Source organism: Candidatus Nitrosocosmicus sp. FF01 (genome assembly GCF_047711275.1).
GTDB lineage: Archaea > Thermoproteota > Nitrososphaeria > Nitrososphaerales > Nitrososphaeraceae > Nitrosocosmicus.
The window spans coordinates 230,686-288,356 of the sequence record NZ_JBLNIG010000004.1; the positions used below are offsets into that span (position 1 = coordinate 230,686).

At 33.2% G+C, this 57,671-nt stretch carries 64 protein-coding genes and 1 pseudogene (2 of these 65 only partly in view); 35 read left to right on the top strand and 30 right to left on the bottom strand.

Annotated features, from left to right (window positions below; translation table 11 throughout):
• Positions 1–442 carry the 5' portion of a Chromate resistance protein ChrB gene (locus tag ACMT7R_RS13275; RefSeq protein WP_415312430.1) on the bottom strand. Its footprint begins 101 nt before the window's first position, so 442 of the gene's 543 nt are visible here — the first part of the coding sequence; its start codon is at positions 440–442; the stop codon falls past the left edge of the window.
• A gap of 194 nt (positions 443–636) precedes the next feature.
• On the opposite strand from ACMT7R_RS13275, the gene ACMT7R_RS13280 reads away from it, so the two are divergent.
• The 3 genes from ACMT7R_RS13280 to ACMT7R_RS13290 are packed head-to-tail and all read left to right on the top strand — an operon-like array spanning position 637 to position 2,338.
• Positions 637–1,614 carry a hypothetical protein gene (locus tag ACMT7R_RS13280; RefSeq protein WP_415312431.1) on the top strand — a complete coding sequence of 326 codons (978 nt, stop codon included), beginning with the start codon at positions 637–639 and terminating at the stop codon, positions 1,612–1,614.
• A gap of 19 nt (positions 1,615–1,633) precedes the next feature.
• On the top strand, positions 1,634–2,017 hold the full coding sequence (locus tag ACMT7R_RS13285; RefSeq protein ID WP_415312432.1) for a fluoride efflux transporter FluC: 384 nt from the start codon (positions 1,634–1,636) through the stop codon (positions 2,015–2,017).
• 42 nt (positions 2,018–2,059) lie between these two features.
• The gene (locus tag ACMT7R_RS13290) at positions 2,060–2,338 is read left to right on the top strand and encodes a DUF190 domain-containing protein (protein ID WP_415312433.1); all 279 of its coding nucleotides are present in this window, start codon (positions 2,060–2,062) and stop codon (positions 2,336–2,338) included.
• A 124-nt stretch (positions 2,339–2,462) separates the two neighbouring features.
• Here ACMT7R_RS13290 and ACMT7R_RS13295 read toward each other — a convergent pair whose 3' ends face one another.
• On the bottom strand, positions 2,463–2,888 hold the full coding sequence (locus tag ACMT7R_RS13295; protein WP_415312434.1) for a winged helix-turn-helix transcriptional regulator: 426 nt from the start codon (positions 2,886–2,888) through the stop codon (positions 2,463–2,465).
• Between the two features lie 231 nt (positions 2,889–3,119).
• On the opposite strand from ACMT7R_RS13295, the gene ACMT7R_RS13300 reads away from it, so the two are divergent.
• The 3 genes from ACMT7R_RS13300 to ACMT7R_RS13310 all read left to right on the top strand — a co-directional run bounded on the left by ACMT7R_RS13300 (position 3,120) and on the right by ACMT7R_RS13310 (position 4,585).
• Positions 3,120–3,749: a methyltransferase domain-containing protein gene (locus ACMT7R_RS13300; RefSeq protein WP_415312435.1), complete on the top strand. Its 630-nt coding sequence runs from the start codon at positions 3,120–3,122 to the stop codon at positions 3,747–3,749.
• A 25-nt stretch (positions 3,750–3,774) separates the two neighbouring features.
• Positions 3,775–4,164 (top strand): arsenate reductase ArsC, encoded by a 390-nt coding sequence (locus ACMT7R_RS13305; protein ID WP_415312436.1) that lies wholly within the window; start codon positions 3,775–3,777, stop codon positions 4,162–4,164.
• A 118-nt stretch (positions 4,165–4,282) separates the two neighbouring features.
• The gene (locus ACMT7R_RS13310; RefSeq protein WP_415312437.1) at positions 4,283–4,585 is read left to right on the top strand and encodes an aquaporin; all 303 of its coding nucleotides are present in this window, start codon (positions 4,283–4,285) and stop codon (positions 4,583–4,585) included.
• Between the two features lie 72 nt (positions 4,586–4,657).
• Here ACMT7R_RS13310 and ACMT7R_RS13315 read toward each other — a convergent pair whose 3' ends face one another.
• The gene (locus ACMT7R_RS13315; protein ID WP_415312438.1) at positions 4,658–4,870 is read right to left on the bottom strand and encodes a hypothetical protein; all 213 of its coding nucleotides are present in this window, start codon (positions 4,868–4,870) and stop codon (positions 4,658–4,660) included.
• A 121-nt stretch (positions 4,871–4,991) separates the two neighbouring features.
• On the opposite strand from ACMT7R_RS13315, the gene ACMT7R_RS13320 reads away from it, so the two are divergent.
• Positions 4,992–5,315 carry a hypothetical protein gene (locus ACMT7R_RS13320; RefSeq protein ID WP_415312439.1) on the top strand — a complete coding sequence of 108 codons (324 nt, stop codon included), beginning with the start codon at positions 4,992–4,994 and terminating at the stop codon, positions 5,313–5,315.
• A gap of 415 nt (positions 5,316–5,730) precedes the next feature.
• On the opposite strand, the gene ACMT7R_RS13325 is transcribed toward ACMT7R_RS13320, so the two are convergent.
• Positions 5,731–6,078: a response regulator gene (locus ACMT7R_RS13325; protein ID WP_415312440.1), complete on the bottom strand. Its 348-nt coding sequence runs from the start codon at positions 6,076–6,078 to the stop codon at positions 5,731–5,733.
• Between the two features lie 562 nt (positions 6,079–6,640).
• On the opposite strand from ACMT7R_RS13325, the gene ACMT7R_RS13330 reads away from it, so the two are divergent.
• Complete coding sequence (locus ACMT7R_RS13330; protein ID WP_415312518.1) at positions 6,641–7,690, top strand: zinc-binding dehydrogenase; 1,050 nt, start codon at positions 6,641–6,643, stop codon at positions 7,688–7,690.
• A 259-nt stretch (positions 7,691–7,949) separates the two neighbouring features.
• On the opposite strand, the pseudogene ACMT7R_RS13335 reads toward ACMT7R_RS13330, so the two are convergent.
• Positions 7,950–8,841, bottom strand: a pseudogene (locus ACMT7R_RS13335) (phosphomethylpyrimidine synthase ThiC); the annotation flags it as partial.
• Between the two features lie 77 nt (positions 8,842–8,918).
• Here ACMT7R_RS13335 and ACMT7R_RS13340 point away from each other — a divergent pair.
• Both ACMT7R_RS13340 and ACMT7R_RS13345 read left to right on the top strand, forming a co-directional pair.
• On the top strand, positions 8,919–10,082 hold the full coding sequence (locus ACMT7R_RS13340) for a TerC/Alx family metal homeostasis membrane protein (protein WP_415312441.1): 1,164 nt from the start codon (positions 8,919–8,921) through the stop codon (positions 10,080–10,082).
• A 740-nt stretch (positions 10,083–10,822) separates the two neighbouring features.
• Entirely contained in the window at positions 10,823–11,329 is a 507-nt protein-coding gene (locus ACMT7R_RS13345; RefSeq protein WP_415312442.1) for a hypothetical protein, read from the top strand.
• A gap of 36 nt (positions 11,330–11,365) precedes the next feature.
• Here the strand turns inward: ACMT7R_RS13345 and ACMT7R_RS13350 are convergent, their stop codons facing one another.
• Complete coding sequence (locus tag ACMT7R_RS13350) at positions 11,366–11,626, bottom strand: zf-TFIIB domain-containing protein (protein ID WP_415312443.1); 261 nt, start codon at positions 11,624–11,626, stop codon at positions 11,366–11,368.
• A gap of 495 nt (positions 11,627–12,121) precedes the next feature.
• Between ACMT7R_RS13350 and ACMT7R_RS13355 the strand changes: the two genes are divergently transcribed.
• Positions 12,122–12,547: a hypothetical protein gene (locus tag ACMT7R_RS13355; RefSeq protein ID WP_415312444.1), complete on the top strand. Its 426-nt coding sequence runs from the start codon at positions 12,122–12,124 to the stop codon at positions 12,545–12,547.
• Positions 12,548–13,289: 742 nt separating this feature from the next.
• Positions 13,290–13,433 carry a hypothetical protein gene (locus ACMT7R_RS13360; protein WP_415312445.1) on the top strand — a complete coding sequence of 48 codons (144 nt, stop codon included), beginning with the start codon at positions 13,290–13,292 and terminating at the stop codon, positions 13,431–13,433.
• Positions 13,434–14,023: 590 nt separating this feature from the next.
• On the opposite strand, the gene ACMT7R_RS13365 is transcribed toward ACMT7R_RS13360, so the two are convergent.
• Positions 14,024–14,482: a hypothetical protein gene (locus ACMT7R_RS13365; protein ID WP_415312446.1), complete on the bottom strand. Its 459-nt coding sequence runs from the start codon at positions 14,480–14,482 to the stop codon at positions 14,024–14,026.
• Between the two features lie 33 nt (positions 14,483–14,515).
• Positions 14,516–15,124, bottom strand: coding sequence for a DDE-type integrase/transposase/recombinase (locus tag ACMT7R_RS13370; RefSeq protein ID WP_415312447.1), 609 nt, complete (start codon positions 15,122–15,124; stop codon positions 14,516–14,518).
• 101 nt (positions 15,125–15,225) lie between these two features.
• Here ACMT7R_RS13370 and ACMT7R_RS13375 point away from each other — a divergent pair, with 101 nt between their 5' ends.
• Both ACMT7R_RS13375 and ACMT7R_RS13380 read left to right on the top strand, forming a co-directional pair.
• Positions 15,226–15,717 carry a hypothetical protein gene (locus tag ACMT7R_RS13375; RefSeq protein WP_415312448.1) on the top strand — a complete coding sequence of 164 codons (492 nt, stop codon included), beginning with the start codon at positions 15,226–15,228 and terminating at the stop codon, positions 15,715–15,717.
• Positions 15,718–16,328: 611 nt separating this feature from the next.
• Positions 16,329–16,511, top strand: a complete 183-nt coding sequence (locus ACMT7R_RS13380; protein WP_415312449.1) for a hypothetical protein — start codon at positions 16,329–16,331, stop codon at positions 16,509–16,511.
• A gap of 569 nt (positions 16,512–17,080) precedes the next feature.
• Here ACMT7R_RS13380 and ACMT7R_RS13385 read toward each other — a convergent pair.
• Complete coding sequence (locus ACMT7R_RS13385; RefSeq protein ID WP_415312450.1) at positions 17,081–18,250, bottom strand: glycosyltransferase; 1,170 nt, start codon at positions 18,248–18,250, stop codon at positions 17,081–17,083.
• 443 nt (positions 18,251–18,693) lie between these two features.
• Between ACMT7R_RS13385 and ACMT7R_RS13390 the strand changes: the two genes are divergently transcribed.
• Positions 18,694–19,134, top strand: coding sequence for a hypothetical protein (locus ACMT7R_RS13390; protein WP_415312451.1), 441 nt, complete (start codon positions 18,694–18,696; stop codon positions 19,132–19,134).
• A 358-nt stretch (positions 19,135–19,492) separates the two neighbouring features.
• On the opposite strand, the gene ACMT7R_RS13395 is transcribed toward ACMT7R_RS13390, so the two are convergent.
• Complete coding sequence (locus ACMT7R_RS13395) at positions 19,493–19,705, bottom strand: DUF2382 domain-containing protein (protein ID WP_415312452.1); 213 nt, start codon at positions 19,703–19,705, stop codon at positions 19,493–19,495.
• A 22-nt stretch (positions 19,706–19,727) separates the two neighbouring features.
• The gene (locus ACMT7R_RS13400) at positions 19,728–19,958 is read right to left on the bottom strand and encodes a hypothetical protein (protein ID WP_415312453.1); all 231 of its coding nucleotides are present in this window, start codon (positions 19,956–19,958) and stop codon (positions 19,728–19,730) included.
• Between the two features lie 375 nt (positions 19,959–20,333).
• Here ACMT7R_RS13400 and ACMT7R_RS13405 point away from each other — a divergent pair, with 375 nt between their 5' ends.
• The 3 genes from ACMT7R_RS13405 (at position 20,334) to ACMT7R_RS13415 (ending at position 22,316) form a co-directional block, all read left to right on the top strand.
• Positions 20,334–20,627: a hypothetical protein gene (locus ACMT7R_RS13405; protein ID WP_415312454.1), complete on the top strand. Its 294-nt coding sequence runs from the start codon at positions 20,334–20,336 to the stop codon at positions 20,625–20,627.
• 628 nt (positions 20,628–21,255) lie between these two features.
• A complete protein-coding gene (locus tag ACMT7R_RS13410) occupies positions 21,256–21,417 on the top strand; it encodes a DUF2283 domain-containing protein (RefSeq protein WP_415312455.1) in 162 nt (53 codons plus the stop codon).
• A gap of 713 nt (positions 21,418–22,130) precedes the next feature.
• Positions 22,131–22,316, top strand: coding sequence for a hypothetical protein (locus ACMT7R_RS13415; protein WP_415312456.1), 186 nt, complete (start codon positions 22,131–22,133; stop codon positions 22,314–22,316).
• A 733-nt stretch (positions 22,317–23,049) separates the two neighbouring features.
• Here the strand turns inward: ACMT7R_RS13415 and ACMT7R_RS13420 are convergent.
• Entirely contained in the window at positions 23,050–23,706 is a 657-nt protein-coding gene (locus ACMT7R_RS13420; RefSeq protein WP_415312457.1) for a nitroreductase family protein, read from the bottom strand.
• A gap of 944 nt (positions 23,707–24,650) precedes the next feature.
• A complete protein-coding gene (locus ACMT7R_RS13425) occupies positions 24,651–25,223 on the bottom strand; it encodes a DUF488 family protein (protein ID WP_415312458.1) in 573 nt (190 codons plus the stop codon).
• Positions 25,224–25,707: 484 nt separating this feature from the next.
• On the opposite strand from ACMT7R_RS13425, the gene ACMT7R_RS13430 reads away from it, so the two are divergent.
• Positions 25,708–27,012, top strand: coding sequence for a patatin-like phospholipase family protein (locus ACMT7R_RS13430; protein ID WP_415312459.1), 1,305 nt, complete (start codon positions 25,708–25,710; stop codon positions 27,010–27,012).
• 184 nt (positions 27,013–27,196) lie between these two features.
• Complete coding sequence (locus ACMT7R_RS13435) at positions 27,197–27,679, top strand: hypothetical protein (protein ID WP_415312460.1); 483 nt, start codon at positions 27,197–27,199, stop codon at positions 27,677–27,679.
• A 110-nt stretch (positions 27,680–27,789) separates the two neighbouring features.
• Here the strand turns inward: ACMT7R_RS13435 and ACMT7R_RS13440 are convergent, their stop codons facing one another.
• The gene (locus ACMT7R_RS13440; RefSeq protein ID WP_415312461.1) at positions 27,790–28,158 is read right to left on the bottom strand and encodes a putative quinol monooxygenase; all 369 of its coding nucleotides are present in this window, start codon (positions 28,156–28,158) and stop codon (positions 27,790–27,792) included.
• Between the two features lie 255 nt (positions 28,159–28,413).
• Between ACMT7R_RS13440 and ACMT7R_RS13445 the strand changes: the two genes are divergently transcribed.
• From ACMT7R_RS13445 to ACMT7R_RS13455, 3 genes are all read left to right on the top strand, one after another.
• Positions 28,414–29,097, top strand: coding sequence for an adenylate/guanylate cyclase domain-containing protein (locus tag ACMT7R_RS13445; protein WP_415312462.1), 684 nt, complete (start codon positions 28,414–28,416; stop codon positions 29,095–29,097).
• A gap of 215 nt (positions 29,098–29,312) precedes the next feature.
• Positions 29,313–29,507 (top strand): hypothetical protein, encoded by a 195-nt coding sequence (locus tag ACMT7R_RS13450; RefSeq protein ID WP_415312463.1) that lies wholly within the window; start codon positions 29,313–29,315, stop codon positions 29,505–29,507.
• 909 nt (positions 29,508–30,416) lie between these two features.
• Positions 30,417–31,274, top strand: a complete 858-nt coding sequence (locus tag ACMT7R_RS13455) for a peptidoglycan-binding domain-containing protein (protein WP_415312519.1) — start codon at positions 30,417–30,419, stop codon at positions 31,272–31,274.
• 976 nt (positions 31,275–32,250) lie between these two features.
• Here the strand turns inward: ACMT7R_RS13455 and ACMT7R_RS13460 are convergent.
• From ACMT7R_RS13460 to ACMT7R_RS13470, 3 genes are all read right to left on the bottom strand, one after another.
• Complete coding sequence (locus ACMT7R_RS13460; protein WP_415312464.1) at positions 32,251–32,964, bottom strand: sensor histidine kinase; 714 nt, start codon at positions 32,962–32,964, stop codon at positions 32,251–32,253.
• Complete coding sequence (locus tag ACMT7R_RS13465; RefSeq protein ID WP_415312465.1) at positions 32,948–33,376, bottom strand: hypothetical protein; 429 nt, start codon at positions 33,374–33,376, stop codon at positions 32,948–32,950. Before ACMT7R_RS13465 ends, ACMT7R_RS13460 begins: the two co-directional genes overlap by 17 nt.
• 881 nt (positions 33,377–34,257) lie before the next feature.
• Positions 34,258–34,461, bottom strand: a complete 204-nt coding sequence (locus ACMT7R_RS13470) for a hypothetical protein (protein WP_415312466.1) — start codon at positions 34,459–34,461, stop codon at positions 34,258–34,260.
• A gap of 457 nt (positions 34,462–34,918) precedes the next feature.
• Here ACMT7R_RS13470 and ACMT7R_RS13475 point away from each other — a divergent pair, with 457 nt between their 5' ends.
• Positions 34,919–35,086 (top strand): hypothetical protein, encoded by a 168-nt coding sequence (locus ACMT7R_RS13475; RefSeq protein WP_415312467.1) that lies wholly within the window; start codon positions 34,919–34,921, stop codon positions 35,084–35,086.
• Between the two features lies 1 nt (position 35,087).
• Here the strand turns inward: ACMT7R_RS13475 and ACMT7R_RS13480 are convergent, their stop codons facing one another.
• The gene (locus tag ACMT7R_RS13480) at positions 35,088–35,495 is read right to left on the bottom strand and encodes a response regulator (protein WP_415312468.1); all 408 of its coding nucleotides are present in this window, start codon (positions 35,493–35,495) and stop codon (positions 35,088–35,090) included.
• A gap of 522 nt (positions 35,496–36,017) precedes the next feature.
• On the opposite strand from ACMT7R_RS13480, the gene ACMT7R_RS13485 reads away from it, so the two are divergent.
• Both ACMT7R_RS13485 and ACMT7R_RS13490 read left to right on the top strand, forming a co-directional pair.
• A complete protein-coding gene (locus tag ACMT7R_RS13485) occupies positions 36,018–36,533 on the top strand; it encodes a hypothetical protein (protein WP_415312469.1) in 516 nt (171 codons plus the stop codon).
• A 229-nt stretch (positions 36,534–36,762) separates the two neighbouring features.
• On the top strand, positions 36,763–36,930 hold the full coding sequence (locus ACMT7R_RS13490) for a hypothetical protein (RefSeq protein ID WP_415312470.1): 168 nt from the start codon (positions 36,763–36,765) through the stop codon (positions 36,928–36,930).
• Between the two features lie 55 nt (positions 36,931–36,985).
• On the opposite strand, the gene ACMT7R_RS13495 is transcribed toward ACMT7R_RS13490, so the two are convergent.
• Positions 36,986–37,315, bottom strand: coding sequence for a hypothetical protein (locus tag ACMT7R_RS13495; RefSeq protein ID WP_415312471.1), 330 nt, complete (start codon positions 37,313–37,315; stop codon positions 36,986–36,988).
• Between the two features lie 110 nt (positions 37,316–37,425).
• Here ACMT7R_RS13495 and ACMT7R_RS13500 point away from each other — a divergent pair, with 110 nt between their 5' ends.
• Positions 37,426–37,665 (top strand): hypothetical protein, encoded by a 240-nt coding sequence (locus tag ACMT7R_RS13500; protein ID WP_415312472.1) that lies wholly within the window; start codon positions 37,426–37,428, stop codon positions 37,663–37,665.
• A 427-nt stretch (positions 37,666–38,092) separates the two neighbouring features.
• Positions 38,093–39,157 carry an NAD(P)-dependent alcohol dehydrogenase gene (locus ACMT7R_RS13505; protein ID WP_415312520.1) on the top strand — a complete coding sequence of 355 codons (1,065 nt, stop codon included), beginning with the start codon at positions 38,093–38,095 and terminating at the stop codon, positions 39,155–39,157.
• Positions 39,158–39,519: 362 nt separating this feature from the next.
• On the opposite strand, the gene ACMT7R_RS13510 is transcribed toward ACMT7R_RS13505, so the two are convergent.
• A complete protein-coding gene (locus ACMT7R_RS13510; protein WP_415312473.1) occupies positions 39,520–39,939 on the bottom strand; it encodes a YybH family protein in 420 nt (139 codons plus the stop codon).
• A gap of 294 nt (positions 39,940–40,233) precedes the next feature.
• On the opposite strand from ACMT7R_RS13510, the gene ACMT7R_RS13515 reads away from it, so the two are divergent.
• From ACMT7R_RS13515 to ACMT7R_RS13535, 5 genes are all read left to right on the top strand, one after another.
• Positions 40,234–41,067, top strand: coding sequence for a DUF72 domain-containing protein (locus ACMT7R_RS13515; protein ID WP_415312474.1), 834 nt, complete (start codon positions 40,234–40,236; stop codon positions 41,065–41,067).
• A gap of 970 nt (positions 41,068–42,037) precedes the next feature.
• Positions 42,038–42,379 (top strand): hypothetical protein, encoded by a 342-nt coding sequence (locus ACMT7R_RS13520; RefSeq protein WP_415312475.1) that lies wholly within the window; start codon positions 42,038–42,040, stop codon positions 42,377–42,379.
• Positions 42,340–42,672: a hypothetical protein gene (locus ACMT7R_RS13525; protein ID WP_415312476.1), complete on the top strand. Its 333-nt coding sequence runs from the start codon at positions 42,340–42,342 to the stop codon at positions 42,670–42,672. Before ACMT7R_RS13520 ends, ACMT7R_RS13525 begins: the two co-directional genes overlap by 40 nt.
• Positions 42,673–43,042: 370 nt before the next feature.
• Positions 43,043–44,002: a plastocyanin/azurin family copper-binding protein gene (locus ACMT7R_RS13530; protein ID WP_415312477.1), complete on the top strand. Its 960-nt coding sequence runs from the start codon at positions 43,043–43,045 to the stop codon at positions 44,000–44,002.
• A gap of 102 nt (positions 44,003–44,104) precedes the next feature.
• Entirely contained in the window at positions 44,105–44,686 is a 582-nt protein-coding gene (locus ACMT7R_RS13535; protein WP_415312478.1) for a hypothetical protein, read from the top strand.
• A 1,396-nt stretch (positions 44,687–46,082) separates the two neighbouring features.
• Here ACMT7R_RS13535 and ACMT7R_RS13540 read toward each other — a convergent pair.
• From ACMT7R_RS13540 to ACMT7R_RS13560, 5 genes are all read right to left on the bottom strand, one after another.
• Positions 46,083–46,457 (bottom strand): hypothetical protein, encoded by a 375-nt coding sequence (locus tag ACMT7R_RS13540; protein ID WP_415312479.1) that lies wholly within the window; start codon positions 46,455–46,457, stop codon positions 46,083–46,085.
• Positions 46,426–46,722, bottom strand: a complete 297-nt coding sequence (locus ACMT7R_RS13545) for a hypothetical protein (protein ID WP_415312480.1) — start codon at positions 46,720–46,722, stop codon at positions 46,426–46,428. The genes ACMT7R_RS13540 and ACMT7R_RS13545 overlap by 32 nt, the downstream gene beginning before the upstream one ends.
• A gap of 554 nt (positions 46,723–47,276) precedes the next feature.
• Positions 47,277–47,495: a hypothetical protein gene (locus ACMT7R_RS13550; protein ID WP_415312481.1), complete on the bottom strand. Its 219-nt coding sequence runs from the start codon at positions 47,493–47,495 to the stop codon at positions 47,277–47,279.
• A gap of 78 nt (positions 47,496–47,573) precedes the next feature.
• Positions 47,574–48,632: an EamA family transporter gene (locus ACMT7R_RS13555; RefSeq protein ID WP_415312482.1), complete on the bottom strand. Its 1,059-nt coding sequence runs from the start codon at positions 48,630–48,632 to the stop codon at positions 47,574–47,576.
• A gap of 162 nt (positions 48,633–48,794) precedes the next feature.
• Entirely contained in the window at positions 48,795–49,301 is a 507-nt protein-coding gene (locus ACMT7R_RS13560) for a PsbP-related protein (protein WP_415312483.1), read from the bottom strand.
• Between the two features lie 951 nt (positions 49,302–50,252).
• Here ACMT7R_RS13560 and ACMT7R_RS13565 point away from each other — a divergent pair.
• The gene (locus ACMT7R_RS13565) at positions 50,253–50,630 is read left to right on the top strand and encodes an aminoacyl-tRNA hydrolase (protein ID WP_415312484.1); all 378 of its coding nucleotides are present in this window, start codon (positions 50,253–50,255) and stop codon (positions 50,628–50,630) included.
• A 377-nt stretch (positions 50,631–51,007) separates the two neighbouring features.
• The gene (locus tag ACMT7R_RS13570) at positions 51,008–51,409 is read left to right on the top strand and encodes an MscL family protein (RefSeq protein ID WP_415312485.1); all 402 of its coding nucleotides are present in this window, start codon (positions 51,008–51,010) and stop codon (positions 51,407–51,409) included.
• A 335-nt stretch (positions 51,410–51,744) separates the two neighbouring features.
• Here ACMT7R_RS13570 and ACMT7R_RS13575 read toward each other — a convergent pair whose 3' ends face one another.
• The 5 genes from ACMT7R_RS13575 to ACMT7R_RS13595 all read right to left on the bottom strand — a co-directional run.
• Entirely contained in the window at positions 51,745–52,773 is a 1,029-nt protein-coding gene (locus tag ACMT7R_RS13575; protein WP_415312486.1) for a magnesium transporter CorA family protein, read from the bottom strand.
• Between the two features lie 668 nt (positions 52,774–53,441).
• The gene (locus ACMT7R_RS13580) at positions 53,442–54,620 is read right to left on the bottom strand and encodes an alpha/beta hydrolase family protein (protein ID WP_415312487.1); all 1,179 of its coding nucleotides are present in this window, start codon (positions 54,618–54,620) and stop codon (positions 53,442–53,444) included.
• 565 nt (positions 54,621–55,185) lie between these two features.
• Positions 55,186–55,761 (bottom strand): sensor histidine kinase, encoded by a 576-nt coding sequence (locus tag ACMT7R_RS13585; RefSeq protein ID WP_415312488.1) that lies wholly within the window; start codon positions 55,759–55,761, stop codon positions 55,186–55,188.
• A 30-nt stretch (positions 55,762–55,791) separates the two neighbouring features.
• On the bottom strand, positions 55,792–56,202 hold the full coding sequence (locus ACMT7R_RS13590) for a histidine kinase dimerization/phospho-acceptor domain-containing protein (protein WP_415312489.1): 411 nt from the start codon (positions 56,200–56,202) through the stop codon (positions 55,792–55,794).
• A 409-nt stretch (positions 56,203–56,611) separates the two neighbouring features.
• A protein-coding gene (locus ACMT7R_RS13595) for a sensor histidine kinase (RefSeq protein WP_415312490.1) crosses the window boundary here: on the bottom strand, positions 56,612–57,671 show its 3' portion. It continues 941 nt past the right edge of the window; the window shows 1,060 of its 2,001 coding nt (coding positions 942–2,001); its start codon lies off the right edge, out of view; its stop codon occupies positions 56,612–56,614.

Genomic DNA, 57,671 nt, shown 5'->3' on the forward strand with positions numbered 1-57,671 from the left:
TTATCCAGTCTTTTGACATGACTTTTTCTACCCAGCGGTTTAATCCATCTAGCACCTCTTCCATTTCTTCTACTTCTTCCTGCGTAAATTTTTTGTTCTTAATGTTCAAGTTGGTCTCTTCAATGAATTCTTCACATTCTTCATAGATCTCGTCATACTGTTTGTCTCTTTCTTCTCTAAACAGTTCTAGCATCTTCTCATGTTCTTTCTCATCATCTTCTTTAGTGGAAATCTTGATTAGTTTGCCGTTGTCCTCTATGAATTTGGAAATTTCTTCTATTTTTTCCTTATTTTCCTTATTGTTTGGAAGCACACAAAATGACATTTGAGGGTAAAGCGCTCCTATTTTTTTAAACTCTCTCCATATCCTTACCCTTTGTTTTGTAGGTTCGGTAGGAACGTCATAAAAAACCATTAGCCATGACGTGGGTTTTTCAATCATTTAATCGGTATAAGAAGAAAGTACTTTTTAAGTAATAAAATTATTCTCTTGAACGTAATTACGATTTGTCCTCGTATTTTTCAAATAGATACTCATTTGTTAATAACAGAAAAGATAGATAAATACGAATAAGGCTTTATCACAAATGTAACTGCAGTTACATTTATTAAATCTTCAACTTGCTCTACCTTTGTTTGGATAATAATTGTAAGATTATTGCAATCTTGTCCGACTATGATGGCACTCTATGTCCAACATCTCATGTCGATTTACAAGACGAAAATTCAGGATTGGTTCCAGCAGAATTGGAAAATATTTTGGTTGATATTTCATCTACCATTCCAATTTGCATAATATCTAGTAAGGATTTCTATTTTTTGTTTAACAGGGTAAGAAAATTTTCTAAAATAATATCATGCATGTTAGGAATAGAAACATTGTTTTTGAAAAATGTAAGTGAGGTAAAAGATAAAGATCTGGTAGTTACGGGTATAGACAGTATAAATCCTCATACAAATTCCATTATAGATATAGAAACTGACAAATTTAGCATTTTAAGACACTTGTTGGTTGATTATGATACCTTAATGGAAAACTCTTCCACATTAAAGGAGATATCGAGCATCCTAGAAGTTCGTTACCCCTTCATAAACGTAGAAAAGAAATTTTCAACTGTATCCAAAGATGTGATAGGTGGAATAACGATTGATTGGAGAAATGATAAAAGTAAGAATTGGGTCTCTAATTCCTTAAACTATAAAAAAATTGTTAAAGAGAGTATATACAAAGCATTCAAAAAAGCCGACCTAATAAAAAAGATGTCTAATAGAAATTTGAATTATTATCTTAAGAAATTCTTTATACAAGAATATGCAACTCACCCGTTTGTCGATATTTATGGTACAAAAACCAATAAAGGGGATGCCTATGATTGTGTGGTTTCAGAGATATTTAATCTAAATAATGGCATTGGAAAAGTAATGTATCTTGGAGATTCAGAAAATGATAATCCTGCTTTTAGAAAGGCTGATATCTCAATAGGTATAAATTCTGATGACAGACTTAAACCACACCTATCATGTAAATATAACTTAAGCTATCAACAACTTCCTAACTTTTTAAGTAAACTATCTCAAAATAATTTTGAATTTAAAGAATCAATATTTTGTTAAACAAAATCAGGTTTTTAAATTGTTCAAAGAATTAATTGATATCCTATTTCTATGTATAGGAGCATTTGGAGGAGCCTTTATCAGATACAAAATCACTGCCTACCCTGAAATATATGGTATCATGGGATCAAATGTTATAATTGTTAACATAATTGGAAGTTTTATCTTGGGTGTTTTTTCAATCATCTCTGCATATTATAACTTGGATACAAAATATTCACTACTTATTGCAATTGGATTCTGTGGTTCGTTAACTACTATGTCATCCTTGGCATTGGAAAGCACTATTATGTTCGAGAATCGAGAAATCTTGAATGTATTCATAAATATATTGGCAAATGTATCATTTTCTATTTTGGCATTGGTTGGTGGCAGAATCTTATTTAGCCTGCTTTTGTTATGATGATTTATGACCTTAAAGAAAATGGTCTGCTTAACCATTCGAATGAAAAAAAATGACCTTGTTGACGGTAAAAGGATGGAAAAAAAGATCATTGATTTGTTGAGCGAATCCAAAATTCTTGGTGCGATCGTTTGGCTTGGAGTGGATGGATTTGGAAGAAGAGGTAAATCAAGTGTTCATCTAGAAGGATTGATGATAAATCAACCTATGATGATAGAGTCAGTTGATGAGAGAGAAAAAATTGAACCGCTGTTAATACCATTAAGAAGACTAGTGGGAGATAATGGCTTTATTACAATACATGAAGTTGATGTAGTCTAATCCAGTTATATAATCTAACACCTATTTCAATAGATTATCAGTAAAGAAGAAGAATAATGAACATAGGATAATTTTTAATTCTAATTCTCAATAATCTCAGATATTCATCAAATTAAAAAAATAATTATTTGTTTGACCATTTTCTCATCCATTGTAGCAAATTAATAATGGATCCAACAAGTTCTTGTCCCTTTGGAGTAAGTCTATATTCTACCCGAGGTGGAATTTCATTAAAGGATTGCCTATTTAGAATACCACTCTTTTCCAATTCCTTTAAACGTATTGTAAGGGTTTTACTGCTGAAACCTTTCATTGACTTTCTAAATGTAACATATCTAACAGGATCAGTAGAACAGCAAAGCGGGATTAATATTTCTAGAGTTCCTCTTTTAGTAATTATATTTCTTAATCGAGAAGTTTCTTTCATCAAGCTATCAATATCATAACCATAGAAGCTGCAAGGGTTATTATCATCTTCAAGTATTGGTAGCCTTGATGATTTTGATACTGTTTTACTATTTCCATTTTCTTTTGATTTCTGTGATTTCACTTACTTTATTCTTTTACTCTTACCAATTTATATAGTTTACTTGGTAAACTAAAGGTTATGAGTAAACAATCAAATATAAAAAGCAAGATACAAGAATAGTATGGAAAAATCGCATTTGCAGATGGTTCCTTGTCATGTTGCTCTTCATCTGGAGGATGTCGCAGTACTTCTGAGGAAGCAGTAGTATCACCAATAGAATCAACTAAAACGGTTTGATACGATCAAGACAATTTGAAATCGATTCCACAGTCATCTATCCTTGGTTTAGGTTGTGATAATCCATCCACCTTTGCTCATATCAAAGAAGGTGATATAGTAGTTGATTTAGGTTCAGGTGCAGGTATCGATGTCTTTATAGCCGCAAACATCGTCAAAGAGAAGGGAAAGGTCATCGGCGTTGATATAACCGATGCTATGTTAGACAAGGTAAGAAAGAACCCTGAGATTCATGGGTACCACAATGTAGAATTTAGAAAAGGTGATATCGAAGAAAAAATTCCAGTTGATGATAATTCAGTTGATATAGTTATTAGCAATTGCGTTATCAACTTGACCGAGGATAAGGTCAACACATTCAAAGAAATTCACAGAATATTAAAGCCAAATGGGGAAGGAAGATTGATAATCTCGGATGTAGTGACATCCAAAGATGTAGAAAAGTTGTCAATCAATGAGGCTAATTGGTGTGGCTGCATTGACGGAGCTTTAACAAAAGATAACTATTTGGACAGTATTAGAAAAGCAGGTTTTACCAACATCGAGATACTTGACGAAAAATTATACATGGAACTAGAAGAGGATGAAGAGGGTCAAGAAAAAAGACAAATTAGCAGTATTTCGATAAGGGCTGTTAAAGAGTAGTAGATTATAGAAAGGAGTGATACAGATGAAACTTTCATTTGGTAAACTAGAGCATGGAAGATCAAAAAAAACTGTCCTCTTTGTGTGTGTTCAAAATGCTGGGAGGAGTCAGATGGCTGAGGGTTTATTCAGAAAGTATGCTCCAAAAGACTACGACACTATTAGTGCTGGTACGGTTCCTACTTCTCAAATTAATCCAGTTGCAGTAGAAGTTATGAAGGAGGTTGGAATAGATATCAGCAAGCAAAAACCCAAAGAGTTGACAGAAGACATGATACGAAATGCAACAGCCATCGTCAATATGGGCTGTATGAATGACAAGTTCTGTCCTGCTTTATTTGTCCCAAAAGTCATAGAATGGGATATTGGACCCAAAAGACAAGCCTATAGAGAAAGTGAGAGAAATAAGAGATGAAATTGAAAAAAGAGTGTTAGAAATAATTGGTTCTACTCAAGACAGTAAAATTCCAATTTAGGACGATAGGTCTTCATTTAATCCATCGAAAATGATTTCAGTTAAATAGCAAATGATCATGTCAAAGGAATCTGCTTCTGAATCTGTAGTTGACAAACTGACTGTAGATCAAAAACGATTTCTCGCAGAACTCATAGGAACATTAGTTGTTGTAGTTTTAGCAACAGGTTCAGTAGTTGCTGATGCAAAATTAAATGGTATTTTGGGCTTACCCTTTATTGCATTTGCTCCGTTTGTTGGCGTCGCAATAGGTGTATATCTATTTGGTAAAATTTCTATGGCTCATTTCAATCCTGCTGATTCAGTTGGATTCTTAATAACTAAACACATCACGAAAAAACTATTATCTTTATATCTATAATTTTATTTATCATGGATATATACTTCAAATTCAGAACATCTTCTATTACTAAATGATACCGTTATTCATCTTCTAATACCTTACCTTTTGATCATCTTTTAATCTAGCAATACCGGATCTGTTTGCTCTTGTGCTTCGTTTTCGAAGTCTATTCCCACAGCAATAGCATCTATATTTGTCTGTGTTGAGTGCTATCTCGCAGGATGTGCATTTGGAATTTAATTCCAAGATAAAAGCAGCATTAATGTTTTTTTCTCCATAGCATAACCCCTTACAATGAACCAAACAGGCTGTCTACCTTTTGAGTATTTTATTTGCGAATATATAAAATTTAGTTCGCTTGATTGTGATTTTGGTTGATTGATTGTGATTTAAATTTATATATTGAATAATCTTGAAAAAGACGATGAGTTCCTCATACAAACTATTTGGAATATTTGCAATTCATAGTCCAGAATCATGCCCTCTGAATAATGACAAAAGCAAAGAGATCTTTAAAAAGATATACAACAAACTACAATCAAATCCTTCCAAGTATGGAGTCCAAGAAATTAACGGATTTTACATGTCTGTATTAGAACATGAGTGGATTATATTGGTGAAGGCAAACAGTGCTCACGATATAGAACAACTTTGTATAGAATCTGGAATATCTTCGTATAACACTGTGAAGATTGTTCCTCTTACTGACTATCAAGATGTCTTAAACAGGATCAACAATCAGAACTAACAATAAGACCATTACTAATACCTTCGCTTTTTTTCTTATTACTTGCTATTATCTTGACAAAATAATCAAAAACTACAAGAGTCTGGCTATTGGACTAGGATTTGTTTATTACCTACTCAAGAAGAATAAATTATCTGAAAGTGTATTAAGCAAATTGTAATTCCTTACAGTTTGTATTCTTCTTTACTATTTATATCCAGATGAACGCAAGAAATATAAAAGATGATTATGCCCGTTCCTCCTCTTTCATATAAATCATTCTTGCAATCACCTTTTGCTTGATGAATTAATTCGAAACTTCGTCTGAATATCTATCTTTGAATCCAAGCAGCAAACTACAATATATTGCAGTGGAAAAGTAGTTTGCAACATTTTTTATATGCTATATTATTTAATGTAAAGTGTTTTTGTTAGCCTACACAAAGTCAATGTTTTTTCTATTCATTGTGTTAATCCAAACCGTCAACAGCTTTTTAATATCCTCTTTAGGTGCAGATAATCTTACTGGCTTTTGCAGTATTTGATCCAGTCTTACAGATTCGTATTCTGGGAGAATTTTAATACACGAAATGTCGTACGCTGTAATCATTATGATTTTGACAATTTTGTTAATCTGTCGAATATTGGTGACCAAGATCAGACCATTCATTAAAGGCATTTTCCAATCTAAAATTATCAAGGAAAATCTATCTCCTCCATTTAATCGAAAATACTCTAGAGCTGATATCGGATCCGTAAAGTCTATTATTCTAAGACATACCATATAAAGTAAGATTTTATGATGTTGACAAAGTCTATATCCTCATTAACCAAAATTATTTTATTTTCATTCAATGATTAAAAATGATTATTCATATTCAGATTTACCTTAACTCTAACAAAATTATTCACTAATCTCAAATTTAAGAGTAAATAAGACTTTCGTTTATTACTTGAGTAATAAATTTATCACACTATTGTTATCTTTGTGGATCTCACGTAGGAGTTCTTACCTTATAATATTCACTATCATCACCGTAAAAACATATACAATTCCAACTAAACTGTAGACATATGCATAAAGCGTTTAATTATTTTCATTCGTTACCAATTCTTTTATTCTTGAATCTAACCTATACTCCCTGTCTGAATTCAATCTATTTTATTATTATTTATCACTCAGAATAAATCACAAGTCTTTGATTATGGTTTAACTGTTAGAGCTGTTTGTAGATACGGTTAAATAGTAATTTAGAATATAAATTTAATCCATTTATTTTTTAATATAATTGTGAAGATCAATTCATATTTATCCAATGTCACTTTAAATGAAAGGAGATAAAACTTTGAAGGCCGCTGTATTTAGAGAACATAATAAAGATCCCGAAAAAGTTGTCAAAATTGAAGACATAGACGTTCCAAAAATAAAGCCAAATGAGGTATTGATTAAGGTCGAAGCTACATCCTATAATTACAATGATTTGTGGGCTATTTGGGGCAGTCCAATCAAGGTTCCTATGCCACATATCTCCGGAACCGATATTTCAGGTACAGTTGAGGAAGTCGGTGAAGAGGTTACATCCGTTAGAAAAGGCGACCGAGTGGTATCTCATGGAAATTTAAGTTGCAGAATTTGTAACCTCTGTACGTCTGGCAGAGAATACGACTGTGAAAGGAGACAGGTTTGGGGATTTCAAACTGGCCCACTGTGGGGAGGGTACTGCCAATATGCCCATCTACCAGAAGTAAATATTGTAAAGATTAGCGATAACATATCATTTGAAGATGCAGCAGCTATCTCAATGGTTGGGATGACTTCTTGGCATATGCTTGTTGACAGAGCCAGAATTAAACCTGGTCAGAATATTTTGATAATGGGAGGAACAAGCGGAGTTGGTATGGTGGGAATTCAAATCGCAAAATTGTACCATTGCAGTGTCATAGCTACAGCAGGCAATAAGCAAAAAATGGATAAATGTTTAGAAATAGGAGCAGACCATGTCGTAAATCATAGGGAAGCAGACTGGTATAAAAAAGTAAGAGACATAACTAACAAAAAAGGTGTTGATATAGTATTTGAACACATAGGTAAGACTGTGTTTCCACAAGCGGTAGCATTATTAAGAATGGGTGGCACTTTAGTTTCAACGGGTGCAACTACCGGATATGATTCTGCAATAGATTTGCGTTATCTTTTTTTTAGAGGAATAAATATAGTTGGAGCGACTCAAGGAACAAGAGCGGAACTAGAAAATGTCCTATTTTGGACAGCAAATAAGAAAATCAAACCAATTATAAATGCAGTACTACCATTCCAAAATATGGTAAAAGGGCATGTAATGATGATGAATGGAGATCAAATAGGTAAAACTATTACTACGCCACAAAAACTATGAGATTCAAATTTAAACTGACCTAAAAAAACCCCGTTAAGATATATTTAGTTACAGCTTTTGATGTTTCAGGTGTAAAAAGCAGACAAGACTATGAAGAAGCTAAAGTTGATAACAAACTTCAAAAACCATTAGAACTATTTACGTTTCAAAGGTTAATCGAACAAGATTTATCTCGGTACTAAACAGTAGTTTTATATTTTAAAATATCAATTAGTGACTAAAAGATAATAACATAAAACTTTAACATATTTAATTTTTGTCACCAGCCCCTCTTATTTTCTATGTCATACTTCCTTTGTGAGGTAACATTTAGTATACACATACTCCATCGCACATTGTGCAAGGAACATTGTTACCAGTATGTTGACCAGTATTTCGATAATGAATAAATTTTGCATTTTCAGGGTCAATAGATAAGGACAGTTGTTTTTCCCAGTTTAATGTTCTCATTGTTTTAGTCATTTCTATTTTTCACTTTGTTGCCTTTTCTCTATTTTTTACTAAATCCTCTGCTGAGCAGCCATTTTATATGCAATTAACCCTTCTTTTACTTCGTTTTCATTTGGAAGTCTCAAGTGCTCTGCAGGTGTAGGATAACATAGTAAATCAACTCCCTCAGAAGCGGATATGGCAGCTCCAATTGCACTAGCAATATGATCGTATCCTGATGCTATATCAGTAACAAGAGGTCCTAAGACGTAGTATGGAATGTTACCAATTAATGACTTGGCTAAACGGATATTTACATCGACCTCGGCTAAAGGAACATGACCAAGACCTTCAACCATAAATTGCACGTCATTTTCATATGGAATCTTGGCCAACCTTGAGACATCAATCATTTCTGAAACCTGAAGTTCACCATGGGAATCTGGAATCGAACCAAGTCTTAACTCCTCACCCAGACTAAAAGTAACATCATACTTTTTTGCTAATTCACAAAGATAATCAAAGTGTTTGTAATAGGGATTCTCTTTATTGTACTTTAACATCCATGCAGCAGTAATTGTACCATCCTTTGAAACTATTCCTGCATGTCTTTTGAAATTCATTATCCTTTTTACTATTTCTAGTGTTATTTCTGAGTGGATTGTTGTGCAATCTACACCATCTTTTGCATATTTTTCAAAGGTGTTTAAGAAATCATCTTCTTACTTCTTCCAATATATAGTTTAATCCGATAAACATAGCTTGATTTATACGTCCTACAAATTATCATTATCTACATATGGTACTTCCAATCCCTTTGTTTGATTATACATTATGGATTCTTTTCAGTCTTTTTGTAGGAATCGCTTTGGCATTGGACTTGGGTCTTTTAACTAAAATTACGTCGATGATTAGATTTAGAACTAAACAATCAGAAATTATGCATAAAGAAAATAAAGAAGAACAGAAAAAAGTAAACGAGTATAAAGACGTTGATTCAAACCTCACAAATTTAGAAGCACGTGTGTCTGATCAGGTATCCCAAGATATTACCACAAAAGATATCCCTAAGACGAAAGATGATTATCAAGATGAGTCCCATAAATCAAACACCTTTAAACATGCATTACACTGGACAATTGTATGGATTTCACTTGCGATAGTTTTTGCAGGAATAATTTACTTTATGCAAGGCTATGAAAACGCTCTATTGTTTCTTACTGGTTATGCAATTGAAAAATCTCTTAGTATGGATAACATGTTTGTATTTCTGATTGTATTTTCTTCTCTAGGAATTCCCTATGCCTATCAACACAGAGTATTGATGGTTGGCATCATAAGTGCTATCGGAATGCGCATTGTTTTAATTTTAGCCGGTATATCCTTACTCGAAACATTTCATTGGATGGTATATGTGTTTGGGGGTCTGCTACTTTTTACAGCCATTAGAATGCTTGTTGAAAAGAAGGAGAAAAAAATAGAAATAGAAAAGAATATTGCAGTACGAATTCTAAAGAAATTCTTACCTATTACAACAGACCTACATGAAAATAAATTTCTAATAAAAAAAACTAAACTTGACAAGATTACTACTTTTGCTACTCCAATGCTAGTAGCTTTGATAATAATTGAAGCAACTGATTTAGTATTTGCATTAGATTCCATCCCAGCTATATTAGCAATTACCACAGATACCTTTATTGTAATAACTTCTAATCTATTTGCAATACTTGGTTTGAGAAGTTTATATTTTCTATTGGCTGGAATGATGGACAAATTCTATTATCTTAAACCAGGCTTGGCAGCAATATTGGCGTTTGTAGGCATAAAAATAATTATTTCAGACTACTTCAAAATCCCATTGCCTGTCTCAATTTCTATCATTTTTGGAATTCTTGCAGTGGTAGTAATTCTTTCTATGCTACGAAGTAAGAATATTAAAAAGGAACAGAGTATTGGGTGATGGTTATAGGGCACAAGTGATTCATTTATCTAAGAAATCTTCTATCACGAAGAATTTAATTTGGCCCATTCTTATCTATTACCAATTCTGTCCAAATACTTGTTTCATCGTAACTACTTCAATCCATTTCATTTAGCTATCGCATTTCAGACCTAAACAAATCGACAGTTGTATCCTACAACTATATTTCACCCTTAATGTTATGGTGTGTTATTATTGTCTGCTTCCGACTCTTGGACTTGCAATAACAATAGTTTGTTTAGAAACAGTTAATGGGTGCACGAACAATTTTCATAATATTGGACTGCAGGAGTAATTATGTAATGATCGGAGCTGCTGGAAGTTATATTATACAAGCCAATCAATCGTCTTTTACAACCTATTCTGATTTAACTTAGCAGGTATAGTGAAAGCTAACAAAATGAGATCGAATTTGCTGACTAATAACATTGACAACTGTGATAATAGCTAATTCATTTGGCTTTATCTTTAATTATTATTAGAATTCCAGTAAAAAGATTCTATATGAAAAACAATTATCCGTTACCCAATCTATCCTCTTTATCAAACCCTTCTGTTATATTTGCGTTATATTCTATATTGTGAGATTAAGTCATCAGACACGACGAAGTCTATTCTATAAAGTTAAAACTAAGAGATGTGGTATAGGTAATCGTAAATCGACCAATATCCATTAATTAGTATTTTATTATGGAAAAAGTACATTACTAGTAATCAAGATGTCAATAAAAAAAGAAATAAAGAATAGTCACGAACTTTTACAGCAAAAATATCCGGTTATTGCTTTATCTATGGTTTTACTACAATTTGCTTTTATTTCGAATGGAGCGTTCAATGTGTTTGCTCAACAACAACAACCACCAAATGCGGGTTCCTTGGTCAATTCAATATGCCAACTGGTTCAGGATAATGGTTTAATATCTGGACTAGTGGGACTAAATGAGGCGCTATTTATATGTAATAATTTAGATACAATTGGTTCAAATCAAGCATTAAATCAATTATGCTCTACCATTAGTGGATTAAATATTATTAATATTGATACGTTCTGTAATCAACAGCCGCAACAAACAGCCAATCAAACTCAACTTCCAAACGAAAATAGTCAAACTTCAAATAGCCAGAATGTTGCTACCGAAAACGGTCCAAGTAATATGGAAAGTCCACCTTCAGGCTCTATTATTGATAGAATATTAGGGCTATTATTTGGATTTCTTAATTTTTGATTGGCAATAAAAATTTGAATGATTTTTTATTGACAATCAGCCAAAGTCAAATAAATCGCCTAAAAAGCCTCCTTTTTTGTGTTTTCTCTTACGGTAGTAATCATCATCATCATAATCTCGACCGGAATGGTATTTTTGATAGTGATCATCATCATATCTATTTTGCATACTTGTAATTTTTTCCAGTTCACCCCTATCAAGCCAAACTCCGCGACATTTAGGACAATGATCTATTTCGACACCGTTTTTATTACTTAACATCATCTCATTCGTACAATTTGGACATCTTAAGCTCATTGTTGATAAATGTGCTTTAACCTTTATAACTTAGCTGTAGATTCTTAATCCATTACTTAAGAAAAATTCCTAGATAATTACATTAAAAATTACCAACTAAATTCTACGCAATCCATATTTATCACGATTGGTGGTTTGTATTCCGTCACCAACAAATGTATATTGTGTAATAGCTTTTCAGACAAGTTGTTACGATAGTCTTGATTAATTCAAATTTAGATAATGATTAAAAGTATAGATAGGATAATTATGCATTTCACAATTTTTGCGTCCTATAATCTTTATAATTAGTCAATCCACACTTTAAATAACCAATATAGATATCAACATATAGTAACGTATTAATATTTTACATCTCACTTTTTTAGATTCATTGATAAAAATAACGATGTGTTCTTTATTGGTTTTAGCAACACCAATACTGCAAACAACAGAATCTAAGATCATCTGATTAGTGATAGATTTAGATGTAAATACATAATCAAAGATTAGTTAATGAACAAACGAGTGGAAGGAACTTTTCGACTTTTAATGATATTGACAACATCCTTGGTCTTTATGGTTTCAGATTCTCTTGATGCTTTTGCTACGCATATATCTAAACCTATACCATATTTGGATAAGGATGAATTTTATTCTAATGAACCGATAGATGTGAATGGTTGGGTAGAGTATAACAATGAACCTGCCTCTGATGTGTTGATACAAGTATTTCTTGAGAATGACCGAGAAAAATTAACTTCAGAGAATGTTACAAGTGACTCAAATGGAAATTTTTCTGCTATTTTATCAATTCCAAATGAGGTAGAACCTGGAAATTATACTGTAATCGTCACAAGTCTTTGTCAAGAGATCCACAGTAATGTTTGTACATATCAATGGGAGGAACTTCCAATTACCATAAGCACGAGACATAATTAGGATCGGGTTTATCCGAGAGACCGTTATCAGCACTCCGTCCTACATGTCCGAACTTGAATAGGATAACGAATAAAATTAATTAAAGCCGTATTAGGGCAATCCACGCTGAAACTATACAGAAATTAATCCCAAGGATCAATAATCGAACACCTGTGGATATTCACACGATTTCCACCGAACCCGCATACCATAGGGAACTTAATCCCACAGAATTGTTGAAAGTTAGAGAAGTTTTTAAGACGAAATATTATCGAAAGAAAAGATCTTCCACATGATAATTAGAAGATGCATCATATCTTGGACAGGTTTCCAAATAGGTAGTTACACTTGTTTTTTTCAGATGATTGTTTATCCATGTTAACGGATGAGGAATGTTCATACCCGCATTTTTTGCATATAACCATCATGATTGAAAAAAAACAATCAATACTTATTTATTTAAGGATTTTGTGTAGGAATGTGTTTGAATACCGCTCATCAATTCTGATCTTTTGTAATATGTTAACTATATTACCACGAATTCAAATGGGGAGAAATTATTGACAAGCTAAAAGATAAAGATAAAGATGTAAAGGACACCGTGGTTGATAATCCAAAGTATATTGTAGAGAAAACAAATGATACTTAGACTTTACAACAACAGCGTCAACGAGTTTGAATGATAAGTAGTATGAGGAAGGTGTGACAGGCACCAATAAGGATAGAAAAAGTGATCCATTAAGAGTATTCGGATAAAGAACTAATGACTCCAGCTAGGTTAGGGGTAGAAGGTCCAACAGCTGTTAAAAGAGATCCTCATGACCAGACCATTACAAGCGAAGGTCAAACTGGAACTAACACACCAGAAGCACAAGGAGAATATCAAAAGAGAGGCATGAAAAAATAGAAAATGGTTCCTATTGAAATAGAAATATTTTCTTTTTATACTTGCGTACAACTAATTAATTATGGGTTACTATTGAATAGTTCAAATTTGATTCTGAACTTTAAGCAAATTTAGAAGTTTTTATACTGTTTATAATGTTTGTAGGTACATTATAACTACTACTAATAATGCCCTTATCTAATTATGAACTTGCTAGCCAATCATTGGCAAAAGAAATTATAATCAAAGACATGGAATTGGTAGCCAAGATATTATGAAAAAAATATAAGTGTAGATGAAATATATCAATTATTTAGACAGAGGCTGTACTTATATGATAAAGCCTCCAATATGCCTTTAAGCAGACATGACCGATTATTATTAGATACCAAGAAATCAGAGATCGGTATGGAATTAAAGTTTTTTAGATTTAAACAACATGTTGAGGAGGAGGTAAAAGAAATAATCTCTCGGTTATCTTATCTGGAATCCCAAATAGTTACCCTTAAAGGGATGTCGCATTTCAAAGAAAAACAGTCATCCAAAAGTTTTATTTAAATCCTTGTTATAGTAATCCATGTAACTGGAAATAAAAAATAAAGATAAATCAGTCAGCCTGTAGTATTATCGGTTCCTATAGTTGTTTGATTAAAAGGTACAGTAGTTTTATTTGCAATAGTTGTAACGGCTGGTCCTGTTGCTTGCACCGTAGTTTTATTTTCTATATTGGACAGATTTCCAGTTTCTGGAGTTATTGTCTGTTTCTCCAAGGGTTGAATCTGAGACTGATTCTCTATCGGTTCGGTAGATTGATTAACGGTTACAGTTGTCTGTTCTACTGGAACTGTTGTTTGATTTGCTATAATAGTTTGAGGACTATCTGTCAAAGTAGCCATTGTTTGATTTTCTGGCAGAGATGAGGATAATTGGTTTTGACTTTGATTTTGAGCAATTGCCGATCCTATGCTAGCAAATGATAACAACACTGCGAAAGATATTAAGAATACGAATGCGTTTTCATGACTAGTGTGTGGACAATATTCCTTAAATACATAGCACGAATTGATCACAATATCAGATTTAATGGGTATTAACGGCTCTGTTCAGTTAACAGGTTTTAATTCCTTATTATGATAGTCGACAAACAGGTTCAACCAGTTTTTTACATGTTTTAGGTTGCAGTTCTTTATTCTGCAGGGAAAGTAATCATCAAAATTCTCTGTCCTATCCTTTATGTATTGTATTGTTCTTTCAATCAAACTTTTTTCATAGGAGGAATGGAGATGGTGTTCTAATTTAAGGAATTGACAAGCCATGGGGTACCAAGTACCACCATCGTCTGTTGAAACTGGATGCTTTCCATAGTCTCTGATTATGTTTAACAGAAACCGTTCGGCAACAAACATGTTTCTCTCTTTAGAGATAGATAGTGCGAGAATTTCCTTACTTTTTGCATCTATTGCAACCCATAACCATGTGTATTCTGAACCTACCTTAAGCAATGTTTCATCTACAATGAATTCACATATCCGTCTTTGTTTTGTCTTGATAATCTTAGGTTGGTACTTTTGAATCCAGTTCCAGATAGTGACATGATTTCGTTTGATACAGTATGATAATCTTTCAGATGTTCTCCTAAGAGATAGCCCTGAAAAATACAAATACAAGCCCCGATAGACGTATTCTGGAGGCGTTTTATTTCTGGTAACCACATATGAAATAAGACGTCTTCAAGCTATAGGTTTTTCTTAACTGAACAGAGCCGTATTAACATATTTACTATTATATAAACAATGTTTGTAAATATATATCAATGAAGACTTTAGTTAATGTCAGTATCCCAGTGATACTAACCATTACCTTGATACTATTACTAAATACTGGGAGCCCTAATATCTACGGACAAATAATAGGACAGACTAACCAGACGAATCAAACCAATCAGACTAGTGGTCAGAATACTACTCAACAGCAAGCTCAACAGCAATTAGATCAAGCTAATCAACAAATACAACAGGCACAGCAACAAAAACAACAAGCCGAACAACAGTTACAACAAGCAAATCAAACTCAACAACAATCCAATCAATCAAAGCAACAAGACCCTAAAATGAATGAAAAATTACTTAACTATACCAACACTGCCATTCTAGCATTAAACGAAGATAATACTGATGTCGCACAAGATAGTCTAGTCCAGATTCAAAATGCATTGATCAATGCCAGTGGAAAACAAGTGGTAATTGTTCCAGCTCCAGCAGCTGTCCCAACTTCACCAGATGATAGCGATGGAGATTCAGAATAAATCCCTATTTTTTAACCTATCATTAGAATGTATTTTATAAATTTTGAATTTTTTTCTTATTATGTTGAATAATGTATTCGTCGAAATTAGTATGTTTACTTAGTAAGTTTACTTAGACACTTAATATCGAATCCTAAATTATTTCCATAAAGTGGCATGAAATATTTTAAAGTATTCAAAGCTTTAAACTTCTATTTTTCCTGTTTTAATACTATTGGTATATATTTTTCTGTATCCAGCTCTGAGGAATACTATGATCTAAGAATATAAAATGAAAGAAGCAAAACAATCCTAGAAACGGGTAAATGAACACGTTTAATAGTGCCGTTCCTAGGATTCGAATTGTTGATAGATGGGGTATTAGAGTAATATCAACAAATTATAAATACGGTAGTAAATCGGACATTCGAAAAGAGCACAACGGTGCTAAAATCTGCCTATTCAGGCTTTTCTAAGAATCTATACTAGTCTTGAAATAAAAAGTAAAAGTTGATTATGGGTTCTTCATATGTTATAGATTGTATTCTTTGTATCAATCCTAAAAGCATTCATTGATTTGAATGGTCATAATTTACTAGTCTTTTATAAGATGTTGAATAATTGAAATCCGTATGTCTCACAAAGATAAAATTGAAAGAGAATCTGCCATAATCGAAGATATCATTCCTGGCAAGAATAATGATAGGTCCATGAATCAAGATAAGAACAATGCTCAGTCATTTATTGAGAGTTATGACGAACAAAAGTCGGCTCAATCGGTAATCGAGCCTTCAGAAGTATCTAAAACAGCGTAGAAAAATACACAAAGCCAGTGAACAACATGCTTGCTATTCTAAAGTAATTATGTCTGCATAGAGATTAGAGTCCAAGGTGATCAAGAAATAGATAAAAAGTATCTAAAGGTTCAAAAACACAATTCAAACTATATTTGTACTATTACGAGAATTGTGTTCAATATAGTATTTTGATCGAATATATTACCAGTTATTAACGATCCTTCCCAATTTCTTTTCAATTCATATGTTGATAGAGGAAGATAGGTAATATCTAACCCATGTACAGTAACAATCATAATGTCGTCGTTGTAATATTCAACTCGATAAATTCTATATGTGAGAGCAACTTCAGAGTGACGATATTCTTGTCATTGATTCAATCCGATCCTGACCATTCGTGATTTCTTTAGATTTTATTAAACTTGTAGAAGGTTCTCTTGCTTTATGTACCCTAAACAAAATCCGATAAAGGAATCGACTGTAGTAAATGGTGCGTACCTATTTTTTCTTTGTAAAATGCTTGCTGTAAACCATGTTTCTACAAAAAATTAATAAAATGGAAATGAATTTCATAAGCGCATCCATCTTTATGCTAAGCTTTTAGTTTTACGAATTACCTCTGATGGAAGTGATTCTGACGATCTGTCTATCATTATGCCATTGTAAATGGCCACATGTTGTTTTGCTATATTATCCCAACTTAAGTTTTTTCGAAACTCTTTAACACTTGATTCGAAATATTTATAGTTCTTGTCGATTTGCTCAAACGCCTTTTCAAACATCCTAGGGTCTCGTTTTGTCACTATACCCAGTCTCTTTGATGCAAACTCTTTAAAGAATCCTAGGTTTGAGGCTACAAATGGTTTTCCGTGTCCCAGTCCGTCAAACATTACTCCAGAACCTGAACATACCCTATAGGGTAAAAATACCGCATCACAAGAAAAAAACAATAATGAAAGCTCTTCTTCTGAAAGATATTTTTTATCTAGATTGATTATCTTATCATCATAAAATTCAAAATTGATTTTTTCAGTGTTATAAAAATTCTTTGAATAATTTACTACCAACCTCCAACCCTTGGGCATTTTTATTTTTCTTATGATATCCCATCCTTTAGTATTGGTAATGAATCCTTGAGCTAATGCAAGTTTTCCTTTCTCTGGAAGATGCATCAATTTTCTTGCCTCGATCTGTTCTATATTGGTTTTAAAATATGGCATTGACCCATGATATACTATATCTGTTCCTGGTATTAGATCTCTCATATAATCTGAGAGAACTATTCCATATGCACTCTTAGACATTAGATCTTTGTTGATTCTATGCATAGATGAATAATTAATAAAATGTCGCCAATATTTGTAAAGGGTAATGATCCTTAGAAGGTCCTTATCGTTATCTTTCTCTTTTATATTTCTCAACCTCATCCATTGTTTAAAGTACATGGATGTGTGAAAAGTAGTTACTATTGGTCTCTGACATTTATTATAGAATTCGTCAAGACCGGTTGATGTTTTAGAAGGTCGTAGAGAATCTAAGAAAAAACCGTAAAGTCCAAACTCGTGTTGTACATGAACTATATCTGGTTCTATTTCTTTCACTAAATCCAATAGTACTTCAGAATTGTTTATCTTATGTGGGGAAATACCATTATAGTCTCCAGAACCCTGAGAACTAGATACGACTGCGACATCTACACTATTGGATCGCAGGGATTTGACCAAATTATGCGTATAACGCCCAACCCCACCTTGCATGGGAGGAAATTCAGTACAAACCATCAAGATTTTAAAATCTGAAACCACTCTATTTTATACAGTAAGAAAAGTGTATCATAGTTAAAATAGTTGTATAAAAGAGTCAAAAGTTAAAGCTAACATCTTGGTAATTAAACATCGGAAATTGGTTTTTATAACATCCCTAAATCAAGAGCTAACAAATTATATTAAGAGAAATACATTAGAGTCAAAAATACCTTCTTTAAAAGACATCAATAATTTATCCGGTTCTGTGATTTCCATTCAGTATTTAGAGGAAGGTAATGGGCTGGGTTTTTTTGGCGTCACCAATATAATCAGACGCTGAAGAAAATAGCATCAAAATCCGAAAAACACTATATATCCATTCTTATAGTGAATTTAAACGTAAAAGGCTGATACATTATATCATGTATTTATACTTTGCAATAACTATTGTTTTAATGTCAAAATTAAAATTCTCTATGTTTGGGATAGTAATTACCGCCATTCTTTCGGTGACTGTTAGTTTTAACTCGGTAAACGCTGAACCTCTGGTAATGGATATTAACAAGGCATTAGACCCTGGTCCTGGCTTTGGGACTGAAAAAATAGGAACAGTTTCAGTTGATGTACAAAACAGGACTGCAGATTTGTCTATAAATATGACTGCAATACCTAAACCAGATAAAGTATTTGAAGCATGGTTGGTTGATGCTGATGGCTCTAACTATAAGTTAAGTCTGGGAGCAATTGAAGCTGGAAGTCTAAAGACTTCAGAACATATGGTTAACCCATATACATACACTGAATTTATTATTACTGAGGAGCCCAAGGATGACGTAGATCCAAATGCTGCTGGAACTTATGGTGGAGCTGAATTGCCGACGCCATTTGGACGGTAATAAAATATAATTTTTTTTAAATTAGCATAGGCTTATCATTCTATTATGCGATATAATATTCTTTAAGATAAAGTCGTATTCTATCTACCCCAGTAGTAACATCTTGAAACTATTACTTTTTGAAATAGGTTGTCCATAATTCTTATAAAAAAATTTAAATAGTAAAGTAAATAGTGCATTTAGGTAAAAGAATCTCGAAAATTAGAGAGTAGTGGGCATATCTAAAAGTTCAGAAAAGAGGTAACTATTATTATTGTTTTTCATCTCTGGCCATCCGATACATCAACTTTTTCAGTTACTACTTCCTCTGTAATTTCTTTTGTTTCAGTTACGGGTTTCTTTTTTACCAACTTCCTCCTTAATATATGGCCTTTTGTTTAGCCTCAATTTCTTCTCTTTTGACTGGTATTTCTATCTCTTCTGTGGATGTGATTGGTTTTTGTTCTGTATAAGTATGTTCCCCACCAGGTTTTCTTCTTTTGATGGATATCTCTTCATGGATTACTGGTACCTCTATTGTTTTTGTTTCAGTTATTGGTTTTTTTACTATGGTGGTAGTGTCTTTCCTCAATTCGTTTTGAAACTTCTATTCTTTACTCCATTAGAGGGACTGTGGTGGTTGATTTCTCAGTTTCACTTTCTTGGTTGGATAGCAATTGAGCATCCATATTGTCTATGGATGAAGCATTTTCTTCTCTTCCTGCTTCTGCTTCTCCTCGATATTTACTGAAAGCCTTATCTTCAGAAACGTTAAATCTCGATACACTTTTATCATAACTTTCTGCCCTTTCTTTTGGGATGCCGAATGTTTCTAAATCAATCAATCCTTTTGAGTTATGACGAAACCATTCGTTACTTCTTGTACCTCACCAAAATTAGCATCATTAATTCCTCTAGCTTCTTTCTTTATAACATCGTTCCAATTAATATTAGAACTCATAAAGGATTAAATACAATATGCCGTAAATAGAATAGATAATTTAGTACTAGAGATGGTAATAATAAACTTTATTCCGAGCTCATGGCTATATTACTAATTACATTCAAACATAAATCTAATTGAATAGATATAGTTCAGAAATTAGATGGTCAGGTAATGGGTCTAAAAGAGAATTATCACATAAATCGAGAATGAGTAAACTTTAAGATTGGATCAAAAATTTATTACATATTTTTAGTATGATGCACATATCTGCTCGTTGATAAAAATTAAAGAAGAATATCTTGATGAGGATAAATCACAAATCCAAAAAATAATAGTAAAAAAAGGTAGGAAAGAAGAAACTACCTTTGACAATTATCCAATTACAGTGATGGCAAACAACATAGACTATTGTTATTATGAAGTTCAGAAGAAGCAAGCTAGTGATAAAAATGTTGACGACAAGACTGATGGAGTGCTAGATAAGGCAAAAGAAAAAGCTCTAGAGTTTAAAGACTCGGTAGTAGATACCACCAAACAGTTATCAAGTGATCAAAAAATGAATGAATAATCGATATTGTTAGTAACGAATTATACACAGTTTTACTAAATGAGGATTATGATTAATATTTGTTCATGTGTGCAAATAGATAAGATGTGCAGATTTTAAATCTTGGTTTTATTAATTTGTTATCTATATGCCAATATAGTATGTATGAAAATCACACAATAAAATGTGCGTCAGGTGGCAAATTATTCACTTCAAAAGAAGACGAAACTGTATGTGACGACTGTTCCAAGGAACTTGAGAACATCAAATAAATTTCAAAATACAATTTGCTTCGTTTATGATTAAACCCTGGCAACTGGTATCGGTCCTTATGCGACAAAGAAATTAGTCTCGCTTGACCTACCGCGACTTGGTTCTATACTTTAATTGGTTCTCAAGTCCATTAATCAATGATTGAAAGCCTTTTAAACAGTACGATGCTGTCGCCTTCCTACTCAAACAGTCTAGACCTATTTGCATGATCAAATAGCAGAAAGCGCCTATCTTATAATTTCCCAATCTCTTAATTTGTGCTTAGCGTAGTCGATTAAATTTTTGCAATTCGCAGGATCCTTTATATCTCATGTATTAAAATCCGGCATACTTTTATGTGACGGATTCGATCTAAGTAAGCTTAGTGTGAGATAGGATGAATTCTTATTATAATAAAGATGTGGATGCTGGATATGTCAAATTCACAGATAATAAAATAGTAAAAACTGAACCTATAAGCAAAAATTTCTATGTTGACTTGGATAAAGATGGCATGCCTGTCGGAGTAGAGATTTTAGGCATGAAAAATAATGTCTGACATAATGTCATGGGTAGCCATATGGAGGGTTTGCTTGTCCGAATTACTTATTAATTGCCACTCCCGGCTACTGCCTTTTTGTGTTCAATACGCGAAAAATTGATACACAAACAAAAGATTGTATTGGAATAGATGGCAATACAACATGAGCAACTATCTTTCCACCTTATTCCATAGAACGTGGTCTCAAATTGGTGCTGGCTAACGGAATATGAGGTTGATTATTATATCTACATTATACTATAACTATGAAATATATGGTAATACGGTTACGAAAAATTTACATTTTTAGATTTATCCTCGTCTATCAAGAATTTAGATAATTTCAATTCAAGATCTTGACAGAATGTATTTTTCTAACTGATTACCCTCAGATATGTGACTATTTCCATCGGGCCCCTATACCCTATACCCTATACCCTATACCCTACGGGACTTAATCCCACCGAACCCGCTACCAATTATGTGACGCAGTAGTTACAGATCAGAACCTTTGCAAGTATAATAAATACGGATATAATGTATTTGAAGAATTTTAGAGAAGTAATGTGGTTTACTTTTCTTCTTTATTATCTGTAAAAACAACTTGATATAAATTGCCATCGGCCTTACCCGATGATTGCTTATATACTGAGATTCTTCTATACGACCTATGAAAACAAAAATAGTCCTCACAGTTGTTCTCGGAATAATGGTAGGAATGATGGCCTATAATGGTGCTATTAACGCCACAACAACAATCCTTAGCATACAATAAGTTCGGATTTGACAACCAGACACAATGTGTTAATGTCACAAACCTCGAGTTTCAGGCTGGTTTCTTTGACCATGTTACTCATACCAAACTGCTTGATATGTGTGAACATAAACCTGCTGCTATGAATGCTAGCGGTCCATAAGGAGCAGAAAAGATAGTCTCAAAGACACTAATCATCGGACGTCCAGGTCAGTTGCGCACAGCGGCTTCGAGATGATTATTCCATGTATAGTTCACGCCAATGGTGTTTTGATATCGCCATTTATTTTGATATTTGTTATTCAAAGAATTATGATATTTCTGTATATCTTTGCAATTACAGGCTCATATGAAAACACATACCTGTCCAACCGAATCAAATACTGTTTTACTAATAGTGAGTGATAAAAATAGGTCAAATTTGTTTCACATACCACCGAACCCGCATAGTATACGGAACTTAATTTCAAAGAATAGCCTTTGAATACAAAGAGGAGAAGGGTCTGGATACTATCGAACCCAATTGATAAATTTGTAGTAGCAATATACCAAACAATTCCGATCCCGAAGTTTCCTTGCTTCCAGGTTTTTATCGAATAGTGATACATCATGGGTTAAGATGCAGCCCAAATATGACCTGATAGTATCAGAAATACTTTGAATCCGTACCTCAGACGCATCGAAGATATATTTAGCCCCTCTTTATAAATTACATAATGTGTTATAGATACTTAATGTAATGACGGTAACACTTTCAATTATATACCATAAATATAATATCTTTGGGCAATTGAACTTTTTATTTAAAAAATAGTTAAATCCTTAGGTCCTATACTATCCCAACAACAGTAATAGAATTTGGGTATTTGATATAACTCTAATAAATAATGATAATACTACCATGAATTAAAGTGTATTATTTTTTCCACCGAATCTCTTGGCGCGGGTTTAAACGAAGATCCCTTATAGTATGCCAGAGGAAGCAAGGCCACTTGCATAACTTTTTCATATGGGATATTCAATAATTTAGCAGCCTCTTTTTCAAACAAAAGGTGAAAACTAGTCCAAGTTGTTCCCAATCCATATAATCTGGCTGCAAGCATAAAATTCCAAACTGCCGGAGCAATGGATCCCCATATAGCACTTTGGACTCTCACTGAAATATTTGATCCGTCAGTTCTGCCCTCAATACATGGAATAACAAATACAGGAACATTTCTTAAATTGTCTACCAAATATTTGGCAGATTCATATATTTTCCTTTGAGTTTCATTTTTCTTTGGATCGTCGGAACTTATTGTCTTGGTAACAGAAGTAGGTGAATCTATATAGGACTGCCATCCTTTTCTAAAGAGATCTGACAATGAATTTTTTATGGATTGATCAGTAATAATCAAAAAGTGCCAGTTTTGTCTATTGGAAGCCGTTGGAGCCTGCTGGGCTATTTCTATGCATTTTTTAACTAATTCAATTTCCACGGGTTTTTCAAAGTCCAGTCTCTTTCTTACCGCTCTTGTAGTTGTAAGTAGTTCTTCAGGAGATAAGGAAGTCATACTTATGATACTAAACCTTGATTTATAAGAATAATTAAAATTATGTTATATGCATAATTCCTCTTTAAGGAATCAAATATTAATTTGTCCAACCCTTTAGAATATTACAAATGGGATAATTTTCCTGTAATACTGGTTAAAATAAAACTAGAAAAGTGAAAGCATTGAAGGTTGCGAAGGTTTTGGAAATAAAACGAGGTAAATTAAAGTGAATCGAACTTAAGGGGTTATCACACAAAATCAATTAACCAAAAAAGAATTGCGATCTAGACTCGATAACAAACACCATTGAATTGAGGATCTCACGGCTTTTTCTCTAATTAGTTTTATAATATAGCCTTAAGATTTACTATTACACTATTGACTAGATTATTTACTCATAGCTGAAGATAATAAAGGAGATTAAAGAATCTGGGATCAAATACGGATATCTTATAAATTTTATTTTGTTCTAGATATATTATATTTATTTATTGGTATTTCTGGTTATGAGATAGAAAATGATATTGAATGCCCTGAATGTAATAAAGATGTTATGAAGTTCCATATTCCAACAACAATGTTCTAAATTAAAACATGTGTTTTTTTAACAACTCGATTGGTAATAGATTATATGATTATTGAGCATGGCAAAGAGTTTATCAGTAATATCGATATAGAATCTGAGAAATGAAAACTTGTGAAATTTGTGGAGGTACAGTATCGTCTGAAACTACTGACACTATATGTTCATATTGTATTAGTGCTAGAGAATCTACAATGACTTTAAAAGCTTCACTTACACCACATATATGTGGCTGTAATAATTCAGATAGAAAGAATTGTCCATTGTGCAATAAACCTTGTCATCATGATACCTCCTTAAGCCCAAAGATATTGATTTCGCCAATGTAATATATAACTCACAACTGTTAAGGAGAACAGTATTGATTTGTATTGCCTGTCTACAATTTAGGATAGATTACTAGATTCTCATCGATTATATGACGAGCAAAAGGGGTTAATACATGGGGACCAGGACCACGACTACTATTCCCTATAATATCATAAACAAGAATTCCTTTTACTATAGTGAGGTAATCTGATATTAATCTTCTATGACAACGCCATGGTACTGCTTCCGAACACATAATAGCCAAGGAATCACCATATTTTGTAATTAAAGAAAGTAATTTTTCTATCCCCTGTTTAAATGATTGTGTTAACATATAATTTGCATAAGATCTAAAGGACTTGTTTTGCCATCCTCCATTATCATATTCTAGTGATATAGCAATTTCATTTCGCCTTCCTCCAAGTTTTTCGATATGTTCATAGTAAATATTTCTTGTCAATAGCTCTTTAGACATAATTTCTTTATCAAATTGTGGAAAGGATTTAGAACCCGGGTATCGCCTTACGTCGACTACTCTAACTATATGATTGCCTTCTAAGAGTCTTGCAAATTCACACCACTGACGATTTGAATGCCCTATTGTAAATACTTGAGTCGTATCTATGATACAAACCGTTCCCAAAATTAACTTTTATAATTGAGTTTATAACAGGAAAGATACAAAACTCCAAATGTTAGTCATCAACTTTTTCTCTTGATATTTATTTTGTAATACTAATATATGGTGGAAAATCTAAAATACCCGGTGTCTGCATCGGAATCCGATTTCTTTTCTTATATCCTGAGGTATAGATAGTTTAGGGTTTTTGAAATATCTCCTTTCATAGTTCATATTACGTTTCACTACTGATTTTAGTTCTTTGGTTAGTTAAACAGGATTATTCTTCATCATGAATTTATCTACGATGTATATTAGCAACAGATAAAATAAGGAATGATTAACTGATAAAAAATTTAACACTAGTAAGAGAGCCATGTGTAAAGAAAGATCTTGAAATTCATATTTATGGATTTTATTTATAGCAAGTTCAATTTATAGTGATTTTTGTAAAATCAAATACTCAAAGTTTTAAAGTATCTCGAATAAGAAATGATGTAGTTAGTGAATGAAATTTAGCTATAAAAGTCGTCAAGCATTTTCAAGGTATGGGAGGAAGAGATCAGTTGAAAATGTGTTAGTTCTACAGGGTGGTGGATCTTTGGGTGCATTTTCATGTGGAGTATTCAAGGCATTGGTCAAAGAACAAATTAAACTGGATATTGTAGCCGGAACTTCAATAGGGGCAATCAATGCTGCAATTATAACTGCTAGTAAAAGTAATCACCCGGAAATAGATTTGGAAAATTTTTGGCTTGAGTTGGCAGAAAGTAGTCACGATATAATTCCGGATTTTTTTGTTCCCTCCAATTATAGCTCAAAATATGGAATAGGCAATAGTCTTGAGAGGATATCACTGGCATCTACAAATGCTGCCATTTTCGGGGTACCGAGAATGTTTCTTCCAAGGTGGAATCCAATTTATATGTTCACAGATAAGGATTACTTTGTGCCTAAAAACTGGACATACTACTATGATAACACCCCTTTAGCCAATACATTGGAAAAGTACGTTGATTATAGAAAACTTGATCCACACTTGATTATCAAAAATGATCGAATAGGTAACTTTGCAGATAATATAAGACTTTTAGTAACAGCAGTAAATGTTCTCACAGCGGAACCATTAATTTTTGATAGTGCTCACATTCCTATCGAATCAAAGCATTTGCTAGCAAGTTGTGGTTATCCAAACTACGGATTTCCATGGGCCGAAGTTGAAGAGAATGTTTATGGTTGGGATGGCAGTTTGCTGAGTAATACTCCAGTAAGGGAAGTTATTGCATCCTCACCGTTAAATGATAAGAACATATTCATTGTTGAAAATTATAGTAGAGAAATAGATAGACTACCCGTTAATATGACGGAGGTTATGGACAGGGCGAAAGATATCATGTTTAGTGACAAAACCAAACACAGTCTAAAGATGACAAAGATAATGACAAGGCAAATACGGTTAATAGAAAAGCTATACGAATACTTTGAAGACATCGAAAAAGAGACTGAGAAAAAAGGTGGCAAAACCTTACAAGTTAATGATAAGGGGATTGATCATGGTACCTATATTACCGCTGATGAGAAGGCGCATATAAGAAAAGAGTATAAAAATTTGGTCTTTAATCGAGGAGCAGAGATACTTTCCGTAACGAGAATATTACGAAACAGGATAGAGAGACCAAATGTTTCAAAGAATGCCAATTTTTCTGTCAAGGCGGTAAAATTATCGATATCAGAGGGAGAAAAAAAGGCTTTACAGTATATCAAGGATTTTAAGGAGAAGAATGAATATAATTATCAATCTAATTTGCGGTAAGATAAAGACCGTGGAAAACATCCTGTTTGTACAGATTGAGGTACGTGAAACTCAATGGTTTGTAGATTGCTGAAACTAAAACACCATTTTTGTGCACTATTCCATACTCTTCTTATTGTAATATGATCCTTTTTAAAACAGCAATCTGCTATTATTTATTTGAAGTAGAGGGGAATCATAGAGGGTGGATTTAGAGAAGAAACACTATGAAAATATAGAATTGGGTATAGCATTTGATTATCCATCAGATTGGGTTGAGATAACTGATGAGAGCATAAAGAGTTTCGGTGCAGATGTATTGATCCACAGCGATTCGGTAATTTTTGGGTTTAAAAGAGTGAATGTAAAAATAACCCCAGACGGTCCAATTGAAATGGCCATCGAAAAAGTATTAAAGGATACAATTTACTTGGGAGAAACAATACTTGAAGAATCAAAGTTGGATAAATATCCTATTACAAATGGCCGCTCTGGAACTGTAATCGTAAAGAGATCGTACGATGATAAAAATATAGTTATACATGAAAGGACATTTATCATAAATGACAAAAAAGATCGTGGTTTTATAACCTTATTTGAACAGGATCAACAAAATACCAAAAGCATGGATTCTGTGAATCTTCAGAATCAACTGGAAGAAATATTTGAATCGTTTAGGTTTTTGTAGCAATTTGCTGGAAATAGTTATTTGATAGATTCAAAATGAGTTTGAAATGATGCAGTATTCCCAATTATTTCTCCGCCCTTATACTTACATGGGTAGTAGTGAGTATAAAACTACGTCGAATTTAATGGTGTTACACATACATAGTAGGTTACGTCCATATTCTCTATTCTTTCACGTAGCTTGGGAAAATAGCGCTGTCCATGTTCTGATTTTTGGTGCATTTGTAATGCTTCTTTGTCCTCATACTGTTCCATAACTATGTAGTTTCTAGGTTGTTCAGACTTGTAAAGATCATAGTAATTGCATCTTTTATCCTGCTTTCTAACTTCTGCTGCTAATTCTTTAAAGAGTGACTCAAATTCACCTTCTTTACCTTCCACTACTGTGACATGTTTTAAACCTCCTATCACTACGTTTGATGGCAGTGAATCACCCATATCTATAACCTTTTTGATATCTTCTGCTATTGTAGAATTCATCACTTTAGTTTATACTGGTCTATAAATAAAAATCGCCTACCCCCTAGGGGGTCGTAATGATAGAAAGCGATAGCGATACAAATGTCAACAAGAAGTATATTGAACAATTGACAACTTTTGGCTTGACTCAAGGTGAGGCGTAAGCAACCTTGACCATGATACAGATTGGACCTTCTAGAGGAGGAAAAATTCTAAGAAATATCTTGTAATGATCCACAAACATTTAGATTCTCGTGAGAGAATATTTAGCAAGAAATGGACAAAGATATTGAGATAGGTAAATACGACCTAACGAAACATTTTGATTCAAAAATTCTCAATATCTTGATGGATCCAGAGCAGCGAAAATTAAAAAATAAATATCTTGCAGTTGCATTCTGGGATTTAAGTGGATTTTCTGATTTATGTAACAACTTAGTTGATGAACCATTTGCAATATCTGAACTTTTAGAATTATATTTTCAAGAAGCAAATGATATTATTCATAGATATGATGGAATAATAGACAAATTCATAGGAGACGGTGTGATGGCATATTTTGGATATTCCGCCAATGAAAAGCAGGAGATTGCCTTACAAGCGATTAACGCCGCGCTGGATTTGAGAGAAAAATTTAAAGAAATTAAAGAGATTTGGTCGGATAAGCTTGTTACGAAAGAGATACATCTAGATGATGTTACCTTGATTTGCGGAATTCATATAGGAAATGTTTTGTTTGGCCTACTAGAGACGAAAAGTAGGAACCAGATAACTCTTGTTGGATCTAACGTTAATTTCGCAAATAGGCTCGAGGGAATAGCAGAAACAAATCAAATAATTGTTTCAAAGGAGATTATCGACCTTGTAGGAAATAAATATAATTTTGATACGATTACACATGATATTTACTCTTATGGAAAAACAGAGGTATTTAATATTAAAGATAAGAAAGCAAATTAAACTAAGCGAATAGAATCCAATTACTATAACTACCATCCTTCTAGTATAACTAGACAAACTTTGTAGGATATTTAACACTTTAGTAATCAATATAATCCAAATTTTGAGGATTAATCAAAAGGAATTTGTAAAAATTAGTAAAAATACTCATTGAGACGATAAAGAATATATAAATATCAAAAAACCCCAAAAACAAGAACTGGTCAAATAAAAAAATGAATGACCTGCTACAAGGGGTTATAACTGTGGTTTTAATTCCTTTTTTCATTATGTTAGCAATTGTAGTAAATACCCTAGCATCAAAAGGAACATCATTAATTCAATTTCCAGATCAGGAAATTATAATTGAAAATGAAACAGCATCAAATAACACGACTGCTATGAATAATGCTAGTAACAATACAGAATAAGTAATAATTAATAATTATGGATTTAATATACTTCATAACAACAAAGGATTGGATTGTATAACAATACTATTTCAAATTCAATATTTTTTATAATTTATTAACAATATTAATCACCCCTCTCTCCATTATCTAGAATCGGGTTGTAGAAATGGTCAAATTTGTTTCACATATCACTGAATTCGATACTAATGTAGTGGAACGCAATTAACTCAAGTATGAATATCATCACCATCATTATCTTTTTACTCGAATAGGACATACTTGTTAACCAGAATGTGAACACAATTTCGATGTCTAATTCAACGATGACAATGTTCTTTTTGACAACCGTATTGTTCAGGTATGTTGTCTTTAGCTAGTCCTGTATCTGCACAGAATAACAACCACACAACAACAACAACAACGGCAACTGTCGACCAGCTGCCACTAAATCTAACTCAGACAAACTCAGATTTACCGATAATATCGCGGCTTTAAAGTAGAACTTTTAGTACCAATTTCTTACAACAATGGTACGAATATAGAATCTAAAAAATATAGATAATGTTTGAAGAATTTGTCAAGCAGTTTGGTGCAGTTAGCGCTAAAGACAATAATATAATAAATGGCCATTGGTTTAATCCACAAGATAATAAAGCCTATACTTATAAAAACAAAGTCTACTGAATAATAGCGCAAGACACAAGAAAATAGCAGTACTTTTCAATTTTCAAGACAAATTAGAGTTTCTGTTTGATCAAGAATCTATCTTGATTTACCTTACTTCCGTACTGAATTTATTGTCGTAGTGATGCTAAGGAATGCAAGGAACAAGCGAATTGCCGGTAAGACGATGATGAAGTTAAGATGCAGACTACTTTGTCATCCAAATCTATTTAAATAACCAAATTTCACAGAACCTATTTGAATATGATAATAAAGTCGTCATTAACTCTATCTTTGTTAATTGTCTCCACTGTGGGAATTTTATCTCATTTCAGCACAGACTCATTCGCACAGACTCCAGCCACTACAACATGTGATCCTAATGCTCAAACACTTGTTAAAGGCAACACAGGTGAGATTGTTGTTACACTACAAAATCTATTAGTAGAAGATGGATATATGGATAGACACTTTGTAGATGGAGATTTTGGACCTGGTACAGAGGCAGCCGTTAAACAATTTCAAACAGATAATAGTTTGACTGCAGATGGAATCGTTGGTCCTGCTACATGGGATATATTATGTTCAACTGCAGTATCGTCACCTTCTAATGAAACATCAGGATTGATGAACTGTGCTGGTGATATTGCAGCTACCTCATGTCCCGCAGAAACTCTCCAAACTCCTGAATCAAGTGTTTACAAACAAATTACCGCACCATTGGATATAGCCGATTCGATATATAGTGCTCACAAAACTAAGTTTTTGGGTTCAAAAAATATCTCGTCAACTCCTTATCTGGTGACTGAAGAACATTACTCTGACCGGGGAATATTAAAAGGTGTTGGAAATGTTACTAATAATCAGACTTACATAAGCACATACTTATCTGATGAATTAATCCAGAGTACAGGTAATGGGACAATCGCTACTCAAGATGGAGAAAGTATTGCTTGGATTAATTCTGCTTTAGGGAGACCGGTTAATGGTACTTGGGTTTTCAATGAAATAATATTATTTAACAATACGCAAAGTAAATCATTGGCTCTACTAAACAATAGCTTAGGTCTAGTCAAGTCTACTTCTGGCAATGGATCCGATTACATATGGCTCTTAAATTAGGGATCTCTTTCGACGTCTATCTTGAAAGCGAGCTTGTAAGAATATGAACGAGGCTGGTTACCCATCTAACCAAGATTTTTCGGCTCCATTTCGATGATGCTCACGGTCATCAAGAAAACCATTCAATAATAACTAAATCTTGATTTAATCTCATTTTTTGAATTCAAATAAAGTGAATGATTCAGGTCAATTTTTTTTACATACCGCCGAACCCTTATAGTATACAGAACCTAATCCCACAGAAGCCGTCATGATTGATCCTGAAATAGAACTAGAAAATTTATTTGACGTTGACTAGAACAATATTACCCTATTTTTTATAATTTTAATGGACTTACTAAATTGTCCGTTTTATTTTCGCCTCTATTACTGGAGAATGAGGATTTACCTACATGCCGTCTTTCTTCGTGTTCGTCATCTGTAGTTATAAAATTACTATTAGGTTTTTTCTTTTTTATACGTCCAAGATATTTTGATACAAGTTGAAACTCTTCTTTGAATCCAATATACTTTCAATAAAATCTGATAAAAAGTGTTGATATGGCAAACCAGATAATGCTATTTACTATAATAGGAAACAAAAATCCATAATAATATGCCATTATTGTCCCAGTTATGATACCTCCAACAAGATAAGGTGTTTAACGCTTTAATACTGATTTTAGTAAACCATCCACAATAACTTTTGTTCATTATTTAATGTCTGACATACTATATAGCCAAATACAATAAGATAAATTCCATACAGTAAAACACCAATTCAATTATGCACAGATCAAGGACAAATTGAAATTGTTATATCTTATCCTATCCGTGTTTAATGAAATTCTGTGCATTAAAATAATGGGTTTGGGCGGATAAGATTGTCGTTTCGGATAAATGAAAAGTGAAAATTAACATATTAACGATGTTTATTCCGACTAAGTGTTAAGGATATAAACTACCTAAGCAATGTATCATAAGGCGTCTTAGTTTTCTATTGGTAGACTAAATGAGAATGTTGCACCTTTTTCATTCTTGTTATTTTGAGCCAATATGTTACCACCATGAGCTTCGACAATGCTTTTGGCATATATAAAGATCCTAGTCCAATGCCTTGCTGTGATTTGGTTACAAATTTGTTAAATAGTCGTGGTAGAATTTCATCATCTATACCTTTTCCATTATCTTTAATGGATACTAATACAAACTCTTTATTCTTTTTCTTTCTGTTACCACTTTCTACATTTTCGGTTTCTCCACTGAGATGAACATGGTTTGCTTTGTCTTTATTATTCTGGAACCTTTTAATTGAAATAGTAATGGATTTGCCATTTGAAAATTTGATTGCATTATTCATTATGTTTGAGAGAACTTCGTAAATTCTTAGTTTATCTGCATATACTATAAGAGGATCGTCTAGTGGTTCAAAAACTATGTCAATTGAATTAAGCGAGTTAGCCTGAAGTGAGGCAACCCTTATTTTTGTAAGAACATCTTTGATCACGCTCTGTATTTTTTCGTTTAAATTAAAGGATTCTTTATGTAATTGTAATTTGTTGTTTTCAATTCTGGAGGTAACTAGTATATCATTCACTAGCTTCTCAAGTCTTTGCGTATTCTTATGGCTTGATATGAGCCTGTTTGTAAATTGTTCGAGCCTTGGCTTGTCTTTGACTAAATTTTCAAATTCTTTAAGGGTTGCTTCCATGCCTTCTACTGAATGTGTGCAAAAGTGATGGGATATCCGTTTCAATCAACTCGAAATTTCCTGATAGAGCTTGGATTGGTGTTCTTAGTTCATGAGCTGCAATATCTACGAACTCTTTTTGCTTTATTACCATTTGTTTTATCTCTTCTTGAACTGCCACTAGATCTTTACTGACTTTGGCGAGTTCTTTATTGGTCAATGCGAATCTTTCATTGGTTTCCATCACTTTGTCATTTGCTGCAAGTAGTTCCCTTTCTATTTCTGTTAAATCATTTTTTGCATTTTTTAATTCTTCTATTTTCTTTCTAATTTCTTTATTAGCGACGTTTAGAGATTCATTTGCCTCCCTCAATTCATCGGTCTTGGCTAGCAATTCACCTGTTTTTACGGTAAGGAGATCTTTTACATTCAAACCTTTGTTGCCTTTAAACTCTGGTAGCGATATGGTTATTCTATGTATCTTGTAAAAGATACTTTAAATAAATAACCATCTAATGCAGGAACAATCTCAAAACCTGCGTTTACTACATACATCCATATACATATATATTCACTTTGCCGATGGAAGAAAATACCAAAAGCAATGACGATTGAACAAACAAAAAGGGGATTAATTCGTTCTTTGGAAGTTATTGTTTGCAAATCTTCTGCCTATTCGATGATATTAGAATATGTTACTTTTTATTGAATGGCAAGACATATTATAAAAAATATTGCAAAAAATATAACTAGGAGAAAAGAATGTTAACATGGGAGATCCTAAAATTTTATTTACATTATTTTATTTATCCTGTGAAGATTTTTTTTAATATTCCTTACTTAGGCTATTTACCTGTCTTCTACTATATGATAAATCATAAAATATAATCTGATTCAACACATTTAGATACATGTCCACAGTTTGGACAGCTTTCTAAATTTGAAAAATTCTTATAGAAAGTATGATCACCCATTCGGTAAATATTTGAAATATGGTTAAAATCACATAACTGACATTTGATTCTTAAAGTCACAGTATATTATGCTACTGCATAGTATATTAGTCTTTCATAAAGAAAATGGAATACCGCCTTATCTTATATTCTTAATTAGAAATGATTTACTGCTTAATTGTCTCACTATTTTAGTAACGAACCGGATGATTTAAGTTGCAGGGTGCTCATAATTTTCATTCATTCAAGCAACCTTTTCTGTTTTCATTTTCACATTGAATCTTTTAGAAGTAGTGGCCACTACCTATTTTTAGGGTAAAGGGCCGACAAACGATTTTTTGGTATTTGTTATTTTATTTCCCTATTTTGCGCATGAATCGCAATATTTTTCTACAATGGTAGCTCCGTCTACGGTAAATACTGCTTCCTGAGTAGCTGTCTTACCGCAAATCACACAGGGTTTAGTCTTTCCGTCAACATCAACGAAAGGCCCTATCGATGAAAATTTCTTAAAGGAAGAGAGTGAAGACACAGTCAAAGGGTTAGAATTTTTTTCGCTTATCATATTGTATACGTACCTTTCCTATCTATTAAGTATGTTATGGCGCATACCGCTGGTAAATTACTCTAATCGTTACTATGACAGGAAATATAGACGATTCCACTTGTTCTGTGTAGTATTAATGAAATACGTGTAGATGTATAACTAACGTTATTTGACCAAGTATGGGTATCCCAATACCACTGATTGTGTAGTTATCAGGGAATATTCTCTTATCGCAGTTTAAGAAATTATGATTGAAAAATATTGGAAGGGGAGGGGGTGTGTGGAGTTTGAAAATCGTAAATTATTGGTTTTGTTTGTTCCTGAACTACTCACAGATTTGTGACTCTTTCCACCAAACCCTTATACCACACGGAACTTAATCCCACAGAATTTGTCTATTGTAAAGTCCTTGTCATGTTTAAATTCTCTATACTGGTTCAAGTAAAATAAAGTTGATTTACCCACAAAGTTTGATATGAATCTGAAAGGTGGAGGTATATATCATCAAAAAGATTTTGATAAATTACCGGAAGATTCAAAGAAAAATAATGGAGCACCATCAAATCTCATTCAAAATCTGAAAAAAGAACGTATATCGATTTATTACTCAAGCATTCTCAGCATAAAAACCATATACAATTAAATCAATTCTTTTCCAATACTGTATTCATCATTCCTCTTAATTCAGAAAAACGAATAGGTTTTTGAAGTAATCTATCAATGCAAGCGACTTTGAAGTCAGAATTATCTTCCAAGTCACTAATATCAAATGCTGTCATTAAAAAGATCTTTATCTTATCATTTATTTCCCTAATCTTTTTTGCCAGTTCTAGTCCACACATTCCTGGCATTCTCATATCAGTAATCATCAAAGAGTGTCTGGAGGATGTTTCTTTAAAGTATTCTAAAGCAACATGTGGGTCAGTAAAAGATACAGCATCGTAACCTTCATTTTGCAAAAACGATTTAAAAAGTGTAGCTAGTTCGATTTCATCATCTACCACCATCACAGAATGAGGAGAAGAGATGGAAGGCTCATGGTTAGATGACATTGTTGTCGTACCAGTCCGAATTTATTTAACTCTAACTATTGTTTTCGTTTAAGGTAGCCAAAGGATTCATATTTTAAAGGAATCACAATTACCAAGTTAAAACAAATGAAAAATGCTGGTTTATAGTAATTGTTATGGATAGGTAAAACTTAGTCAAATTTGTTTCACATACCACCGAACCCTCATACCATAGTGGACTTTCACACAATATCTTTCCAGAAAGTGGATGCGGTAAAACTTCTCTTAAGTGATCACTTTTAGGAGTTGATTGCATAAATCATATTTTAAGCTCATACTTCAATATTAACTCGGTTTTGTGAACTGCAAAAATATGTTAGTTACTCGTATAGGAGATGTCTTGCATATCGCATTTACAATTTAGACTTTTCAAAAGAAACATTCATCGTTCAGTATGGTTTTTCATTAATTCTAATTCTACGATATTAATGATCAAGTAGAAATTTAGAACAGAAAAATCTACAATAAAATTTATTTTACATGTTCGACTTTAGTTGACCTAAGGTGAACCTACTGTCAAACACCAGCAGGATGTCTGGATTATCTTTTATGCTTACAACAATAATACTGGTATTATATGTGAGTTTTTTTTATGGTGGAGCTTTTGGTCAAGAAAATAACCTCACCAGAAAATATAATATACTAGTAACAAACCAAACATACTCGAGTAATTTCTTTTCTGATCAATTATTTGGTGAGATTTTGAACGCTGGGACAGACGCTATAAAAGCAGTCAGAATAACAGCAATCTTTCATGATGACCAAGACGATATTGTAGGCTCTGCATATAGCGGAACAACTCCTTCCACCATCAACCCAGGCATTACGGCTATCTTCAATATTGAAATAACTGATGAAGGGATCAAGAGTAACGCTACCGGCTATGAATTTACCGCCAAGTGGAAGGATGAATATTTAGCTAGCAGCTATTTTACGAGGTTGATTGGGGGAGATATATCCACTGATGATGATAATGAGGGAGGGGATGATGACGTTGATGACGATGACGATGACAATTAATATATCATTAAAAATATCAAGAAAATATAGGCTGACAAGTCAGAATAGTCATTGATTATGAGTTTTGATCATAATCTGGGCAATTACAATTCTCATTTGCAAAAATAAATAATTGCATTATTTTTGATATTTGCTAATTCTTACATCAATGGTTAGAAAGTTTAACAATCTTATTGCTATGCCTTTGGTACTGATTGCATAGTTATCATTACTAGATCCAAGTAAGGTATTGGGTCAGAGATTAATTGAAAGTGAGGTAGCTTCAAGCAAGGAATCAGGTGTAGATCCGCCCACTCTGATAAATCAAATCAGGACATTTTTGATTCAGGCAGGTGATCAATATTCAGCACAAGATTTTGTAGATGCTGAACAAGCGATAAGAACCACCTATTTATAATGATGTGAGTTTCTGGGAAGACCTCTAGCAGCTTTAAACTCAGGATCAATGGATTCTACTGTACTACTGATAAGGAAAGATTTGATTGGTCCAATCTGAGATGGAGAATAGGTAGAATTGATCTAATCTGTGGTAGCTGTATTAAATTATAATATGGATAAAGCAGAAGTACTATCCCAACAACAGTAACTCCCACAATAAAGTTTGAAAAAGACGCAGTATTACCAAACTCCAATCCAACCGATGAACTAGATAAATCCATTGGGCGTTTCGCTATATAAATTTCCGAGTTATCTCTGGTAAGACTCAGGTTAATGAACACCACTATACACCCCTTTAAATCCAATATTTCTTTGATTTCGATTCTATCTACTTTAACACCCATGAATACTTTGGTGGGTCAAAGAATAATTATGATTTTCCTTAAACCCTGTACTATGTCTATAAAGTAGATTCATAAATTTTATAAACAAGGAAGATAGACTGGAAAAAAGAATGAATAGCAAATTTTCAGACTTTTCTACCAAAAGGGGGAGAATTTTTATTGCAATAATCATAATAGCTGTGCTGATATTACTAGTGGCATTTGGATTCGAGGGAGATATGATGAGATCTCCATCTACCGTTATGAATTTTTCAAATATGTACGATCCCTTTAGCAATAATACGGTAACATCTACAGTCAGTAATTTTGTCGTGATGGATTCCGGAACCTACTCAGGACCTCAACAATAAATCTATGAATAATTTTTTCTAGTTAGTGTTTAACCTTTTTGAGACCTATAAGGAGATCAGCAAAAAAAATCGGCGATAGTAAATTTTTATTTATTTCGAGTCAACATTATAAACCATAACTCACCGTTTTAGAGCGTCTCTAATTCATGTTGATATCATCATAATTTCCACTGAACCCGCATAGTTTACGGTTCTATATACTACTAGTTTTTTGTTATTATATTCATCTTAAGATCAAGAGTCTTGATGATTTGATTCACTTTGAATATTAAGGGGCGATCGATTTGTGTTTATATACTAAAGGCCGACCCTTTCTGAACAACGGGGTAATAATGTTAACAATTGATAATTTTGGCTAATGATTTTATAATAATAATGTGTTTATCAGTCCATGTCAACAACACAAACTATATCAAAGTCTACTGGAGTGTATGAATCCAAGGCCTATGCTGCAGCGGGCCCCACCACTTCTCTTGCTCCCACTACTATCAAGCGACGTGAGCCTGGTGGGGATGATGTTCAAATTGAAATCCTTTATTGCGGTATTTGTCATTCGGACCTTCATCAAGTCCGTAACGAGTGGAGTGCAATGCCCACTGTCTATCCTTGTGTTCCTGGACATGAAATTGTTGGTCGTGTTACAAAAGTGGGAACAGCAGTCACAAAGTTTAAACCTGGCGACCTTGCTGCAGTTGGGTGTTTGGTAGATTCCGATGGTAATTGTCCCTCATGCCAGTCAGGTTTAGAGCAGTTTTGTCCCAACATGACTTTAACATATAATTCTCCTGATGTGCATCTTGGAGGCATCACCTATGGTGGTTATTCTGATAGTATTGTAGTCAAAGAACATTTTGTCTTAAGCGTTCCTACGAACTTGAATCTCGCTGGTGTCGCCCCTCTATTATGTGCAGGAATTACAACGTACTCTCCAATCCGTCATTGGGGTGTTACTAAAGGGAAAAAGGTTGGTGTCGTGGGCCTGGGAGGGCTAGGGCATATGGCAGTAAAATTTGCACATGCATTTGGAGCTCATGTCGTAGTATTTACTACTTCGCCAAATAAAAAAGAGGATGCCCTTAGTCTAGGTGCAGATGAAGTGGTTGTTTCTAGAAACAGTGAAGAAATGAACAAACATCTCGCTAGTTTCGATTTTATAATTGACACTGTATCTGCTGAACATGATATCAACGCATATTTACAATTACTTCGCCCTGATGGTAACATGACGCTGGTGGGTGCGCCTGACAAACCTCATGCAGTTTCCGCTATGAGTCTTCTGTTTAAACGCCGTAGTCTATCTGGTTCACTCATAGGAGGTATTGCCGAAACACAAGAGATGCTTGAATTTTGTAGCAAACACAATATTACTGCAGACGTGGAAATCATTCCAATTCAGAAGGTTAACGAAGCTTTTGACCGACTGGCACGTGCTGATGTCAAGTATCGCTTCTCAATTGATATGACGTCTCTCACTCAAAGTAAAACGCCATAGCATTTTACTAGTAGGGTTGGCTCCAGATTAGGGCTTTTTTGAATTAGTGTTTAATTAAAACCCATCAATTTATTTTTCAAATAAGAATTAGCTTATTTCCTGATTGATTTCTATCGAATGCAGAGGACGATTTTTGCTTAAGTAATAAAAACCGCCCCTATAATTCAACTAGTTCATGTATAGGAATGGTAATTGACAATAATCGTTTAAGAACTATGAAAAGATAAAGGAGAAGATGTTATCTCTAAGCCGTCCAAGAAATCAATTATTATAATTAGCAACGGAAGGATGAATCTTTTAGTTACTAGATATACAACAGGCAGAGTTATCCAACATGTCAAATCATCAAAAAAAGATAGTACCTATTCCTTTAACCCCCAAGGATTATCTATCACAATAAGCCAGGAATCATCCGATTGTTTTCTAAGTACGTCTATAGCTGTTCCACTAAGGTTAAATTGAGTTCCGTCAGGACCTGAGGCCTTGAAAGTCCAATCGCTATATGCGAGTACTATGTTACCTGCAGGTATAATTTTCTTTAAAGAATTTTCTAATTTGCCATTCATATCCATGAATTCTTTCATTTTTTCTCGAATTTTCTCCCGTCCGTTAATGTTTTCTCCTGATTCGTCAATAAAACTGGCGTCTGGTTCATATAGCGAAGCAAACGAGTCCAAATCTTTATTGTTTATGCTCTCTGTAACGCGGTCAAGCAATTCTTCTGGTGTCTTAATAGCCATTGCAATAGGCAATCCCATACTTGCATTAATCCTTTTAGACATAGTAATCGTATCATGACTCATTTAGTAAATCATTCAAAGTTGTTCTCATGATACTTGTCAATTTACTCCATAATGCTTTTGAGCAACCAATTGACTTTTCTTTTGATAGTTCTTAATTTTTAATCGCTAAAAGTAAAAGCTTAACTGGTTATCAAATGTCTTAATACCCGTTGGGCTGGAAGTTATGGATAACCATATCGCTTGCGATATCAATCCAAACAATTCTTACTTAATTTTATGCAAGTTCGGTTTTTTCAAAAGTTTTTCTATTCTCCTATCCCAGTTACGTAGAACTTGGCTCTGAATATTGGCTGTTCTGGATGGAGTTACGAGGGTTGGAAAAGAAATTTCTATCCCGAGACAATGGAAAATAAAGATTATCTACCCTATTATTCGAAATTCTTTAAATTTGTTGAAGTCGATTCCACATATTATCATATCCCCTCTCGCTCGACGGTTAGGGGCTGGAAAGAAAGGACTCCAGAAGATTTCAAGTTTTCATTAAAATTTCCTAAGATAATAACCCATGAGAGGAAATTAGAAGACGTCATCAAACCCTTATCTGCCTTATTCTATTCGCTAGAACCCTTGACCGATAAGATACTTATGTTACTCATACAGCTTCCTCCTTTTCTTTCAGAAAAGAGAGGCTTTACCTCCTTGCAGGACATGGTACAACACCTTGACAAGCGATTCAGATATTCTTTAGAGGTAAGACATCCTTCGTGGTTCAATGATGATGTATATAAATTTCTAAGAGAACATGACATGTCGTTGGTTTGGAGTGTAAGGGACAAATTGCAATCACCTTCCGTCATTACATCAGACCAAATTTACATCAGATTCATTGGAGATAGAAGTATCTCAGAAAAGGACTTTGGTAAAACAGTTAAAGACAGAAGAAATGAGATGCTTGAATATGCTAAAAAAGTTAAAGAAACACAAAATGAAAATTCAAATATATCTGATATATTGATAGCATTTAATAATCATTTTGCTGGATTTGGTCCTCAATCGGTCAACGATTTCTTGAAACTGATGAATATGTCAGAAGTAGATTGGAAGAGTGAACTTGAGATCTATAAAAATAAGTCTGGTCAATCAAGTTTATCTGATTTCACTAAATAGGGATGGTAAATATTATTAGGATTATTGAGAGGTCAACATCATATCTGAGGCAAGGGACAATTTTAGTCTGTACAGTAAAAGACGCTCCTCGGTACAATCGATTCATTACTAGCATCGATAAAGGATATCTGGTTAAAAAACAACTTTCAATACCTGCTCCATCTTTAAGTTATTTACAGAATGAAAATCAAGTATTGATATAATATTATTCTTGCTAGACCTTTTTTTGAAAGACAAAAATCGCTTGGTAAACATTAATCGCGCTGGTTTTAATGTCCTGATTTTTGAAAGAGGTTTGATAATTACATTAAAAGTAGGGTAATTAGCGATTCCTTAGTTGTTGGCAATTTGTTAACTATAAGGAGAATTAAAGCCTAAAAACATCTAGACAATACGGTATATTCCACAATAGCGATTAAACTTTTATAGTTTGATTTTTAGGAAACAATCAAGAATATTTCAATGTGAGTTTGGATAAAGTGTCTAAAGGTTTTATCTGTCAACATAAGACACTATGTTAGAGGTATAATCCTTCCAAATAATATACATATATTTCACAAAAGAGATGGTCTTCCCCTAAAGGTTTCAAATGAAAGTTATATTGATATTATTATCCAGTGCAGTCATGAAATAGAACACAGTTTTAGAATTCCCATAGAGCCATTAATTGAGTGGAAAATCATAAACGGCGTAAAAGATGGTGCTTTTAAACACGGCTACGGTTTGAGTTCAAAATATTCTGATACCGACAATGAGAATTGTGTCATATATTACCCTGGTATAAGGGGAAGTAAAGATGATTATAAAGACAAAGATATACCCATTTCAATTAGAATTAGCTCAAATAAGATAAAAGGTTCAATTGAAAATTTCTCAGCAAATAATCTGCAAAAAAAACAAACACATTCAATTAATTGAATACGATACCATCCAACTTCTTATATTACATTTGAAACAAAAAAATGGCTTTTTGAATAAAATGTGTCATGAAAGTTCCATAACGGTTATACAACCACCGCTAAAGGATCTAGTGCATTCCTCCATTCAGTTAATTGGAAACAATAATAATAATAATGAGGATTCAAATTCCAAATATTCATTTGATGTAAACAGAAAAATCTTTTCAATCGAAAACAAATACACAAAGTGTGCTGATTGTAAATTGAGAATAACCTTTCAATTGCCTGCTAGTTATTTTGCTTTGGATCAGATGAAAATGGCTACGGATACAACCGCTTGTTTTCTTCAGAATACATTAAAATTTCAAACAGTGTGTCTGATTTTGTCTATAGTGTCGATAGACCTGATATAGAATTTGACATAGAAAACAACAACATAAAAATTGATAAGCTATGCATTAGTAATTGTCCTGTCATCAAAACTAAAGAAACCTTTTGGACAACTGCCGCGGGTTCGTTTCCATGTGGAGGAAGTAACGGCAATTCCGTAATCTATTATTCACCAAATGAAAAAGAATTGTCTAAATCACCAATTACTTTAAAACAGTACGAGCTAGATATATTTGAGTACAAGGAAGAACAGGTTCTTCGTACTACTAATGAAAAAAAGTTTTGGATTGTGAGAAAAGCAATTATGGGAGGATAAAGTGTATTTGTATTTAGTAATACTATTTCGAGTATAATATAATTAGTATAAATCTTACAACTATTTTATCATTCTTAAACTCATAACTTTTATTTGCTATAATTAGAACCTGATATTCTATTGCCATTGTGACACATCGCCTTTATGTGCGGTATCAGTGTCAATACAGAATTCATGAAAATGAATCATTTAACACGATAATTTTGGACTATTAATAATAAATTGTATAATTGGTTCAACATTGATATGGTCAACAAATAATATTAATTATTTCGTAAGAGTGCTTAGTATTTTTAAGTGATGGTTTTTATAGAAAAACAAGTTGATTGCCTTCAACATGTTATTATTATTATTGTTATTTTTGTTTACGTTGTCATCTTTTTATAGTGTTTATTTCCAACAACCTGATGAACCATCATCATTTTCGTTTTTGTATGCTCAAGAGAAGGTTTCTAACAGCACTATCGTTAACATACCCAAAGGATCTGCAAATCCTGAAGTAGATATAACGAACTTGTCTCCAAGACAATGGTATGAACCAAGAGAAATCTCTATAAATGTAAATGAAACTATACGGTGGGTTAATAACGATACTGAGCCACATACTGTAACAAGTGGACTGGGGGGAGGGTTAAACAGTCTATTAACCAATTCCTTAGGAAAACCAGATGGTTTATTTGATAGTGGATTATTTTCTGCAGGCGATTCTATATCAATCAAATTCAATAATTCTGGTACGTTCAATTATTTCTGTACTATTCATCCATGGATGGAAGGTACTGTCCATGTAAGAAATGTTTCTATAAATATTCCATCATATCCGGTTGATCAATTTGAAAACAAGATTGATGATTTTCCAGTTTATAATTTTACAGATGATGGTAGTGTTGAAATAGGGCTCTCGTGGACTCCTGTATCTATCATGACAAACGAACCTATCACTTTTATCATGGATTTTTTTGAATATCCTGAAAACTCTCGGCTGCATTTATGGCCATACAACTTTGTCATTTTGCAAAATGGTAGTGAAATATATAGAACCGCCGATATTACACAGGTTGGTTCCTCTACACAGACTTTGGCCTTTGATTTACCTGGGGAAACTATTATCCGAGTTGAAAGCGCTGCAAATGGGAGTTCATTTGTGGATTTTGGTACCTTTGTCTATAAAAACCCCAATACCATATCTACCGAATTTCAGAATGTATCAAATAGCTCATCTGGCTTGCTGTCGCCTTTGACTCTCGTATACCTAGTCTATGGTATCATTATAGTTTTGCCGATAACTCTAGTCGTAATAATATTTCTCTACAAAAAGAAAAAGATTTGACATCTGTACAGGAGTATGACGGAACTACGCAAAATCCTAATCAAAGAATAGTAGTAAATGAGTTGTACATATTTTATATATTATAAAAAGCCTACACAAGGTGTGACTCTCTATGTCCTCAGAATGACATTAGTGATCTCTATAGTCATTTTAGGAAGTATTCCTTTATTTTCGATCTTTTACACTCAATTATTATCCTCTTTTACTGGCAATAACGACTATGATAAATTCAAAGCTGATCTTTTCTATCCTGGGTTTGCCCAAGTATCCAGTAATGGTTCATTATCATCAACAATGGATAATAATACATGGATTAGCGACAGAGATAACCTGAAGATTGTCATGAAACTTGAACCAGAGGTTCCCATAATTGATCAATGGACTCGGATTCACTTTGAGATTAGAAATATGACTTCTGATATGTTTTTCCTCGAAGATGGTTTATTGGTCAATGCCACCATTACAGATCATGACGGAAGACTATTTAAATTTCCACAGAAATCCATTATAGATGGAAAGTTCGACTTGGAATATATCTTTCCAGATGATGGACAGCACCGAATTATACTACAGCTTTATAAAAATAATATGGCATATACGATTGCTTTTTTTGATTTGACTGTTCCCCATCCACAACCCTCCACAGACTTTTGGTCTCAATTATTTCAGCCCAAACCCTATTAAGATATCAGCTTGGAAGTCACTTATTATAACAGACTAGTAGTCATCCATATTGATCTCATATTGGGTTTAAGATAATACGTGAAAATACACCCGTCATTTATAGGTGATGTATTAATTTGTCGTTCTTTCTAATGTCAAATCTGTTACAGAAAAATTGTTTTTCCTATTTTTAGTCAAATAGAAATCTTGAAAAAGACTATTTGGATCAATAAACGATATGATTTTAACCACCACTTTCTAATCTCTATCGAAAATTTTTATTGCAATTGATCTCAGGTTTCTAAAAAAATTAGTTGGAAGTTGTGTTGAACTCCTACCTTATCTCATCCTGTGAAAGATAAGGTCTGGGAAAACTTGTTAGAAAGGCTTTGGAATGAAAATGTGAAATAGATTCATTGAATCAGTGACTTAATATTCCAGCAAAATATTGTTTTATTGGTAAATTCAAAATTGGAACTAGTTTAGAAAGACGATATTTTCTAATGGTTTAAAATGTTTTGATCCGATCCCGAATCCTTATAACATACGGTACTATATCCCACAGATCAATAAGTAGACGATGGGGAAAACCACGCGGTTTCAACCAAATATGTAACTATTGATTAGTAACTAGAATAAAGGTAAATTAACTGAAACTAATCCTATTGAGAATGTTAGCAACATAAAAAATACAGTAAAACATAATCTTTTAGTGCTCAATATTGACTAGAATTGATTTGATAAGATAAAGGCTATTGCTAATTATGACTTTTAGACTAAGTAGTAAAATGTTAGAAGTTCTGTCTACTTCAATTTCCAAAGACTAGCAGATTTAGTCTTGGGCTTTAAACCATCTAGTAGGATACCCATTATTTTACCCCTCAATACTTCTATAGTCTATTTATCTAAAGCAAAGCCTTCTTCAAGTACTTCGTCATCAACTTGGTAGATTTCCTTTCATATTGAGTAAAACGCTTTGAGGAGTTCCTTATCATTATGCTTTTTGTATAAATCTTTATCATTCACTTCCTCAATATCTACCATGTCGTTAAATATGGATGAAACCATATACAAAGTATGTACAATCTTTTATGTAGGAACTTACAATGATGTGGCATTTACTTATTTAGTGAAATCAGATAAACTTGATTGACCAGACTTATTTTTATAGATCTCAAGTTCACTCTTCCAATCTGCTTCTGACATATTCATCAGTTTCAAGAAATCGAGAGAATTTCGAATAATAGGGTAGATAATCTTTATTTTCCATCGTCTCGGAATAGAAATTTCTTTTCCAACCCTCTTAACTCCATCCAGAACAGCCAATATATAAAGTTAAGATTGACTTAAAATAAGTCTAATCACAATAAACTTTCAGTTGCGGAACAATCATTAATTATGATAGGTTTTAAAATAATTAACCCCTTATTCCCCTTTTATTGCTCAGTATATTGCTAATTCGAATAGTATTGCCCGTTTCCAAATAATGAATATGCCATCTGTTATACTCCTCCTGTTTTAAATCTTGTATGTTTTTCTTCGTTGTTTCCTCATCCTGCTTTAATTTATTTATCTTTCGTTGCAGAGACTCTATGGCCATAACTTTCCCTAATCTTTCATATTCTAGACCTTTAATCACTTTTTGCAGTTTAAACACTTCAACTAACTTTTGACTTTCGGGCGTATATTCTTCACAGGCGATGACAAAATCCAAAAAAGATGAAATATGGTTTTCTACACTCTGAATATACCTAGCTATTTTATCTAGACCTTTTAGTCTTAGATAACTCATGAATTTTTTCTGCTTCTGTTGGATTCAAGTCCAACTCCAAAGTAACATCAACTAGACTCCTGTTCTGTTCAAATAAGAAAAAAGCTCTAGAAGTAACCGATTTTTCAGCTATTGGATCTTTTTGCCCTTCCTTTTCATTCCAAATCTTGCTTATCGTGGTGAAAGATAGATGGTCTTCCTTTGATATTATTCTCATGCTTACTCCTGCCTTACGTTTTTCGATAACGCGTTTCTTTGTTTCTTCGTCTACTGATACTTTTGACATACTCTATATAAGATAATAGGAATAAAAGCAAAATCCGTGTTATCCTTTAAAACTGCAGATTATCGTTGATACTCTTGTTATTTTCACAAATTCTACAAAAATTTTTGTGCTTGATTATTGAATATTTTTTGTCCAATTCCTTGTATTCGGTATTGTCATAATATAAACTCCAAAATGTATTTATTCAAAAGCAGGGATGCTTTTTTTTGCTCATTGCTCCATAAGAAGCCAGTCAAATCTGCGTTGTTTTCTCTACCATCAGTTGCTGTGACAGTTATAATTCTGAGTCCTGTATTTATAACGTAATCTCTAGAATCTACTTCGATAACCTTGTCAATCTTTCCATCATTTGTTGACCCAGTATGGAACCTGCGTTCCCCCTAGAGGATCATGTCGGTTATCATCTTTGACTTTGATACTTACACCATTGGGTTTGTCAAGGAGGTTAGGACAAAAACCACTTCCTTTTATATGAATCTCGAGCTTTGGGAAGACTCAATGAAATTCACACTGATCTGTGGTGGTTCTTCGGGGGTTGGTGGTGGACCAAGAAACTATGCTGTGATGGTTTTCCGCTTGGTGAGTGTAGTAGGACCGTTTGGCCCGGTAAACCCAATGCGATTGACACGTATTTCAAATGAACCAGGCTCGTTGATTTGGAAAAACTGATCAAACGTGTCATCGCTTGGAATGTTTCTGCCTAACTCGGGTAAAAGAACTCCGTCCTTTGTTACACTCAAGTTTGTTTCGATAACAATTCCCTCGTCCATCATATAGAGTCGGGTCGTAGAATATGGTCAAATTTGTTTCACCTGCAGCCAAACTAAACCCATTGCAATTTACTAGTTTGTCTAGCTAAAATTTTTCCTTGATTTAGGAATAAAAAGATCTGACATGTGAATTATGAAAATTCCAAGAAATCCCATAATGCATCCAAACGTTGCTAAAAATAAGTTTTCAGGTAAATGACTAGGATATCCCAGTTCCTTTAGGATTAGTTGAATGATAAATATTATTATGAGATTCGACGATCCTATCGTTGCCGTAAGAGAAGCGCCAATTCTGCGAAGGCCCATTACATATGATAAAGAACCAATAAATGGAATTAGTGAAAACAAGAACAAGATAATCATATTTCTAGGTACTGATAATAGTTCCATTTGTGAAGGTGAGTCATCCAAATATTGTTGCAATGTTACAAACATCGTATCAGATAACAATGCAAAGACCATGAATACCGCAAGAATGAGACCTGAAACAAACATAGATGCACCTGCAACATGAATGGAAGAGTGTTTGGTGACTAATTTTCCAAGAAATAGTACTCCTACCGCAAAGCCCACTGCAGAAATAATCGCTTCCATATCGCCAAAACTAATTAACGAAAGAATTACAGGAAATATCGAATTAATATTCATTTCACCAATCGGGTTGGATAAATTTGTACTATTAATAATGTCAAAGGATATATCGCTAGCCAATGATAGAAAAAACCCCATGGATCCTATACATATACCAATAATCTGGAATCTGTTTAAGCGCTCTTTTAAAAATACTCTTGCTAAAATAATTATCAGAATAATTTCAATTGGTCCGGCAATAAGTGCTTCTTTGGATGCCCCTATTCGATTTATAGAGTCGTACCATCCAAATATCCCCAATGAGAGTGATAAAGATGCCAGTAGAAGATATTTCCAACTTTTAGTAAATATCTTCAGTAGATATTTGTAATTTCTAATGGTAACGTATGCGGTCGTTAACAACATTATCCCAGATAATGTTATACTCAAAGATGAAAGTACAATAGGAGAAATTTTAACAAAATAGATTGTAAGATACTCTATAATAACTGATTCTAAAGAGAGTGCAAGAGCATACACAAAAACTATCCATGATTTATAAAATAGCAATAGATCACTTCTCTATACTTTCTATCTTTTGCATACTATGCAAATATTCCTCATAAAAATCCTTTGTTGCAGTAATCAAAAATCGCACAAACAGTATATTTTACGAATCATATTATCTAAGGTCAATCAGACAGCTATTTGTTTCAAAAATAAAATAAAAAATTAGGTGTTGAACTTAAAACTCTTTATTACTTGCTGGACTGCAGGTAATGTTTCTGAAACTTTTGAAACAGGTGTAGTGAAATGTAATTGATATTGTTTACCTTCGTGAATCACTATTGTTTCCATATCAAATGTTCCAAGATCAAGAATAAGATATGAGAATTCTTTGGCAGGCAAACCGTCCACTCTAGTTGCGTTGTTATTAAGGATTTCAATATTTAAATCCCCATAGAATGAAGCTGGATCTTGTAAAAATGCAATCTCCTTTGCAACAATATCTTCTAAAGTATCTGGAGATACTGTTTGTGTTGTATTATCAAATGAAATACCAATCCGAAGCGGAGAGATATTAAGGTATGTAATGTTAAGAGGGTTTGTTTCTCCTACCGGCTTTAAAACTACGATAGTATTAGAATCATAGTATGGAAAGGTTGAATTTTTTGGAGCTATTTCCCAAGTTGAGGGATAATCTACTTTAAATTCTGGACTGTTAAATGTTAGTAACACAGTATCTTGAGCATATACATTTGTCGTTTCAAAAATATATACAAATAATATCGCTGTGAGTAGACTGATGCTTGATTTTTTTAATTGACCATTTATGTGAATTATAATATTATATCTTTATGATATTATATAAAATATAGACAATGGGATTTTAGAATTCCGATTTGTCCTACAAAGATTCTTAATTCTAGTATTCGATCATAATAATATCTAATCTTCTAGATTGTATTAAAAAAATCTACATTCTCGTTGAACCCAACATTAGTTTGTTAGACGCAATACTGGTTACTGGGTGGAATCACTGGATATACAAGAACAAATATGTTCAATAGGTTAACCTTTGCAGTTGTAGAACAAATAGTAGACTTGTCGTTAGTCGAATAAGTCTGTGTCCTTGTTAACTTGTGTGTATCCATGTAGTTCTTTAAGGCAAACAGTATCAATACAATCGCTAAAGAAACAGTACTAATTATTATCCAATTAGAAATTTGATCGATTGTGAATTGGGTTTGGTATGTAATTAATTCAGGCGAAAATACTGAATTTCGGCATATTATAAGTCGAAACTAGCCACAAAAAAAGGCTGAGATTGGATATTATGAATCCAAGATCCGTACTTGCAATATTGGTTCCTACCCTCTGTAGAAATGTCCTTTTGTTTGCAAGATACTGCTGTGTGCGACATTTTTTTTGTTTATCGCTGTTATCGTCGACCATGTTCTTTTGAACATTCTAAAAGCCATATGGCATAATATTGTAAATTCTCTAATTGATCCCCTGCCAAACATGAGGGCAAGACTCAAAGAAAAAGGAAAAAGACATCTTTGAGATGTCTACACTTTTTTCAGCAATTAGATAAGATGATAATAATTCAATGTACACCATCGAAAGATAATCTTGCTCTTTATACTAACATATTATAGTATAGATTGTAAAGTCAGGAATATGAGCTTGGAAGCTGATAAAGTAGTGATGATATTCATAGTGCGATCTGACACTAAAATGAGTAAAGGACAAATTGCTAGTAAGGTAGCAGATGTCACTCAATATATCATAGAGGAGTGCATACTGAGAAAATACATTACCTATGTAACATGGAAGAAATTCCACGGTTCGCAGAAGATTATCTTAAAATTGAATTCGCAAAGGGAATTTTATGAATTGCATTCAAAATTGTTGGAGTTATCTCATGAACAAAGTTTTCCAATCAAGATTGTAAAAGATGATCAAAAAATAAAGATCGGTGAAAATATTCCAATTGTTTTAGCATTTGGTCCTATAAGACGAAGCAAGGTTGACCATGTTGTTGCTCATTTAAAGTTGTTATAATGGCTAGGAAATAATATAATTATTAATATCTTGTAGTTTCATGCAGGTTATTGTAATCAATTTTGCACGGTCATACTCTTTTAAACACTAATAGTATGACTAGGCCAACTGTTATGCCCTTGCAATTAATTTAAAACAAAAATAATTATTTCAGGAATCCTAGTGAACTAGCATGAAAATTTATACTCTTCCAATCACATTCCTTATGCCTATGGAAATTAATATCATCTAATTAGTTATCCATTTTGGTATCTGATTAGACGATGATGCATAAACTACTATCGCATATCAACCATTCGTGCAATACATTTAACTTGTGAAATTATTACCTTAAAACATTCGGTTCTTATTTATCTCTAGTTCTCATAATTTGACTATTGAGTAGTGACGATATAAAAAGAACGAGCAAGCAAAATGAAGAAGTATTAGTAGTGAAAAAAACACTAGCTCAAGAATTTTTTGATTTTTTAAAAACATTCGGTATAATTGGACTAGCACTAGCCTTTGTTATCGGTCAGGCTGCTTCTGGATTAGTTACCTCCTTAGTAAATGACATTGTAAATCCTTTAATTGGATTATTTTTACCTGCAGGAAGTCTGGATGCACTCTCTGCTAAAGTGATCAATATATCTGGCGAAATTACAGAGTTCAAGTACGGACACCTTATATCAAGTATTATCGACTTTCTAATAATCGCCTTGGTAGTGTTTATTGCATACAAGCAACTATCGCGATTCAAATTGGTGGATGATAAAACCAAACCAGGAGAAAAGAAATAACCACTAAACGATTTTGTTTGTCTTCTTATTTTGACCTATGTGAAAATTCACCTAGTTTCCAACGCTCTATCTACTACAATTTAGGGTAACGATATAATATACTAATTGATTAACTTGACTGTAATATTCATGGACAGGAAAGAAGAGGATAAGGGCGATTTGCGTTCATTTACAATGAATACTTGTCAAGTGTTTATAGTATTTCAAATCTTATCATTAGTACTTTGTAATCTTGCTTTATTCAAAAGCGAATTTTACATCATGATTATTTGATAAACAATATTTTGTAAGGCCGTTGAAAGATAAGTATCAAGTTGCAATAGTCGTGGGTGCGACTAGACTGTCCCCTCTGTGGAATCTCTTTTGCTTGTCTTTTTATTTTTTTTATCCGATAATTCTTTATCATAAGAAAATATCCATTTCTTTTTCCAAAATATAAACAAGGATACTATGGTTACGACCAACATTACCGTTACCAAAAAGCCTAGATATCTCGGTAGAACATGTAATTCGTTTAAATCAAAACCTTCCAACCCTAGTACTCCTATCAAAAGAGAAAGCGGTAATACAATTGCAGAAAAAATTGTCAAAACTCGCATAGTCTCGTTTATTTGTAATGATATACTGCTCGAAAATAGTTCTCTTGTAGAGTTAATTGTGTCCTGATAGGACTGAATCATTTCTATGAGCTGATTGATATTATTGTATACTATCTGTAAATATTTGATATCATCCTTATCTTTTTCCATGTTGACATGATAATTTACAACATTTCTGGCATCCCAAAAATGCCGACGAAGAGTAATGACCTGTTTAGATAAGTCATCCAAATAATTTAACACTCGTCTAGAAGGTCTATACTGAGCATCTTTTTCGATATCAAAAACTTTTAATTCTATTGCAGTCAAAAGCTGTTCGTAATCTTCCATAAAGCCAGAAATTATACTATAATAGAGGGCATCAACTGAAGATTCTAAAATAGTTTTTCTGTCTGCAAGAATTGTTTTTACTTTAGCCACCAGATCTATCTTACTTGAATGTATAGTCACTAGCCGTTTCTCACCAACATAAAAATATAATGGGGTAGTTTCAAGATGCTGTAAATCGTTAAATTTCAAATCAAGTAAAATAATGAACTTTGTATTCTTGTCTATTTCTTTTACAACTGGTTTTTTGGATTTTTGTTTAATTTTATCTAATGCCTTGCTATTTATTGATAACTCTTTTTGCAGGGTTGAGATATCCTCATTTGATGGATCTACAATATCAATCCAAAGATTATAGTGCTCCATGGGAATTTCTTTTGCTTCAGATTTCTCTTCTATTAACTCCTTTTTATTGTAATAGAAGATAGTTTTATGCACTAGTATTCTTATATTAACAAAGTATTAATCGGGCCACGTTTTGGCGATAGAATCAAAAAAAAATTTTAAATAAACATGCGATTACCCTTGATTGACTAATTCACAAGAATTAGTTAGTCCTACTCATCCTATGCATAATTTTTGTACCTGCGATTATAGTAACAATGAAAATCAGTATAACAAATACTAATAATTTTGCTTTGCAACATCCTTCTATAACAAATCAGACTTTTTATGATTGTGTCAGATCCAAGTATCGTACAGCAAAATATGATTTGGCTTTCTAACCGATATTTCTGATAGCATTATCAATATATACCACGCGACAGACTCATTTGGATATCCTGGTGATTTTCATCTTTTAGTATCTTTGTTATGATGAAACCAAAAGACAAAAATGAAACAAATTTGTTTCGCATATCACAACACTGAATAGCTATTTATGGTAATTGTTTTAACATTGCATTGATAATAATCAAAATAATATAGTCGTCATTTTGAAGTACCTAGTTATTGATTGTAAAAATTTGAATTTTAAAGGTATGGCATTTCGATTTGTGTAAAAGCGCCCTCATCCACCGAACGGCTTTTTCTATATCTCAAAGTATATTGAATAATTAGAAAAATACATGAATATCTTTATTACAATAAAAGGCAAAAGAGAACCACTACTCTTTGGAATGAGACTCTAGCCATGAATACAAATCAGCCAGAACATCAGGTTCCATAGGTCCGAATGCTGTTTGCCATTTTGTTGATAAATATAATGCGTGCCCCAAGTCGGGATATGTTATTAATGCATGGTCCGGATGATTTACTTCATTGAGTCTTTGGTGCAATAAAAATGCTTGTTGAACTGGAGTTTGAGCATCATTTTCTCCATTAAGTATTAAAATGCCTATAGATTCAGAAACGTTACCAATGGTGCTCAAATTTGTTGTCATGTTTGCTAGAGAATTCCACAAAATAGGACATATTCCTACGGTATCACATTTAAGCAGATTAAATGCTGTGTTATTTTCATAGCCCTTTATCAGAAAAGGTTCAACTTGTTTATTGATATCTATGTAGCCACTATTGCCAAATTGTTCCACTAAATAGTTAGTCATAGCATTGGTATCGTTAGTTTGCGAAACAGTAATAGGCAATAACAAGTTCTTATACAAAGGATCTACTATAACATCCTGAATCGATATTAACCCGCTATTATTTTTATCTAATACTTGCTTGGCGTATTCTAAAGATAAGGAAACATCCTGAAAGTACTCTACTTTCAAAGGATTCTGAGCTAGGACGCCCATAAGTATGATGTTGTCTACATCTGTAGGATTATCAATTGCCACTCTGGGAGCATAAAGCGTGCCTTCGCTATGGCCAATTATGCTTATTCTCTTTGGATCTACTTCTGGCTGTTGTGCAAGAATATTCAGTGCTTTCTTGCCATCTTGAATTTGATCATCGACAGTATTATTTCCCCAAACATTCGAATTCAAAATAGTGTAGCTTTCGCTGCCTACCCCTCTTTTATCATACTTCAACACTGCAAACCCCCTTTCCGAAAGATATTGAGATATTTCCCAGAATGGTTTACTATTTTTGGTTAGCGTTTCGTTCATGTCTAGAGCACCAGAACCATGAATGAGCAACACAGCGGGAAATGGCCCATTACCTATTGCGGGGTAAGATAACTGTGCATTGGTCTTTACACCATCCCCTAAATCTATGATGAGATCCCTGTACTTGATAATTTGTAGGTCCGACTGGGCCGAAATTTCAGAAAATAAGGAAATATTAAATGATGTTGAATACGCTGATAAAATCATAAATGCACCAAAAAATATGCTCAAAACTATAAATGATGATGACTTGAATTTAATCCTCAACATTAACAATAGCAATAGTGGTCCCGTATATAAAGTAGATATAGGAACTACTATTGTCCACCACTCTGAAGTTTTTCTTAACCCTGTTCTCTTTCATTTCTATACGCCGTAAGGCGGTAGCCGTTTGAATTTCTGTAAGATTTACTCGAATTTCCTTTCACTTGAAATGACCAGATTTTCTAAAAAATTCTTCAAACCGATGTGGATATTCTCATGATTTCGGCCGCTGCAGCTACAATTTAGGGTAACGATATAATATAATAATTGATTAACTTGACTGTAATATTTATGGACAGAAAAGAAAAGGGAAAAGACACTCGGTTGAATTTTTTATTTGTGTACTAAAACTCTATTTGGAGTTTAGAATGGTTTTCCACCATCTAAATGAAAACCCTATTATATCTGAAATTTGATTCTCTATGTTAAAACTGTTAATAACATTGATGATTTTTTGATGCGATTAAAACAACCTCTTATCCTTTCTGTTGAATATTGGATTCGCTAGTGCTCTTATTCTAGCAGTTTATGATCAGGCATTCAAAGGCAGACTGAATGAAAAGGTCGCTCCCATATCATCTGTGTTATTTTCAACCCATATGCTTCCCTCATGAGCCTCAACAATTGCTTTACAGATGTAGAGACCGAGTCCTGTGCTACCAAGGCCGGATGCAGTATAAAATTTTGAAAAGACCTTGGAAAATATCTCAGGATCTAAACCCGTTCCAGAATCTTTTACTTTGACAATTAATTCATTTTGAAAGTTTGGATTATCTTTATCTTCAGCATGGTGGGAGTTTATAGTAGTAGTAATAGTAATAGTAGTAACGACTATCTTACAGCAATCGGTATTTTTGATTGCGTTGTCTACCATGTTAATAATTACTTGCGCAATTCTGTCTTTGTCTGCTCTTATTATAACATCTTTATTGTTATCTTCGTGTTTAGAATTAGATGGAATAGTAGTATTATTATAAATCAAGTCCAAATTCCTCTGCTTACCGTCTTGAATCTGATTTCTAAAATCCTTAACTATTGTAGATATCAAGGCAGATAAACTAAACTTTTCTATAGATAGTTCAAGAGTAAAATTATCTATTCTAGCCACATCTAGTATGTTAGATACGAGTTTCTGAATTCAATTTGCATTTCTGGCTATGACTTTAATGTATTTAGCATTATTAGCTGGCTCAGATAGTATCATTTCGCTATATCCTAAAATCGACTGAGCTGGGGTTCTAAGTTCATGAGCTGCAATATCCATGAACTCTTTTTGTCTTAAAGCTTGTTGTCTTATCTCTTCATTAGCCGTTGCAAGTTCTGAAGTAATTTTTATCATTTCATGATTTATCGTTGAGAGCTTGTGATTAGCTTCGGCTAGGTCCGTGTTGGCGATAATAAGTTCCTTCTCTGTTTCAGTGAGATCCTTTCTTGTGTTTTTCATCTCTTCTATGTTTTCTTTAACTTTGATGTTTGAAAGACGAAGAGACTCATTTGCTTCTATCAGGTCTTCAGTCTTGGTTAATAACTCTCCCGTTTTTATTTCCAAGAGATCCTTTACGGATAGTCCTTTCCTCCCATTGTCTTGCTCTTTTTCCGCCGCAGATATGGCTATTCGTTTACTATTACAAAAACAACCTCAAATAACTAACAATCTATGTTCTGGAATTTATTCGACAAGAATGAAATAATAGTTGGTAGTATATTTGACCTGTTTGGTTATTGTCGTCCTTGAAGTTCCAACAGATATTCAAAATTTCGTCTACCCAAGAAAAAAACACTCCTTGCAGAAAATTATACAAAACTATTGTATTCAGAATCCTTAATGAATTTACATATCCATGATTTTTTTATTTGATCTTTCTTTTTAAATTTAGGCGATCACATCTTGATTTGACTTGAAGTGAAATTGGTGTAAAATAGCACTATTTTTTCTTCACCCAAAAGACCCGCCATATTTACAATTTAGATGAATCAAATTTAGGTAAACTAAATACAAACGTCGAGCCCTTTCCATCGGCATTGTTAAAGGCCCATATTCTTCCTTCCATTGCTTCTATTAGTTTCTTACTTATATACAAGCCAAGACCAGTTCCAGCAGCGGAATTTGAGTTAAATTTTTCAAATAATCTTGGCAATATCTCAGGAGAAATGCCTTTGCCCGAGTCAGATACAGCTACAAAGATTTCCTTTATGTTATCTTTTTTTTCTATGTTGGCCGATTTTATCTTATTGTCCTTTGTTTTTTCAAAAGCACGAACATTTCTTCTCTTAATAACATCATCGATATCTTCGTAGATCAGGATATCTATGGTACTGTCTTTTTCAGAGAACTTGATAGCGTTTTCAAGTAAATTGATCAATATTTGGTTTAATCTCGATCTATCTGCGTATACAAAGTATGTTTCACCAAATAAATCATTGATAATAGTCACTTTGACATTCTTGTTTCTTAATTTTTCCCCTAGTTGAGTGTCGACGATACTGTTTATTTCTGCTATTAAATTGATGTTTTCTTTGTTTAACATTATCATATTTTTTTGATGGGAATCTATTCTTGCTACATCTAGTAGATTATTTATCAGATTCTCCAGTCTCATTGCGTTCCTAGAAATAATATCTTGATGTTTCTTTAAGTCTTTAATAACATTGAATGACTCTTCTAAAGTCATTTGCTTTTGATTAATACTCAGTGAATAGTTTTCAAAGATTTCATTGTTTAGCTCTAGATAACCTGTTATTGCCTGAGTTGGAGTTCTGAGTTCGTGTGCTGCTGTGTTGATGAAATCTCTTTCCAATTCTTCACTTTGCACGAGTTTCTCATTAACCCTTTTCAGGTCTTCTGACATTTCTGTTTGTATCCATAAACTTTCGAAAATAGATAGGTAAGATAACACAGTAGGTTGACTTGTTGAAAAAGTGGTTAGTCCTACTGCCTCTTCAAACGATAATTTAGAGTCGTCCTTTAGTTCAGTGGCTAAAACATACTTTCTATCGACAATCATAATTGTAGATATC

Excerpts from the sequence above, each read along its gene's own strand:
- ACMT7R_RS13290 (WP_415312433.1), top strand. The coding sequence starts at position 2,060 with ATGAAAAAAAATGACCTTGTTGACGGTAAAAGGATGGAAAAAAAGATC.
- ACMT7R_RS13305 (WP_415312436.1), top strand. The coding sequence starts at position 3,775 with ATGAAACTTTCATTTGGTAAACTAGAGCATGGAAGATCAAAAAAAACT.
- ACMT7R_RS13310 (WP_415312437.1), top strand. The coding sequence starts at position 4,283 with ATGTCAAAGGAATCTGCTTCTGAATCTGTAGTTGACAAACTGACTGTA.
- ACMT7R_RS13320 (WP_415312439.1), top strand. The coding sequence starts at position 4,992 with ATGAGTTCCTCATACAAACTATTTGGAATATTTGCAATTCATAGTCCA.
- ACMT7R_RS13325 (WP_415312440.1), bottom strand. The coding sequence starts at position 6,078 with ATGGTATGTCTTAGAATAATAGACTTTACGGATCCGATATCAGCTCTA.
- ACMT7R_RS13340 (WP_415312441.1), top strand. The coding sequence starts at position 8,919 with ATGGTACTTCCAATCCCTTTGTTTGATTATACATTATGGATTCTTTTC.
- ACMT7R_RS13345 (WP_415312442.1), top strand. The coding sequence starts at position 10,823 with ATGTCAATAAAAAAAGAAATAAAGAATAGTCACGAACTTTTACAGCAA.
- ACMT7R_RS13350 (WP_415312443.1), bottom strand. The coding sequence starts at position 11,626 with ATGAGCTTAAGATGTCCAAATTGTACGAATGAGATGATGTTAAGTAAT.
- ACMT7R_RS13355 (WP_415312444.1), top strand. The coding sequence starts at position 12,122 with ATGAACAAACGAGTGGAAGGAACTTTTCGACTTTTAATGATATTGACA.
- ACMT7R_RS13360 (WP_415312445.1), top strand. The coding sequence starts at position 13,290 with ATGACTCCAGCTAGGTTAGGGGTAGAAGGTCCAACAGCTGTTAAAAGA.
- ACMT7R_RS13375 (WP_415312448.1), top strand. The coding sequence starts at position 15,226 with ATGAAGACTTTAGTTAATGTCAGTATCCCAGTGATACTAACCATTACC.
- ACMT7R_RS13380 (WP_415312449.1), top strand. The coding sequence starts at position 16,329 with ATGTCTCACAAAGATAAAATTGAAAGAGAATCTGCCATAATCGAAGAT.
- ACMT7R_RS13385 (WP_415312450.1), bottom strand. The coding sequence starts at position 18,250 with ATGCAAGGTGGGGTTGGGCGTTATACGCATAATTTGGTCAAATCCCTG.
- ACMT7R_RS13390 (WP_415312451.1), top strand. The coding sequence starts at position 18,694 with ATGTCAAAATTAAAATTCTCTATGTTTGGGATAGTAATTACCGCCATT.
- ACMT7R_RS13410 (WP_415312455.1), top strand. The coding sequence starts at position 21,256 with ATGAATTCTTATTATAATAAAGATGTGGATGCTGGATATGTCAAATTC.
- ACMT7R_RS13415 (WP_415312456.1), top strand. The coding sequence starts at position 22,131 with ATGGTGCTATTAACGCCACAACAACAATCCTTAGCATACAATAAGTTC.
- ACMT7R_RS13420 (WP_415312457.1), bottom strand. The coding sequence starts at position 23,706 with ATGACTTCCTTATCTCCTGAAGAACTACTTACAACTACAAGAGCGGTA.
- ACMT7R_RS13430 (WP_415312459.1), top strand. The coding sequence starts at position 25,708 with ATGAAATTTAGCTATAAAAGTCGTCAAGCATTTTCAAGGTATGGGAGG.
- ACMT7R_RS13440 (WP_415312461.1), bottom strand. The coding sequence starts at position 28,158 with ATGAATTCTACAATAGCAGAAGATATCAAAAAGGTTATAGATATGGGT.
- ACMT7R_RS13445 (WP_415312462.1), top strand. The coding sequence starts at position 28,414 with ATGGACAAAGATATTGAGATAGGTAAATACGACCTAACGAAACATTTT.
- ACMT7R_RS13450 (WP_415312463.1), top strand. The coding sequence starts at position 29,313 with ATGAATGACCTGCTACAAGGGGTTATAACTGTGGTTTTAATTCCTTTT.
- ACMT7R_RS13455 (WP_415312519.1), top strand. The coding sequence starts at position 30,417 with ATGATAATAAAGTCGTCATTAACTCTATCTTTGTTAATTGTCTCCACT.
- ACMT7R_RS13460 (WP_415312464.1), bottom strand. The coding sequence starts at position 32,964 with ATGGAAGCAACCCTTAAAGAATTTGAAAATTTAGTCAAAGACAAGCCA.
- ACMT7R_RS13470 (WP_415312466.1), bottom strand. The coding sequence starts at position 34,461 with ATGATAAGCGAAAAAAATTCTAACCCTTTGACTGTGTCTTCACTCTCT.
- ACMT7R_RS13475 (WP_415312467.1), top strand. The coding sequence starts at position 34,919 with ATGAATCTGAAAGGTGGAGGTATATATCATCAAAAAGATTTTGATAAA.
- ACMT7R_RS13480 (WP_415312468.1), bottom strand. The coding sequence starts at position 35,495 with ATGTCATCTAACCATGAGCCTTCCATCTCTTCTCCTCATTCTGTGATG.
- ACMT7R_RS13495 (WP_415312471.1), bottom strand. The coding sequence starts at position 37,315 with ATGGGTGTTAAAGTAGATAGAATCGAAATCAAAGAAATATTGGATTTA.
- ACMT7R_RS13500 (WP_415312472.1), top strand. The coding sequence starts at position 37,426 with ATGAATAGCAAATTTTCAGACTTTTCTACCAAAAGGGGGAGAATTTTT.
- ACMT7R_RS13510 (WP_415312473.1), bottom strand. The coding sequence starts at position 39,939 with ATGTCTAAAAGGATTAATGCAAGTATGGGATTGCCTATTGCAATGGCT.
- ACMT7R_RS13540 (WP_415312479.1), bottom strand. The coding sequence starts at position 46,457 with ATGAGTTATCTAAGACTAAAAGGTCTAGATAAAATAGCTAGGTATATT.
- ACMT7R_RS13545 (WP_415312480.1), bottom strand. The coding sequence starts at position 46,722 with ATGTCAAAAGTATCAGTAGACGAAGAAACAAAGAAACGCGTTATCGAA.
- ACMT7R_RS13550 (WP_415312481.1), bottom strand. The coding sequence starts at position 47,495 with ATGATGGACGAGGGAATTGTTATCGAAACAAACTTGAGTGTAACAAAG.